The sequence below is a fragment of the Maridesulfovibrio sp. genome (genome assembly GCF_963677005.1).
Taxonomy (GTDB): Bacteria; Desulfobacterota; Desulfovibrionia; order Desulfovibrionales; family Desulfovibrionaceae; genus Maridesulfovibrio.
This window is the reverse complement of the sequence record NZ_OY781616.1, coordinates 3,640,172-3,697,842: the sequence shown is the minus strand read 5'-3', so window position 1 is coordinate 3,697,842 and position 57,671 is coordinate 3,640,172. Positions and strand designations below refer to the sequence as shown.

45 protein-coding genes and 1 pseudogene (1 of these 46 cut by a window edge) are annotated in these 57,671 nt (G+C 53.3%); 34 read left to right on the top strand and 12 right to left on the bottom strand.

Annotated elements, in window-relative coordinates:
* The 15 genes from ACKU4E_RS16215 to larB form a co-directional block, all read left to right on the top strand.
* Positions 1-824 carry the 3' end of an MMPL family transporter gene (locus tag ACKU4E_RS16215; RefSeq protein ID WP_320172120.1) on the top strand. 1,558 nt of this gene lie to the left of the window's left edge, so 824 of the gene's 2,382 nt are visible here — the last part of the coding sequence; the start codon falls outside the window, past its left edge; it ends in the stop codon at positions 822-824.
* Positions 825-1,031: 207 nt separating this feature from the next.
* Complete coding sequence (locus ACKU4E_RS16210) at positions 1,032-1,574, top strand: hypothetical protein (protein WP_320172119.1); 543 nt, start codon at positions 1,032-1,034, stop codon at positions 1,572-1,574.
* A 1-nt stretch (position 1,575) separates the two neighbouring features.
* Positions 1,576-1,962 (top strand): 3-hydroxyacyl-ACP dehydratase, encoded by a 387-nt coding sequence (locus ACKU4E_RS16205; RefSeq protein ID WP_320172118.1) that lies wholly within the window; start codon positions 1,576-1,578, stop codon positions 1,960-1,962.
* A complete protein-coding gene (locus ACKU4E_RS16200; RefSeq protein ID WP_320172117.1) occupies positions 1,962-2,420 on the top strand; it encodes an acyl-CoA thioesterase in 459 nt (152 codons plus the stop codon). The genes ACKU4E_RS16205 and ACKU4E_RS16200 overlap by 1 nt, the downstream gene beginning before the upstream one ends.
* 4 nt (positions 2,421-2,424) lie before the next feature.
* Complete coding sequence (locus tag ACKU4E_RS16195) at positions 2,425-3,765, top strand: lipid biosynthesis B12-binding/radical SAM protein (RefSeq protein WP_320172116.1); 1,341 nt, start codon at positions 2,425-2,427, stop codon at positions 3,763-3,765.
* A gap of 109 nt (positions 3,766-3,874) precedes the next feature.
* Positions 3,875-5,170, top strand: a complete 1,296-nt coding sequence (locus ACKU4E_RS16190; protein ID WP_320172115.1) for a DUF2062 domain-containing protein — start codon at positions 3,875-3,877, stop codon at positions 5,168-5,170.
* Positions 5,171-5,188: 18 nt separating this feature from the next.
* Positions 5,189-6,148, top strand: coding sequence for a lysophospholipid acyltransferase family protein (locus tag ACKU4E_RS16185; RefSeq protein WP_320172114.1), 960 nt, complete (start codon positions 5,189-5,191; stop codon positions 6,146-6,148).
* An 8-nt stretch (positions 6,149-6,156) separates the two neighbouring features.
* Positions 6,157-6,435 (top strand): phosphopantetheine-binding protein, encoded by a 279-nt coding sequence (locus ACKU4E_RS16180; protein WP_320172649.1) that lies wholly within the window; start codon positions 6,157-6,159, stop codon positions 6,433-6,435.
* Positions 6,435-7,619, top strand: coding sequence for a beta-ketoacyl-[acyl-carrier-protein] synthase family protein (locus ACKU4E_RS16175; RefSeq protein ID WP_320172113.1), 1,185 nt, complete (start codon positions 6,435-6,437; stop codon positions 7,617-7,619). The genes ACKU4E_RS16180 and ACKU4E_RS16175 overlap by 1 nt, the downstream gene beginning before the upstream one ends.
* A complete protein-coding gene (locus ACKU4E_RS16170; protein ID WP_320172112.1) occupies positions 7,616-8,557 on the top strand; it encodes a beta-ketoacyl synthase chain length factor in 942 nt (313 codons plus the stop codon). The genes ACKU4E_RS16175 and ACKU4E_RS16170 overlap by 4 nt, the downstream gene beginning before the upstream one ends.
* Before the next feature lies 1 nt (position 8,558).
* Complete coding sequence (locus ACKU4E_RS16165) at positions 8,559-9,797, top strand: 4-coumarate--CoA ligase (RefSeq protein ID WP_320172111.1); 1,239 nt, start codon at positions 8,559-8,561, stop codon at positions 9,795-9,797.
* A gap of 75 nt (positions 9,798-9,872) precedes the next feature.
* Positions 9,873-11,987, top strand: coding sequence for a SpoIIE family protein phosphatase (locus ACKU4E_RS16160; protein ID WP_320172110.1), 2,115 nt, complete (start codon positions 9,873-9,875; stop codon positions 11,985-11,987).
* Between the two features lie 184 nt (positions 11,988-12,171).
* Positions 12,172-13,545, top strand: coding sequence for a nickel pincer cofactor biosynthesis protein LarC (larC, locus tag ACKU4E_RS16155; RefSeq protein ID WP_320172109.1), 1,374 nt, complete (start codon positions 12,172-12,174; stop codon positions 13,543-13,545).
* A complete protein-coding gene (gene larE / locus ACKU4E_RS16150) occupies positions 13,542-14,339 on the top strand; it encodes an ATP-dependent sacrificial sulfur transferase LarE (protein WP_320172108.1) in 798 nt (265 codons plus the stop codon). The genes larC and larE overlap by 4 nt, the downstream gene beginning before the upstream one ends.
* Positions 14,340-14,357: 18 nt before the next feature.
* The gene (gene larB, locus ACKU4E_RS16145; protein WP_320172107.1) at positions 14,358-15,140 is read left to right on the top strand and encodes a nickel pincer cofactor biosynthesis protein LarB; all 783 of its coding nucleotides are present in this window, start codon (positions 14,358-14,360) and stop codon (positions 15,138-15,140) included.
* Positions 15,141-15,350: 210 nt separating this feature from the next.
* Here larB and ACKU4E_RS16140 read toward each other — a convergent pair whose 3' ends face one another.
* From ACKU4E_RS16140 to ACKU4E_RS16130, 3 genes are all read right to left on the bottom strand, one after another.
* Positions 15,351-16,301 (bottom strand): hypothetical protein, encoded by a 951-nt coding sequence (locus tag ACKU4E_RS16140; protein WP_320172106.1) that lies wholly within the window; start codon positions 16,299-16,301, stop codon positions 15,351-15,353.
* A 179-nt stretch (positions 16,302-16,480) separates the two neighbouring features.
* On the bottom strand, positions 16,481-16,699 hold the full coding sequence (locus tag ACKU4E_RS16135) for a hypothetical protein (RefSeq protein WP_320172105.1): 219 nt from the start codon (positions 16,697-16,699) through the stop codon (positions 16,481-16,483).
* On the bottom strand, positions 16,696-17,802 hold the full coding sequence (locus ACKU4E_RS16130; protein ID WP_320172104.1) for a pyruvate carboxyltransferase: 1,107 nt from the start codon (positions 17,800-17,802) through the stop codon (positions 16,696-16,698). Before ACKU4E_RS16130 ends, ACKU4E_RS16135 begins: the two co-directional genes overlap by 4 nt.
* Before the next feature lie 323 nt (positions 17,803-18,125).
* On the opposite strand from ACKU4E_RS16130, the gene nifH reads away from it, so the two are divergent.
* From nifH to nifA, 12 genes and pseudogenes are all read left to right on the top strand, one after another.
* Entirely contained in the window at positions 18,126-18,953 is an 828-nt protein-coding gene (gene nifH / locus ACKU4E_RS16125) for a nitrogenase iron protein (RefSeq protein ID WP_320172103.1), read from the top strand.
* A 48-nt stretch (positions 18,954-19,001) separates the two neighbouring features.
* Positions 19,002-19,349 carry a P-II family nitrogen regulator gene (locus ACKU4E_RS16120; RefSeq protein ID WP_320172102.1) on the top strand — a complete coding sequence of 116 codons (348 nt, stop codon included), beginning with the start codon at positions 19,002-19,004 and terminating at the stop codon, positions 19,347-19,349.
* A 1-nt stretch (position 19,350) separates the two neighbouring features.
* A pseudogene (locus ACKU4E_RS16115) lies at positions 19,351-19,724 on the top strand (P-II family nitrogen regulator).
* Positions 19,725-19,744: 20 nt separating this feature from the next.
* A complete protein-coding gene (nifD, locus tag ACKU4E_RS16110) occupies positions 19,745-21,382 on the top strand; it encodes a nitrogenase molybdenum-iron protein alpha chain (RefSeq protein ID WP_320172101.1) in 1,638 nt (545 codons plus the stop codon).
* A gap of 12 nt (positions 21,383-21,394) precedes the next feature.
* Positions 21,395-22,768: a nitrogenase molybdenum-iron protein subunit beta gene (nifK, locus tag ACKU4E_RS16105; protein ID WP_320172100.1), complete on the top strand. Its 1,374-nt coding sequence runs from the start codon at positions 21,395-21,397 to the stop codon at positions 22,766-22,768.
* Positions 22,769-22,880: 112 nt separating this feature from the next.
* Positions 22,881-24,017 carry a NifB/NifX family molybdenum-iron cluster-binding protein gene (locus tag ACKU4E_RS16100; protein WP_320172099.1) on the top strand — a complete coding sequence of 379 codons (1,137 nt, stop codon included), beginning with the start codon at positions 22,881-22,883 and terminating at the stop codon, positions 24,015-24,017.
* 153 nt (positions 24,018-24,170) lie between these two features.
* Entirely contained in the window at positions 24,171-24,473 is a 303-nt protein-coding gene (locus ACKU4E_RS16095) for a (2Fe-2S) ferredoxin domain-containing protein (RefSeq protein WP_320172098.1), read from the top strand.
* A 15-nt stretch (positions 24,474-24,488) separates the two neighbouring features.
* Positions 24,489-24,947: a GNAT family N-acetyltransferase gene (locus tag ACKU4E_RS16090; RefSeq protein ID WP_320172097.1), complete on the top strand. Its 459-nt coding sequence runs from the start codon at positions 24,489-24,491 to the stop codon at positions 24,945-24,947.
* Positions 24,948-24,962: 15 nt separating this feature from the next.
* Positions 24,963-26,321, top strand: a complete 1,359-nt coding sequence (gene nifE, locus ACKU4E_RS16085; protein ID WP_320172096.1) for a nitrogenase iron-molybdenum cofactor biosynthesis protein NifE — start codon at positions 24,963-24,965, stop codon at positions 26,319-26,321.
* Positions 26,322-26,508: 187 nt separating this feature from the next.
* Positions 26,509-27,861 carry a nitrogenase component 1 gene (locus ACKU4E_RS16080; RefSeq protein ID WP_320172095.1) on the top strand — a complete coding sequence of 451 codons (1,353 nt, stop codon included), beginning with the start codon at positions 26,509-26,511 and terminating at the stop codon, positions 27,859-27,861.
* Between the two features lie 44 nt (positions 27,862-27,905).
* Positions 27,906-29,174, top strand: a complete 1,269-nt coding sequence (locus tag ACKU4E_RS16075; RefSeq protein WP_320172094.1) for a radical SAM protein — start codon at positions 27,906-27,908, stop codon at positions 29,172-29,174.
* A 422-nt stretch (positions 29,175-29,596) separates the two neighbouring features.
* Complete coding sequence (gene nifA / locus ACKU4E_RS16070; RefSeq protein ID WP_320172093.1) at positions 29,597-31,189, top strand: nif-specific transcriptional activator NifA; 1,593 nt, start codon at positions 29,597-29,599, stop codon at positions 31,187-31,189.
* 103 nt (positions 31,190-31,292) lie between these two features.
* On the opposite strand, the gene ACKU4E_RS16065 is transcribed toward nifA, so the two are convergent.
* Genes ACKU4E_RS16065 through ACKU4E_RS16055 form a run of 3 tightly spaced genes read right to left on the bottom strand, consistent with a single transcriptional unit; the run spans position 31,293 to position 36,256 of the window.
* Positions 31,293-32,951, bottom strand: a complete 1,659-nt coding sequence (locus ACKU4E_RS16065) for a tetratricopeptide repeat protein (protein WP_320172092.1) — start codon at positions 32,949-32,951, stop codon at positions 31,293-31,295.
* A 3-nt stretch (positions 32,952-32,954) separates the two neighbouring features.
* Positions 32,955-34,376 carry a sigma-54 dependent transcriptional regulator gene (locus ACKU4E_RS16060; RefSeq protein WP_320172091.1) on the bottom strand — a complete coding sequence of 474 codons (1,422 nt, stop codon included), beginning with the start codon at positions 34,374-34,376 and terminating at the stop codon, positions 32,955-32,957.
* A gap of 2 nt (positions 34,377-34,378) precedes the next feature.
* Entirely contained in the window at positions 34,379-36,256 is a 1,878-nt protein-coding gene (locus ACKU4E_RS16055; protein ID WP_320172090.1) for a PocR ligand-binding domain-containing protein, read from the bottom strand.
* Between the two features lie 667 nt (positions 36,257-36,923).
* Between ACKU4E_RS16055 and ACKU4E_RS16050 the strand changes: the two genes are divergently transcribed.
* From ACKU4E_RS16050 to panF, 6 genes are all read left to right on the top strand, one after another.
* On the top strand, positions 36,924-37,328 hold the full coding sequence (locus tag ACKU4E_RS16050) for a heme-binding protein (RefSeq protein ID WP_320172089.1): 405 nt from the start codon (positions 36,924-36,926) through the stop codon (positions 37,326-37,328).
* Between the two features lie 89 nt (positions 37,329-37,417).
* The gene (locus ACKU4E_RS16045; protein WP_320172088.1) at positions 37,418-39,808 is read left to right on the top strand and encodes a glycyl radical protein; all 2,391 of its coding nucleotides are present in this window, start codon (positions 37,418-37,420) and stop codon (positions 39,806-39,808) included.
* Positions 39,809-39,984: 176 nt separating this feature from the next.
* On the top strand, positions 39,985-40,950 hold the full coding sequence (locus tag ACKU4E_RS16040; protein ID WP_320172087.1) for a glycyl-radical enzyme activating protein: 966 nt from the start codon (positions 39,985-39,987) through the stop codon (positions 40,948-40,950).
* Positions 40,951-41,308: 358 nt separating this feature from the next.
* The gene (locus ACKU4E_RS16035; RefSeq protein ID WP_320172086.1) at positions 41,309-42,817 is read left to right on the top strand and encodes an L-serine ammonia-lyase; all 1,509 of its coding nucleotides are present in this window, start codon (positions 41,309-41,311) and stop codon (positions 42,815-42,817) included.
* Positions 42,818-42,965: 148 nt separating this feature from the next.
* Positions 42,966-43,280, top strand: coding sequence for a YhdT family protein (locus ACKU4E_RS16030; RefSeq protein WP_320172085.1), 315 nt, complete (start codon positions 42,966-42,968; stop codon positions 43,278-43,280).
* Positions 43,280-44,734, top strand: a complete 1,455-nt coding sequence (gene panF, locus ACKU4E_RS16025) for a sodium/pantothenate symporter (protein ID WP_320172084.1) — start codon at positions 43,280-43,282, stop codon at positions 44,732-44,734. Before ACKU4E_RS16030 ends, panF begins: the two co-directional genes overlap by 1 nt.
* A gap of 89 nt (positions 44,735-44,823) precedes the next feature.
* On the opposite strand, the gene ACKU4E_RS16020 is transcribed toward panF, so the two are convergent.
* Positions 44,824-47,193 (bottom strand): transporter substrate-binding domain-containing protein, encoded by a 2,370-nt coding sequence (locus ACKU4E_RS16020; protein WP_320172083.1) that lies wholly within the window; start codon positions 47,191-47,193, stop codon positions 44,824-44,826.
* 265 nt (positions 47,194-47,458) lie between these two features.
* Between ACKU4E_RS16020 and ACKU4E_RS16015 the strand changes: the two genes are divergently transcribed.
* A complete protein-coding gene (locus tag ACKU4E_RS16015) occupies positions 47,459-47,842 on the top strand; it encodes a response regulator (protein WP_320172082.1) in 384 nt (127 codons plus the stop codon).
* Positions 47,843-47,858: 16 nt separating this feature from the next.
* Here the strand turns inward: ACKU4E_RS16015 and ACKU4E_RS16010 are convergent, their stop codons facing one another.
* The 5 genes from ACKU4E_RS16010 to ACKU4E_RS15990 form a co-directional block, all read right to left on the bottom strand.
* Positions 47,859-48,911: a hybrid sensor histidine kinase/response regulator gene (locus tag ACKU4E_RS16010; protein WP_320172081.1), complete on the bottom strand. Its 1,053-nt coding sequence runs from the start codon at positions 48,909-48,911 to the stop codon at positions 47,859-47,861.
* Between the two features lie 133 nt (positions 48,912-49,044).
* Entirely contained in the window at positions 49,045-50,124 is a 1,080-nt protein-coding gene (locus ACKU4E_RS16005; RefSeq protein WP_320172080.1) for an HD domain-containing phosphohydrolase, read from the bottom strand.
* A gap of 12 nt (positions 50,125-50,136) precedes the next feature.
* Positions 50,137-55,671, bottom strand: a complete 5,535-nt coding sequence (locus tag ACKU4E_RS16000) for a transporter substrate-binding domain-containing protein (protein WP_320172079.1) — start codon at positions 55,669-55,671, stop codon at positions 50,137-50,139.
* Positions 55,672-56,188: 517 nt separating this feature from the next.
* Entirely contained in the window at positions 56,189-57,202 is a 1,014-nt protein-coding gene (locus ACKU4E_RS15995; protein WP_320172078.1) for a response regulator, read from the bottom strand.
* Positions 57,195-57,596 carry a response regulator gene (locus ACKU4E_RS15990; RefSeq protein ID WP_320172077.1) on the bottom strand — a complete coding sequence of 134 codons (402 nt, stop codon included), beginning with the start codon at positions 57,594-57,596 and terminating at the stop codon, positions 57,195-57,197. Before ACKU4E_RS15990 ends, ACKU4E_RS15995 begins: the two co-directional genes overlap by 8 nt.
* Positions 57,597-57,671: the final 75 nt, after the last annotated feature.

The window sequence follows — 57,671 nt, the reverse complement described above, 5'->3', positions numbered from 1 at the left end:
GCATTGCCCCGGTCCTGCCTTCACCGGAAACCGGAAGCGAAAACAGCAGGCGATGGGCTTCATTCTGGTCCGAAAATAAAATCCACGAAACAGCTGTCCTGCTGAACAGGGCCGCAACAGCAAACGGCTTCGCCCCGCACGTTTTTGACCGGGCTGTCCTTGAAACAGCAGACAGGAAACCGAACCTTTCGCCCGCCACACTCAAAAAAAGTCCTTTAAGCTTTCTGGCGGACCTGTTCATCCCTGAAACAACAGACGGAACAGGTCTGGTCCTGACCATGCTGCCGGATAACGACAGCATATCCGCCCACTACACCCGTCAGAAGGAACAGGAACTCGGTGCCCGGCTGGTTTCGCAGTCACGGTTCAAAGCATCACTTGAACAGGAAATGAAAAGTGACGTGATCAGGTTCATATGCCTGTCCGGACTGCTGGTGCCGGGGCTTATCGCGTTCATGTTCCGTGATGCGCGCCGTGCAATACTGGCAACTTTTCCCGCCCTGTTCGGAGTGGCCGCCACCTTCGGAGTGCTGGGAATGCTTTCGATTCCGCTGAATATCTTTCATATTGTGGCCCTGCCCCTTGTCATCGGCCTCGGAGCGGACTACGGAATATTCATGGTCTTTCAGGAAATGGAACGGCCCTCACCGGCCACAATCAGGGCGGTCACCATATCCGGCCTGACCACACTGGCCGGATTCGGCGTGCTGGTTTTCGCCCGGCATCCGTCCCTGCACGCGCTCGGCGGAACCGTGGCAGCGGGAATAAGTGCCGCGCTCGTCTGCGCAGTGTTCATCCTGCCCCATTTCCTGCGGATTAAATGAGCAGATACAGGTAGTTGATGCGCTTCGCGCTTTTGATGATTTGATTTTGCCTCCGGCGGCCAAAGGCCCACAGCCCTTAGGCGAGAAGTCCTCTTCGAGTCTTAGGGATATGGAGAGCAGAGATGATTATCCCCTTTGGAATCCCTAATAGTTTAGAGTTGTCCTCTTGCAGAACATTCACACCAAGTGACTAACAAACCAAATAATTTGATCAAATTACGCAAAACAATCACACTCCTGTTTCTGCTGACCGTTGCCCTGACCTGTCCGGGATGTGCCGGAAAAGCAAAATGGGAATCCGCACAGGTTCCTGACACACATGTAGAGGAAGAAACATTTGTGCTTCAACATTCCGGCGTACTGGATGTTGCGGGTCGGCGCATGCCGCTGCGTGGAATGCTGCGGGTGCAGCCTGCCTCCGGAACGGCCAGAATTATCATAATGAATGAACTCGGAATAAAGCTGCTTATCGCAGACATAAGGGCCGTTGACGGCAATGGTTTCGAATCACGAACAATTTTCAGCTCCCCATTTGCCCGGGCCGTACCTTTTCTTCAAGAAGAGACATCCAGATGTATCTACCGGATGTTTCTGGGCGGAACGGATGTCCTTACCGGACTTGAAACTATTGGAACAGAGCCGCAGGAAATCGGCGGACATATTTTTTTCAAACACACTGTAATCAAAAACGCGCGTAAAAATTATACCGTGGAACTCTTTTTAAATTCCGGTTCCCGGTCAGGAAACTAATATGGAACTCCGCCAACACATTGCCGCCTGTTCCGGCCACCTTGAACAGATAGGAGCCGGATACCGCAGGGAATTCAACTTCCCGGAATCCTTTCCGGGTTTCGACGGGCATTTTCCCGGAAATCCGATTCTCCCCGGAGTAATACAGACCCTGCTCGGCGAAATATGCTCCTTCGAAGCTCTTGAAAAGGAGTATCCCGGTGAAAAGATGCGCCTTGAGACCGTCACCCGCGGCAAATTCATGCGTCCTGTCAAACCGGGAGAAAAACTGACCCTTGATCTCTCCCTGAAAACAAAGGATGCAAAACGCATCAGCATCTGCACCCTGCGGGTCTATGGAGAAACTGCCGCCAGCTATCAGTTGATCTTTGTCCGGGAGGAAGAATAATGAGCAGAAAAGGATATTTCCCGGTCATTCCTGATGCTCCGGCCCCCTTGCGGTTGACAGTGGAACGCTCCGTGCGCTTCGAGGAAGTGGACCCCATGAACATAGTGTGGCACGGCCGCTATCCCGGATATTTCGAAGACGGCCGGGTTGCTCTGGGTGATAAGTACGGCATCGGCTACCTTGATCTCTACCGCTACGGCGTTGCCGCTCCCATAAAAAAAATGCAGATAGACTACATCAAACCGCTCCGGTTCGGAGAGACTTTCAGCATTGAAACCCTTCTGCATTGGACCGAAGCAGCCCGCATGAACTACGAATTCATAATCCGCGATTCTTCCGGTGAAAAAGTCACCACCGGATATACCGTGCAACTGTTTCTCCAAGACAATGAGCTAATGATGTACCAACCGGATTTCTTCGCCGAACTCTGCGAAAAATGGAAGGCAGGGAAGCTCTAAGCCCATGTCATCCGTCTTCATGATCTCTACCAACACCAATGTGGAACCGTATCCGGTCTACCCGATCGGCATGTCCGTTATCGCCGGAGCCCTCACTCAGGCAGGGCACAGGGTCTTTCAGTACGACATGCTAGCACACGGGGAGAGCCTTTCCGCTCTTCGGGAAAAAATAGCCGCGTTCGCCCCCGACTATGTCGGAATTTCCATCCGCAACGTGGATAACGTGGACTCCTTTACCTCGCACATGAACGGATATCTGGAAAAGGTCCGTGAAATAGTCACCGTGGCAAAGGAATTCGGCGTCCCGATTCTGGCCGGGGGAGCCGGTTTTTCCCTGCTTCCGGAAGAAATACTGAATTTCATTAAAGCGGATTACGGTGTTGTGGGCGAAGGGGAACGCAAAATGGTCCGCCTCATATCCTGCCTGGAACAGGGGCAGGAACCGGACCGTATCTTCGGCCCGGAAAAAGGAATCCCCGGCAATGAAATACCCGCCCCGCTCTGGAGTAGTGAACTGCTTGATTACTACATGGCCGAAAGCGGTGTGGTGAGCGTGCAGACCAAACGCGGCTGCGAACATTGCTGCTCCTATTGCACCTATCCCTATCTGGAAGGCCGCAAAATGCGCTTGCGCAATGTAAAAAGCGTGGGGGATGAAATAGAAAAACTGTGCGGGTGCGGCGCAACTGATTTCTTCTTCACCGACTCGGTCTTCAACGACAAGGCCGGACATTACCTGCAGGTGGCCGAAGAAATTGTCCGGCGCGGACTGGACATCAGGTGGTGCGGTTTTTTCCAGCCTGCCAGCATAGAACCGGATGAACTGGACCTGCTCAAACGATCCGGCATGAACGCCGTGGAAGTCGGTACCGACGCAACGACAGACACCACCATGCGCGGCCTCAACAAAGGATTCAACTACGAAGAAGTGACGGCCTTCAACGATCTGCTCGTCTCCCGCAAAATTCCCTGTGCCCATTTCGTAATCTTCGGAGGACCGGACGAAACCATGGAAACAGTGCGCGAAGGCATAACCAACATGAACGCCCTGAAAAACTGTGCGGTCTTCGCCTTTTCCGGGGTCCGGCTGCACAAGGGAACCCCGCTCTTTAAGCGCGCAATCAAAGAAGGCCTGGTTTCCAGTGAGCAACCGCTGCTCGAACCGTTTTACTACTTTTCCCCGCATCTGGACAAAGATGAAATGAACCGGGTCATTACCGAAGGTTTCCATGGAAGGCGGGATCGCCTCTTCCCCCCGGATGAAGGACAGCAGCGGATCAATATAATGAAAAAATTTGGGTTCCGAGGCATAATGTGGGACCGGCTTATAAGGTTCAACGACTGAATGCCTACCGGCGGTCCCTCCGGGGGCCAAAGAAACTTTTTGAAAAAAGTTTCTCTGGACTCTTCAAAAACTTTCAACGGGCTTCGCGACCGGAAACGGAAATCTACCATTGGATAAAGACAAACAATCAACGAAAAACGTACCGAAAAAAGAACATGAAAGCCCGATGGGGATTCCAAAGGGGCTTGCTCCTTTGGCCGCCGGAGGCGAAATCAAATCGACAAAAGCGCAAGGCGCATCAACAACTCTCTTCCAGCTAAAGCCGCTGATAGTCATACCTGTTTACAACCACGGTTCTTCGTTGCGGGACGTGGCGATGCGCTGCCTTGCATACGGGGAGGTGCTGGTTGTTGATGACGGCAGCACGGACGGCGGGGCGGAGTCGGTTGCGGACCTTGGTGTTACGGTGGTCCGGCATGAAAAGAATCGGGGCAAGGGTCAGGCAGTTCTGACGGCTGCGAAATGGGCTGCGGAGGCGGGGAAGACGCACATTATAACCATTGATGCCGACGGCCAGCATTTCCCGGAGGACATTCCGGCTTTCCTGCAGGCGATGGAATCCAATCCTCTGGCCGTTTTTGTGGGCAGCAGGCAATTCGAGGGTCAGGACGTTCCCGGAGCATCGAAATTCGGACGCAGGTTTTCCAATTTCTGGCTGCGTGTCCAGACCGGGACCAGACTGGACGATGTGCAGAGCGGGTTCCGGGCCTATCCGCTGGAAATATTTTCGGTGGTCAGGACTTACGAGCGAAGATACGCCTTTGAGGTGGAGGTGCTGGTCAAATCCGCTTGGGCCGGTTACGAGCTTCTGGATGTCCCGATCCGGGTCTTTTATCCCCCGGCGGATCAGCGGGTTTCGCATTTCGATGTTTTGAAGGACAACATCCGCATATCGCTTTTGAATACAAGACTTACGGCGAGATCATTCGTTCCCCTTCCGCACCGCAGCTACGGCCGGGACGAGGAAGGAAAGATAACGCCCATACACCCCATGAAATCCCTGCGCATACTGCTGGCGCAGGACGAGACCCCTTTCCGGCTGGCAATTGCCGGTGCGGTGGGCATGCTGCTGGGCACGCTTCCGCTTATAGCCATGCATTCCATTGCAATCATTCTGGTCTGCGGATTTTTCAGGCTCAGCAAGATAACCGGTCTTGCGGTCAGCCAGTTGTGCATGCCGCCGTTTGTTCCGGCGCTGTGCATTGAGGCCGGGTACTTCATGCGCCATGGACAGTTCCTGACCGAAATTTCACTGAAGACGCTCGGTTATGAGGCTCTTGAACGCTTTGCCGAATGGGTGCTCGGCTCCCTTGTGCTCGGTCCTGCGTTTGCGCTGGCCGTGGGGCTTTCAATCTACATTATGGCCTTTATTATTAAACGGTTTTTGAGTATTAAACCGCTATAATTTTATGTGGACAAAGAAGTGAACAGCAGGCACGGACACAGCCCGGAAGACGGGCGCACGGAAAAATGGGACGGCAGAAGCATGGCCCCGGCATTTTTCCACCGTATCTTTTATGCAACCATACGGCTGGCCGGAAGGCATAGCGCCTATTTTCTGCTGTTTTTCGTGGTCTGCTTCTACTGCCTGCTGCCGAAAATCAGCAAAAGGCCTGCCGCATACATATCACGGAGATTCGGCTGCACCGGTGGCCCGAAGCTTTTTCTGCATACTTTCCGGCTGTACTGGAATTTCGGAACCATGCTTGTGGACAGGGCCGTGCTAAGGATTACGGGCAGATTCGAGGCGTATGGGTCCGAAGAGGACAAGGAAAAACTGCGCAGACTCTACGCTGAATATGGAAAGATCATTCTGCTGACCGCTCATGCCGGCTGCTGGCAGATGGGGATTTCCTATCTTGATTTTCTTGACGCTCCGAAGGCGATACTGATGCTGACCGGCAAGGGAGATGTGGACAGACACTCCTTCAAATGGAAAACTCCGGGAGCGGAAGGCGGAAGCGGTGCTCAGGATATAACCGTGATCAATCCCTCGGCTCCGCTGGGCGGAACCATTGAGATGATCAATGCGCTTAATAGCGGGGCTGTGCTGTGCATCAACGCGGACAGGACCTTCGGCAGTGAGCGGCACACGGTGGAAACGGATTTTCTGGGCGGAAAAATAAGGCTGCCCATCAGCGCGTACAAGATAGCGGCAGGAACGGGTACACCCGTTGCGGTTGTTTTTTCGGCACGCACGGGGCCCGGCAGGGGAACTTTCCGGATTTCGGAAGTCATGCATGTTCCGCATGACGCGGACAAGGGCGCCGTGCGCGGACCTCAGGCATTCGTACCTTATGCCGAAGCCTATGCCCGGAAGCTGGAAGAATTCTGCACCGATTATCCGTACCAGTTCTACAATTTTTATGACATGTGGCATTAACGGGCCGAATTGCCCGATATAAATACCGAGAGGACAAATTGCATACCAGACTTAAGGAACTTCTTATCGAGGAACTGAACCTCGTGGATGTAAGCGTTGACGAAATTGAGGACGATGCCCCCCTGTTCGGGGAAGGACTCGGACTGGATTCCCTTGATGCTGTTGAAATCGTCGTGCTGGTCCAGAAGAATTTCAATGTTGAAATCAAGAACATGGATGAGGGCAGGGCAGCTTTCCAGTCCATCAACAGCCTTGCCGATTTTATAAAGGAACGCCAGGCTTCCTGATGGATCTCCCTGTAAGCATCTGTGCAACTGGCTGCGTATGCGCGGCCGGCAGGGACACTGAAACCTGCTTTGAAACCATGACCCGCGGGCAGGTAACTCCGACATTTGATCCTCCCCTGCCTCTCGAGCAGGAGATGGTTTCACCTGTTTTTGCCGTGGACCGCGCATGGCTGGACAGCCCGCAGACACTGCTGACCGACACCATGCGAATTCTCCTGACGGCTGCGCGGGAAGCGTGTGCTCAGGCTGGAATAAACAAGGGAAATTCCGGACAACTGCGCATAGGCACCTGCATAGGCTCTTCCACAGGAGCGTCACTTAATTTCAAGCCCTTCTACCAGCAGTGGCGGGAAGGGGAATCCCCCGATCTCGGCATCATCCGCAGTTACCTGCACAGCAATCCGGCCCTGTGTCTGGCCGAATATCTTGGCTTCACCGGTCCGGCTCAAACTGTGACCAACGCCTGCTCATCAGGAACCGACGCCATAGGCATCGCAGCTTCATGGATAAGGCAGGGGCTTTGCGACGCCGTGCTCGCCGGAGGGGCCGATGCCCTGAGCAGCATTTCCTACACAGGATTCTCCCGGCTGATGATAACCGGCCCGGAAAAATGCCGTCCCTTCGATGTGAACAGGAAGGGACTTAATCTGGGGGAAGGAGCGGCCGTACTTCTACTGACAGACGAAAACGGCCTGAAAAAACTCGGCAGAAAATCTCTGGGCAGCATTCTCGGTTACGGGACCTGCTGTGACGCTCATCATCTCACCGCCCCGCATCCGCAGGGGATCGGTCTGCGGAAGGCTATCGGGGAAGCTTTGAAACGCAGCGACCTGCATGCAAACCAGATAGGCTTCATCAACACCCACGGAACCGGAACGGACAATAACGACCGGGTCGAAGGTCAGGTCATGCGGAAAATGTTCCCCGGAACGACAATTACCGGAACCAAGGGATACACAGGGCACACACTGGGAGCGGCCGGAGCCATCGAAGCGGTTATGACCGTCGAAGCACTGCGCCGGGGGCTAATTATGCCCACATCCGGCTTCAGGGATGCGGACCAGGAAACCGGCATCATCCCGCTTGCACACCCTCTGGAAACGGACGCCGAATTCGCACTCTCCGATTCACTGGCCTTCGGGGGCAACAACTCCGCACTGGTCTTCAGGAGGGCCGAGGCATGATCAGTCTCTCCATTGAAGGAATAGGCATAGTTGCCGCCGACATGGACCGCGACAGCTTATGCCGTGCGGCGCTTGAAGGACAACCGCTCACGCCTTCCGAAACAAAGGCCGAGACCTCCGAACTGGACAAAATTTTTCCGCCGCGAAAGCTGCGCCGGGTGGACCACTTCACCCGCATGAGCATGCTTGCGGCCTGCCGGGCCCTGCGGGACAGTGTTCCGGAAACGGATGAAGAGACACTGCCGAAACTTCCGGACAACACCGCCATAATCATCAGTTCCGGATATGGCCCGGCACAGACCGTCTTTGAATTTCTGGACTCCATGATCGACTTCGGACCGGGGTGCGCATCGCCGCTGTCCTTTTCACACTCGGTGCACAACATTCCGGCGGCGACACTGGCCATGTTTCTCGGCGGCAACTGCCCGTATACGACAATCTGCCAGCCCCGCGCTCCCCTTGCGGCAGGTCTCATGACCGCTGCCTGCTGGCTGGCCGAAGGCAGAGCCGAGCGGGTTCTGCTTGGGACGGTGGATGAAAGCACCCCCCTGCTGGAAGACAACACACGCAGAATACTTGCAGAAAAAGGAATGTCCGCCGACCATCTTCCGGTCATCGACAGTGCAGGCTTCTTTCTTCTTTCGGCAGCGCAGGGGTGTACCACCGACTATGGATGCATTGGGACACAAACCATCACGGTCGAAGAGCTTGCCAGGCAGGACTATTCAGGGCCTTTCTTCGTTCCGGCCAGAACCCTGCCGGAAATGGTAAAATGCGGTCTTCAAGCCGCATCGGCAGTAAAAGCCGATCAGCCCACAGCCGCAGGTCTGGAACTGGCCGCGGCATCATTTTATGCCAGGGCACACGGCGCGGCCTGCTGCCTTGAAAAAAACGGGAAGAATTTCGGCCTGATCCGAATCCGAAAAAACGGAGAATAAAATGTCCAGACCGCTGACCCTTACCGAAGAAGACATCCGGCAAATGATCTCCTCCGCCCTGCTGGCCGGGATGGATTATGCCCGGCAACTGGACAATACCCGTAACGGAATTCTTGATGACAGCTTTATCCCGGACGGAAAAATCATTCCCGACTGCGAGGCAGTCCTTGAACGCATAGCCGTGCAGTTCGGATTTGAACCGCAGACCGGGCTGGCAGGACTGAGCGTCGGCCGGATGGCGGAAGCCGTCTTTTCCGCAACCGAAGGCAGCCCCGACCAACTTACATTTTTCACTTCCGGAAGCACCGGAATCCCGAGTCCGAACGCTTCCCCCTTTGCCGATCTCAATCAGGAAATCCGCTCTCAGGCAGAAATTTATCCGGGACGCAAAAGAATCATAAACATGGTTCCGCCGCACCATATTTACGGGTTCCTGTTCTCCATTCTGCTGCCGAAAGCACTGGATATACCGGTAACGGCAAAGTTCTCCCTGCCCACATCCGGACTTGTGGAAAGCCTCGCGCCCGGTGATCTGGTCATCGCCTTCCCGCTGCTGTGGAACAAACTGGGACAGCTTCCGGTATCCTTTCCACCTGATGTATACGGCGTGACCTCCACAGGTCCATGTCCGGCGGATGTAATCAAAGGTCTGCGCGCCAAGGGACTTGATCGCATGACCGAAGTTTACGGGTCCTCGGAAACCGGCGGGGTCGGTTACCGTCACGATCCGGATGACTGTTACCGTCTACTGCCACACTGGCAGAAAACAGGGCAGGACACACTGGCTCGTAACCACCCGGAAAACGCGGGAGTCACTTCATTCACGCTTCAGGACAATCTGGAATGGACCGGCGAAACGGAGTTCCGCCCGATACGAAGAACGGACAACGCCGTTCAGGTCGGTGGAATCAACGTGTATCCCTCAAAAGTCGAAAACTTTTTCCGAAGCTTTGAACAGGTCCGGGACTGTTCTGTCAGACTCATGCGCCAAGATGAAGGCGAAAGACTGAAAATTTTCATTGTACCTGAAAAAGTGATCAAAGCCGGCGACCTTACCGGTGGACTTGCCGATGGACTTGAAGCAGACCTGCGCCGCAAAGCTGCAGCACTGCCGGTTGCGGAGCGTCCCGGTTCCTACAGCTTCGGCCCATCCCTGCCCCGCTCCGCCATGGGCAAGCTTGCGGACTGGAATTCTTCCGCAAAAACCGCACAGAAAGAAGATTCCGGGCAGATGAAATAAACACTTGCCCGCAACTGGGATCAGCATCTAACCTTATGGCCAAAATATCCGGGCCGACACAAATGGAGACTCCGCATGTTTAAAGCCGTTGTCGGACAGGCTGAAGGAACGGACACCTCTAGAACCGTTGCCTGTGTTCTGTCCAGATGCAAGGAACAATTGGACGGGCTTAAACCGTCCGCAGGTATTATTTTCAGTGCCGACCATTTTGATCATGCTGTCACAGTACGCGAAATACTGAATGCTTTCCCCGGCCTGCAACTGACCGGATGCACCACGGACGGGGAAATGAGTTCCGCGCACGGATTCAGCCAGGACTCCATCTGCCTGATCCTGTTTGCCTCCGACACTATCTCCATGTCTGCCGGATATTCAGCCGAAATTTCGGGAAGACACAAAGAGGCAATAAGCGAAATACTGGCGGAAGCACTGCCCGGCCTTGACGGACCTCCGGCAGGCTGCATTGTTTTTGTGGAGACACGCCAGATGGTCAAAGGTTTCTGCATGAAGGAACTGCGCTCAGCGCTCGGTCCGGAATGCGTAATTACCGGGGGTATGGCCGGAACGGACGTTCTGAGTCCCTGCGGTCCGAAACTGTTCCATTCCTCCGGCCCATCCGAGCACGGTATGTCCATCCTCCTTTTTTCAGGCCCTCTGCGCATGGAAACCACAATCTGCAACAGCTGGGACCCGGTAGGTTACAAGGGGACGGTGGACAGCGCGGACGGAAACATAATCAACCGCATAGCCGGACGCCCGGCCCTTGAATTTTTCCGCGATGCCTTCGGCCCGTATGCCCGGCCTCTCCCGGAAATGCCTCTGGCCCTATTCGATGAAAACGGCCGCTACCACCTTAGATCAACCAGGGATTTCGATGAATCAGACGGCTCCATAACCACGGCGATAGCCATTCCCGAGGGCAGCACCATCCGGCTTACGGAAGCAACGCCGAGCAGACTGCTCTCAAACCTCAGGGAAAAGGTGGACGAGCTGTACCGCAGTATTGAGGGCCATTGGGCTCCACAGGCCGCCCTCTTGTTCTCGTGTACTTCCAGACGCTGGATTCTCGGCATGCGTACAAAGGAAGAACTGGTGCAGGCTCAGGAGGTGCTGCCGGAAAACATCCCCGTTTCGGGATTCTATACCTACGGAGAGATTGCCGCGCTTTCGAAGGGGCACAATCCCAGACTGCACAACTGCACACTTGTGGCACTGCTCATGGGAGAAGAAAATAATACCGCCACGGACTTTTGCCCGCACAAACGGAAAAGAACTTGTTCGACCCCGGCGGAACAGCAGGAGCTGATGGAGACAAAGCTCAGGCGGGCCGTGGAAAGCCAGCACCGCCTGGAAATGCAGAAGGAATCGTTCACCCACGTCCTCAAACGTACCAGCGCCGACCTTGCGGCAGCGAATAGCAAGATAAAGAAACACAACCTGATCATGAAGGAATCCCTGACCATGGCGCAGGAGGTACAGCAGAGTCTGCTGCCCAACTACAGCCCGCTGCTTGCAGGATTCGAAATTGTGGGCCGCAGCATCTCCTGCGATGAGACAGGCGGAGACTATCTGGATTACCTGCGCGACGAAACAGGACTCTCGGTTGTGGTTGGAGATGTAGCCGGGCACGGCGTGGCAGCGGCATTGGTCATGACCACCGCACGGGCCCTGCTGCGCATGCGGGAATACATGGGAGGCTCACCTCAGGAGCTCATTGAGGACCTCAACCGCCTTCTGACCGGAGATGTACGCATCAGCGGCAGATTCATGACCCTTTTCTACCTGCACATAAACCCGGCCGACCGGATGCTTACCTGGATCCGCGCCGGTCACGAACCGGCCCTGATATACTCGCCGGAAAAGGACGAATTCACGGAACTGGTAGGGGAAGGAATGGCCCTCGGGGTAATGGAGGAATTCGAATATTCCCAGCGCAGAACAGGCCCGCTTGATCCGGGTGATATCGTATTCATGAACACAGACGGGATTACCGAAGCCCGCAATCCTTCAGGAGAACTTTACGGACGCGAAAGGCTCAAGGATTTCATACGCCGGAATGCAGGAATGAGCGGACCGGAACTTCTCGAAGCCTGTTTTGAGGAAATAAAGAACTACCAGCAGGGACGGACTCCGGAAGACGATGAGACACTGGTGGTCATAAAAGTTAAACGGACCGAAACATCATCATAAAGTTTGATGCCTAGCTGGACATCGGCTGATATGTAAAAAGGAAGCTGAAAGCAAAGCCGTCCCTTGATTCCGGCAGGTTCTCCTGCACAAAGTTATACTGCTGCAACGGAAAAAGACAAATCAATCCCGCCTCTGATATGCGGAATGACAATAATATCCCGGCCGCAGCCGGACACGGAGCCCAATGAACATACTCTACTACGACTGCTTTTCAGGAATAAGCGGCGACATGAACATGGCCGCCATGATCGACCTCGGTGTTGACCCCGAACTGCTGAAATCAGAACTTTCCAAACTCGGTCTTGACGATGAATTCCGCCTCAGAATTTCCCGTGATTCCAGAAAAGGAATCTGCGGCACCCGCGTGGATGTCGAGCTTACTCCACACCATCACGAAGAGCATGATCATGCTCATGAACACGACCACGTACACTCAAAAGAGCATGAGCACTCACATGTACATACCCATGAGCACGTCCATACGCACGGCCACGAAGAGCATGAACACCATCATCATGAACACGGACAAGCGCATGGGCACGGGCACGGGCACGAACATAAACACGATCAAGGACACGCGCACCATCATCACGAACATAGAAACCTTGCAGACATTGAAAAAATAATCAATTCAAGCGATCTGGATGACTTGGTCAAGGAAACAAGTCTGGCAATATTCAAAAAAGTTGCCGAAGCTGAATCCAGAATACATGGAAAAGGGCTGTACGAGGTGCATTTCCATGAGGTCGGGGCAATAGATTCGATTGTGGACATCGTCGGCGCGGCCATCTGCTTCCACCAGCTCGATATAGACGAGGTCTGGTGTTCGCCCATTGAACTTGGCGGAGGATTCGTGGACTGCGCCCACGGCAGAATGCCGGTTCCATCACCGGCCACATGCGAAATTTTAAAGGAATGTCCCACCACCCGCGGAGCAGTGAAAAAGGAAACAGCAACCCCCACGGGGGCGGCCATACTTGCGGTGCTGACCGACAGATTCACTGATTCACCTTCCATCTCGCTGCAAAAAACCGCCTACGGGATAGGTCACCGGGATAACGAAATCCCGAACGTTCTGCGTGTGCAACTGGCAGAAACCGAAACAGCGGACATGCTGCCGGACTCTGTTCCCTCACGGCTGCTGCAGTGCAACATAGACGATATGACCGCGGAAATGCTCGGCGTGGCCATGGACCTGTTCATGGAAGAAGGGGCAAGAGACGTCCACTTCACCCCCATTGTCATGAAAAAGAACCGGCCTGCCACCACCCTGTCCATCCTCTGCAACGCCGAAGATGAAAACCGTTTCAAGCGGCTGATCTTCCGGCACACGACCACACTGGGAATCAAAAGCATTACCATCGAAAAGTCGGTACTTGATATTTCATTTGAGAAGCTGGAAACCCCGCTGGGCAGTGTGACCATGAAAAACGCCATTCTGGACGGAAAAGTCATCCGCTCAAAGCCCGAACTGGAAGACTGCCGGGAACTGGCCCAAAAACACAACATCCCTCTGGGAGAAGTCTATCTGCAGATCGGCAAATACAGAAAAATATGAACGACCTTGACGAAAAACATGAAAAACTGCAGACCGTCCTCGCAAGGACAGGCGGAGCGCTGGTAGCCTATTCCGCCGGCGTGGACAGCACCCTGCTCCTGCACGCAGCTTCACGGGTGCTTGGCGAAAGGGTCATGGCGGCAACGGTTGCAACGCCCTATGTGCCACAGCGGGAACTGGACGAGGCGGAACGTTTCATAACGGCCTCAGGCATCAAACACATTGTGATCAGCCTGCCCTTTCCGGAAGAGCTGCGCCTGAATCCGCCGGACCACTGCTATACATGCAAGAAACTCCTGTTCGGAAAAATGATCGAGACAGCGCAGGAATACGGTTTCCTCCATGTGCTGGACGGCACCAACACTGACGACCTCGGAGACTACCGGCCCGGACTCAAGGCCCTGCGCGAACTGGAAATAATAAGCCCCTTTGTGGAGGCCGGGTTGACCAAGGCCGAGATCAGGGAACTCTCACGCAGGGCCGGACTGCCTACCTGGAACAAACCGTCCTTCGCCTGTCTGCTTTCACGCATGCCCGTGGATACGCCGGTGAACGACCATGATCTGCGGCAGGTGGAAGAAGCGGAAAACCTGTTATCGGATCTGGGATTTCCTGCGGTACGCGTCCGCCATCACGGTGAAATTGCCCGCATCGAGGTTCCCAAAGACAGGATAACGGAGTTTGCCGAAGCAAATGAACTCCATGGTATTGATGCCGCGCTGAAAAAGATCGGCTATCATTTTGTAACACTGGACCTCGGCGGCTACAGCATGGGCAGCCTCAACCGCAAATGAATATGACGGGCGAATATCATGGATAATTCGGATGAAAGACTGAAAAAAATTCTGCAGGATGTCCGAGACGGGGGCATAGAGCCGGACCGGGCTCTGGACCTGCTCCGGGACCTCCCTTTTCAGGATCTGGGCCACACCAAAATCGACCATCACCGCAGCCTGCGCAACGGCTTCCCGGAAGTTATCTACGGGGCAGGCAAGACACCTGAACAGGTGGCGGAAATCTTCGCAGAAATGTGTACACGCAGCAACGTACTGGCAACCCGTATTCCCCCGGAAACGGCTGATTACGTTATTACAAGGCTTCCGGACGCGCAGTACAACCCATCGGCACGGACTCTGGTGTGCAGGACAGGGGAAGTAAAATACGGCCCCGGACATGTCGGCATAATCACCGCCGGAACATCGGATCTGCACGTGGCCGAGGAAGCCGCCGTGACCTGCGAAATGTTCGGTAACCGGGCCACCATAATTTCGGATATCGGCGTGGCCGGAATCCACCGGCTCTTTCACCGTATCGATGAAATAAGATCCTTTTCGGTTCTGGTAGTTATTGCTGGCATGGAAGGAGCCCTTTCCAGCGTCATCGGTGGACTAGTGGACCGGCCGATTATAGCCGTCCCGACCTCGGTTGGCTACGGAGCCAACTTTTCCGGTCTTTCCGCCCTGCTGGGCATGCTTACCTCCTGCGCCAGCGGAGTCACTGTGGTCAATATAGATAACGGCTTCGGTGCGGCCTGTGCGGCCTGCAAGATAAACCGGCTGCTCGAACACCATAGCGATAACGAGACAGAGGGGTGATCGCAAATACGAAAGGTTGCATTCTGTTAAGTGCGTCTAAGCAAGACTTAAGGAAACAAGCGCAGATAGGCATGCGTGAATTTCATACTGTTCTCAGCAACGCAGCAGATATTGATCCGTCAACAGCACGAAGCGGGCCCGGATTTTCATCCAGACCCGCCAGCAACTAAAGGGAGAGAGAGTATTATTATCCTATAGAAAATATCCTGCTCAGACTGAACACTTGAGTCCTCCGAGCATATTACCAAGTTGCGGGAGAAAAGGATCGGTTCTCACTTCGTACTCGTCAAAATCAATATAGACACCGGCGATTTTCGGGTTACTCTGAATTGTCATCCCACCAGCCTCAAAAGATACCAACATGGGGACCATCTCCTTGTCTCCGTCTCCGCAAAGCGAATCGCGGGATTCCGGAATGAAAGCGGCCTTGCGTCCCGAATAATGGGTTGCAGTTATGGAAGTCAGGGTCGTTACCAGACGGGTAACATTTCCCGAGCAGTCAAAAACCAGAGAATTGGTGTCTCCGTGAATTCCAACGGCATCAGGATCGTAGCAGGTAACCGTCCCCGCCGGAGTTTTTACCTGAACCGGTACGGCCGGCTCTACGGAAATAAGGCTTCCGTCCTGCCTGAAACTCATCCCTGTCCTGACTTTGAGTGATCCGGCGGGAGTCCCCACTGTCACAATTTCTCCGGGCCACAGGGTAACGGACCGCAGATCACCGCTTTCATAAAAACATATGCTGATGAGTTTGACAGAAATCGGCCCGGCAGGCGTGTCCAGTGCTATAGGAGTTGCAAGAGCCTCTTCATCCTCCTGCGCCCAGTAGCCGGAAAGTTTACCATTAAGCGGAAAGACCCGCTTGACGTGACCGGATTTATAAAAAGTGATCATCTCGGCGGGAATGATTCCGGCAGGGGTAAAGACCGGTGTTTTTTCCTCCAGCGACAGACTTCTCACATTGCCGTTTTCATGAAAATGTATTGCCTGCACAGTCTTGCGGCGCAGGTCATCTGTAGAATATTGCGGGACAAGTTCACCGGCCTCGGTGCTGAGTACACATCTGCCTACGGGAGAACAGGAGCGAACCGCGCCGCTCCCATAAGATTCTACAGGGCCGGCAACGGGAATGTCCCCGATATCAGTTACGCATAAATTCATTGACTGCCCTCCTTATTCCTAGGGAAATAGGGCCCTCTTTCCGGGAATTACTTTTTTTTAAACTTTTTCTGCTGAACGCGCCACTTGATCCCGGATGCACGCGCAGCCTGTTCCTGACCAGAAGATATGTTGCGGATGCCGCCACAACAAGCAGAACCAGAACGACTGTTACAGACGGTCTATGGTTCGTAAGGAATGCGGTGATGTCCATGATCGTCATACCCGTATCCTCCAGGATACAACAGTTCCGTGGCAACGGCTGAAGATGCCGCTGGGCAGGCAGAACCGATCGCCACTACGTGCGCCTGCTGCATGAGAGGCAGGCAGGCTGAATACGCAGGGCGGGCCATCATGGAAATCCAGAAAAAAATCATCAGTGCGCGTTTGAAAAGGCTCATGACAACACCTCGCCACTGCTTAACCGGATAAGTTCGCTACGAGTAAGGGGCCTGCTGAGACGGCACGAAAGCTGCCGCACAGCTTCTGTCAGTGAAGCGATATCGGCTCCGGCACTGTCCACCCCGCATTCGGACAAGGCAGACCTTACGGCAGCGCGCCCGCTTTTGCCTCCGACGGCAACCTTGCGCGAGGTGCCGACAGACTCGGGATTGTACGGTTCAAACAACTCCGGGAGCTTGCTGAGCGCGTGTGTGTGGAGTCCGGACTCACAAGCGAAAATATCAGTACCGACCACGGCCTTGGTCCTGGAAACAGGAACCCTCGCGGCAGAAGAAACAAACAGACAAACGTCTTTCAGAACTTCGGTAGAATAGCTATCCCTTCCGCCACGGATGGACAGGTGTGCGACAAGCTCCTCCGTGGCAGCTATTCCTGAACGCTCGCCGATTCCCATCACCGACACGTCCGCATAATCCGCACCGGAATCCAGAGCTGTTACTGAGTTGGCGGTAGCCATGCCGAAATCATCATGACAGTGAACGGCGATATCAATTTTTATTCTCGATCTGAACCTGGCTACAAGTTCAGCCATGGCAAGCGGAGTGAGTTGTCCAAGCGAATCCGAAAGCCTGACTCTGGATGCTCCGCAGACCTCCGCGTGCAGGGCCATGCTCATGGAAAAATCGGGATCGGCTCGCGAAATATCTTCAAGACCGACCGAGATATACTTGAAACCGGCTTCCCGGGCAGTGTGTATGGCTGCAGCGAGCTTACGCAGCATGGACTGACGGTCCGTGTCCAGACGTTTCTCAATATGCAGGTCCGAAACCGGGACGCCTATATTTATACGATCAACGGGAAGCTCGGCAGCAGCCAGTATATCCTTTTCCCTGCACGGGGACCAGACACTGAGATGCGTTCCATTAGCTGCACGGCTCAAATACCCGGCAAATTCGTGGATACCTTCCTGTCCGACCCAGCCCATCTCGATTTCATCCACGCCCATTTCAATGAGTCCGTCGGCAATGCGCTTGCGGGTTTCAACGTTGAAATATGCTCCGAACAGCTGCGCTCCTTCGCGCAAGGTGGTATCTATCAGCATTTTGTTATCCTCCACGGATTAAAACAGTTCACTTCTTCAGTGAAGCATAATTGATGCCAAAATCAATTTTCTGCGTAATACAATAAATACATAGAGTTCGAACGTTTATAACGCGATTTGTAACATTCAAAAATGTAGTTTCCTACACTTTTGTCCTCAATCTTCGTATTTTCGTACATTTTTGTACCCTCTTCGAAATTGCTTGTTTTGAGAAAACATCACTATATTTCAATATGTTATACGCAGCACTCATTTTTGGCACGCACCTTGCCTTAGGGACACTAAGCATCAACGACAACAATCCTAACAATATGGAGGACACAATGAGAAAAGTAGCTATCTACGGAAAAGGCGGAATCGGAAAATCCACCACAACCCAGAACACCGTTGCCGGTCTGGCAACCATGGGCCGCAAGGTCATGGTTGTTGGTTGCGACCCCAAAGCTGACTCCACTCGTCTGCTTCTCGGCGGCCTGGCTCAGAAATCCGTTCTCGATACCCTTCGTGAAGAAGGTGAAGATGTCGAGCTCGAGGATATCCGCAAGCCCGGTTACGGCGGAACCTGGTGTGTTGAATCCGGCGGCCCCGAACCCGGCGTAGGTTGCGCAGGACGCGGTATCATCACTTCCATCAACATGCTTGAAAACCTCGGCGCCTATGAAGAATCCGAAGGCCTTGACTATGCCTTCTATGATGTTCTCGGCGACGTTGTCTGCGGCGGATTCGCAATGCCTATTCGCGACGGTAAGGCAGAGGAAATCTACATCGTATGTTCCGGTGAAATGATGGCCATGTATGCAGCCAACAACATCTGTAAGGGTATCATGAAATACGCCGAATCCGGCGGTGTTCGCCTCGGTGGACTGATCTGCAACTCCCGTAACGTGGATAACGAAAAGGAAATGATCGAAGAGCTCGCCAAAAAGATCGGCACCCAGATGATCTATTTCGTTCCTCGTGACAACGACGTACAGCGCGCTGAAATCAACCGTAAAACCGTTATCGAATGGGATGATACCGTTCCTCAGGCCGAAGTCTACAAAGGTCTGGCAAACGCTATCGACAACAACGAAATGTTTGTTGTCCCCAAACCTCTTGAAATTGAAGAACTCGAACAGCTTCTTCTCGATTTCGGTCTCATGGAAGTCTAGTACACAGCAGCACCCCCCTATTCCAAAGCACACAAGGAGAGAAACACAATGATGATCATGGTGAGAGCAATTGTAAGACCGGAAAAAGCGGACGACGTCCTGGCAGCACTCATGGACAACGGCTTTCCCGCCGTAACCAAGTACTCTGTAGCAGGACGCGGGAAGCAGCGCGGCATCAAAATCGGCGAAGTTACTTACGATGAAATCCCCAAGACCATGCTTATGAGCGTAGTAAAATCCGAAGATAAAGACTTCGTTATCAATACCATCATGGATGCAGCCCGCTCCGGTACCAAAGGAGCCTTCGGCGACGGCAAGATCTTCGTAACTGAAGTTGAAGATGTTTACACCATCAGCTCCGGAATCAACGAAGCAGCCCCGGCTGAGGAGGCATAGCATGAAGGAAATCATCGCAATAGTGCGGATGAACAAGATGAACCGCACAAAGAAAGCCCTCACCGAAGCCGGTGTAGACGCCTTCTTCGCCCACGAAGCACAGGGCCGGGGAAAGGGATTCGTCAACACAGCGGTGCTTGAGGGAGCAGAACTCGGATACGAGGAGGCAGCGTCCGTACTCGGTGAAAAGGGGAACCTCTACCCCAAACGCATTGTAACCGCCGTTGTTCCGATGAAATCGTGGACGACGTAGTACAGGCAATCATGGAAGCCAACCGGACAGGAAAACCCGGTGACGGAAAAATTTTCGTCAGCTCCATGGGCGACTCAGTACGGGTCAGAACCGGTGAAACCGGCGCAAAGTCCATCGCTTAACCACCTCAGGAGAATATGAAATGACTACCAAGACCAAAGTGGTGCAGTGGGACCCGGCGGACATCAAGAACGAGCTTCTCAAGAAGTATCCGCCTAAAGTAGCCCGCAAACGCGCCAAGCAGATAATGATCAATGAAGCCACTGAAAGTGAAGCACCGCCGGAAATCGTAGCAAACGTACGTACCATCCCCGGCATCATCACCATGCGCGGCTGCACCTACGCAGGCTGCAAGGGCGTTATCATGGGCCCCACCCGCGACATCGTGAACATCACCCACGGCCCCATCGGCTGCGGCTTCTATTCCTGGCTTACTCGCCGTAACCAGACCGATGCAGGTCCCGACGGCGAAAACTATATGACTTACTGTTTCTCCACCGATATGCAGGACAAAGACATCATCTTCGGCGGAGAAAAGAAACTCGAAGCATCTATCCAGGAGGCATACGACCTCTTCCATCCCAAGGGGATATGCATCTTCTCCACCTGTCCGGTGGGCCTCATCGGTGACGACGTTCACGCCGTAGCCAGAAAGATGAAGGCAAAATTCGGCGACTGCAACGTCTTCGCCTTCTCCTGCGAAGGTTACAAGGGTGTATCCCAGTCCGCAGGTCACCACATTGCGAACAACGAAGTGTTCACACACCTGGTCGGATTAAACGAGGAGCCCCGCACCGAAGAATATAAAATCAACCTGCTCGGTGAATACAACATCGGCGGTGACGGTTTCGAGATTGACCGCATACTGAAAAAATGCGGTATCACCAACCTCGCAACCTTCTCCGGAAACTCCAGCTACGATCAGTTCGCATCGGCTCAGCACGCAGACCTCAGCTGCGTAATGTGTCACCGCTCCATCAACTACGTGGCTGACATGCTCGAAACCAAATACGGCATTCCCTGGATCAAGGTAAGCTTCATCGGTGCAGAGCCCACCGCCAAGTCCCTGCGCAAAATAGGCGAATACTTCGGCGACAAGAAACTCATCGACCGCATTGAAGAAGTCATTGCTGAAGAAATGCCTGAAATCCAGGCTGTAGCAGCGGAAGTACGCCCCCGTACCGAAGGCAAGACAGCAATGCTCTTCGTTGGTGGCTCCCGTGCTCACCACTATCAGGATCTGTTCGCAGAAATGGGCATGAAAACCCTTTCCGCAGGTTACGAGTTTGCCCACCGCGACGACTACGAAGGACGCCGCGTAATCCCCGATATCAGAGTGGATGCTGACTCCCGCAACATTGAGGAAATCGAAGTCGAAGCGGATGAAAAACTCTACAACCCCCGCAAGACTCCCGAAGAAATCAAAGCACTGGAAGACGCAGGTTACCAGTTCAAACATTATGAAGGTCTCAACACCGATATGGACAAGGGAACCATCATAGTCGACGACCTGAACCAGTACGAAGCTGAAAAACTGGTGGAACTCCTGAAGCCCGACCTCTTCTGCGCAGGCATCAAGGAAAAATTCTCCATCCAGAAGCTCGGTATCCCCATGAAACAGCTTCACAGCTACGATTCCGGCGGCCCCTATGCAGGCTTCAAGGGAGCAATCAATTTCTATAGAGAAATCGATCGCCTCGTGAACAGCAAGGTCTGGGGATACATGAAAGCCCCTTGGCAGGAAAAACCTGAACTCACCGCGACATTTGTGTGGGAATAAGGAGAATTTAAAATGTTACTCAGACACACACCCACAGAAATATCGGACCGCAGCACTCTCGTCATCAACCCGGCAAAGACCTGCCAGCCCATCGGCGCAATGTACGCCGCTCTGGGAATCAAGGGCTGCCTGCCCCATTCCCACGGTTCACAGGGCTGCTGTGCATACCACAGGTCCATGCTGACAAGGCACTATAAAGAACCCATTTCCGCAGCTACCAGTTCCTTCACTGAAGGTGCATCGGTTTTCGGCGGACAGGCCAACCTTATTCAGGCCATTAACAACATATTCACGGTTTACGATCCGGATGTAATCGCCATCCACACCACCTGTCTCTCCGAGACAATCGGTGACGACCTTGGACAGATCATCACCAAGGCTACCAAGGAAGGCAAAATCCCCGAAGGCAAGACCGTATTCGGTGCTCCCACCCCCAGTTACGTGGGTTCGCATGTCACCGGATTCTCCAACATGGTCAAGGCCATGGCCCAGCTCGCCGAGCCTACTTCCAAGAAGAACGGCAAGGTAAACATCATTCCCGGCTGGGTTGAACCGAGCGACATGGAAGAAATCAAACGCCTCTGCTCAATGATCGGCGTTGACATCACCATGTTCCCGGACACTTCCGGTGTTCTCAACGGTCCCCTGAACGGCGAATACAAGATGTTCCCCGACGGCGGTGTAACCATCAAGGAACTCAAGGAAGCAAGCCAGTCCATCGGAACAATCGCCATGGGCGAATGGTGTTCCGCAGACGGCGCACGCTGGCTGGATTCCAAGCATAAAGTGCCCTGCACCGTGCTGGATATGCCCTTCGGGCTCAAGGCCACCGACCGTTTCATAGATGTACTGCGCACCGTGGCCGGAGCATCCATCCCCGATTCGATCTCCTTCGAACGCGGACAGCTCGTGGACATGATCTCCGACATGCACCAGTACTTCTACGGCAAAAGGGTTGCCATCTACGGCGATCCCGACCAGCTCATCTCCATGGTCGAATTCCTGCGCTCCATCGACATGTGCCCCGTATACGTCATTACCGGTACTCCGGGCAAAAAGTTCGAAAAGCGCATCAAGGAACTCACTGCGGACATGCCTTACGAAGTCAAGGTCAAGGCCAAAGGCGATATGTTCCTGCTCCACCAGTGGATCAAGAACGAGCCTGTGGATCTGCTCATGGGTAACTCCTACGGCAAATACATGGCCCGTGACGAAGACATCCCCTTCATCCGCTGGGGATTCCCCATCACGGACCGCCAGGGCCATCAGTACTTCCCCACCGTGGGGTACAAAGGCGGCCTGCGTCTCCTGGAAAAAATACTCGGAGCGCTCCTGGATCGCCGGGACCGCGATGCTTCCGAAAAAACCTTCGATCTCGTCCTCTAATACATATACTTCCCTGCGGCGGCCTGTCCGCCGCAGGGACTAACCCGAATTTTTCCATTCCCCTCCGCAGGGGACCAGCGGCACAAGATTCAAATAACGGAGCCTGTTAGTTATGACTTCTTCCCCCACACACAATCCCACTGTTCACTGCAGCGCTTCGGTAAAAACATCTCCTGCCTGCATGAATCTCCCGGTAGCTCCCAGGGCAAACGCAAGAATCCGTTTTGCCTCCGATACCAAGGCAAATGCCGCCATATCTCCGATGGCAGCGGTAACCGCCCTTGAACAGCTCATAAGCGACGGCAAAAAAATAGATTGTGTCAGCATCGCAGGCCCCGGTGATCCCCTGACCGTATTTGACGCAACATATACGGCTCTCGCGCTGGTCAAAGCCAAATTTCCTGAAATGGCCTTAAGCATCTCCACCGTAGGTTTCGGAGGAGCATATTACGTTGACAAGCTGGCCGAACTGAAAATCTCCCACATCACTGTTCTGGTGGACGCGGTCGATTCCGGAATAGCCGCAGAACTTTATTCCTGGATTCGCCCGTCAACCAAAACAGTACCCCTTGCCGAAGCCTCGAAAATACTGGTCGAGGAACAGGCCGGGGCCATCAAGGCCTTCAAAAAGGCCGGACTAACCGTGAATATCAGTACCACTGTTTATCCTGCAAATGCAGGGCACATAGAAGAGATAGCCAAAACGGTCAAAGAATACGGCGCAGACATCATGTCCATATCACCTTTCGTCCCCGAGGAAGGCAGCAGCTTTTCCGCTGCATCCGATGAGCAGATTGAGTCCGCCCGTGTACTTGCCGCAAAGCATATTGAACTCATGGAACCGTGGGAAACATGCGGGGCGGAAGTTGAAGTTCCTCCGAGCAGCACCCTGCCCCGCCCCACGAGAGAACGTCCTAACGTGGCTGTGGCCAGCACTGCAGGAATGGACATAGACCTCCATCTCGGACAGGCCCACCAGCTTCTTATCTACGGCCGCCGGGAAGACGGTCTGGCCTGCCTGCTCGAAACAAGACCCGCTCCTGAACCCGGCGGTGGAAATTCCAGATGGGAGTCTCTTGCCGATACTCTGAGCGACTGTTTCGTGCTGCTGACATCCAGTGCCGGGGAAAACCCGAAACAGATACTGGAATCAAAGGGATTAAGGGTCATCATCTCCGAAGAGAACGTGGAAGGCACTGTAGATGTGCTCTACGGCGGAGGAAAGAAAGGAAAGAAGTGCAAAAACTAAGATCACTGCACCAGGACCCTGAAACATTTTTTATCAAGATATCCAGTCACAGAATTTAATAAAAGCACCAACAGCAACGCCGGAAAAGGTCTGGTAAGCCGCCAGCAATCTTGAAGGCAGAACCAATAAAAAAACAGCACCAAGGAGAGAAATATGGCTACCCCGGAGAGAATGGTCATTTGTTGTCAGAGTTTTCGTGCAGCAGGAGAACCCAAAGGCATCTGTCACAAGCAGACTGATGGATTCCTGCAGTACATTGAAGAAGAAATACTTGATCGCGGCCTTGATGCCCTGGTTGTTGCCACAAGCTGTCTGAAACAGTGTGACAGCGGTCCTATCATGGTCATCCAGCCCGATAACTGGTGGTTCAAAGGTGTAGATTCCGAAGAAGCCATTGATGCTATTCTTGATGGTCTCGAAGACGGAGAACCCTGCGCCGACTACCTGCTTGAATAGGGAAGGAATATGCACATGTCGACCGCTGTAACCATCCGCACCGCCCGTTCCGCAGACCTTGCACCTATGGCAGACCTGCTGAAAATGCTCTTCTCGATTGAGTCGGACTTTTCGGCAGACAGGTCACGGCAGCTTGAGGGCCTGAAAATGCTGCTGGGCAACCCGCGCGCCTGTATTCTGGTTGCGGACAGCGGCGGTGAAGTGGTCGGCATGTGCACAGGGCAGATCGTCATCTCCACCGCAGAAGGGGGGCCTTCCATACTGGTGGAGGATGTTGTGGTCCGCGAGGACTTTCAGAGCAGGGGAATCGGAGCCCGGTTAATGCAGGGGCTATACGAATTCGCAGAAGAAAATAGAGCAACAAGGCTGCAGTTACTTGCAGACTGCGAAAACGAACCTGCACTGAAATTTTACAATAAAACAGGCTGGGACAAAACCAGCATGATCTGCCTTCGCAAGAAGCACAGTCTATAACAAACGGAGTCAATCATGAACGAATACATACTTGATGAACGTAAGGCGCAGATTCACCGCACCGGAGAAGGAGCTCTGGACATGGCATGCAACCGCCCGTCTCTCGCCGGAGCGGTCAGTCAGAGAGCATGCGTATTCTGCGGATCAAGGGTGGTTCTCTATCCCATCGCCGATGCCCTGCACCTGGTGCACGGACCTATCGGCTGCGCAGTCTATACCTGGGATATCCGCGGAGCGCTTTCCAGCGGCCCGGAACTGCACAGGCTTTCATTTTCCACCGACCTGCAGGAAACTGATGTCATTTTCGGGGGCGAAAAGAAACTCGAAGCCGCCCTCGATGAACTCATTGACCGTCATCATCCCAAGGCCGCATTTGTCTACTCCACCTGTATTGTCGGCATTATCGGCGATGACCTTGAAGCCGTATGCAAAAAAATGACGGAGAAAAAAGGCATCCCCGTACTTCCGGTTCAGTCCGAAGGATTCAAGGGCAGCAAAAGAGAAGGCTACCTCGCCGCCTGCAAGGCTCTGTTCAGACTCGTCGGAACCGAAGACACTTCGGATGTCTCCCCCATGTCAGTCAACATACTCGGCGACTTCAACCTTGCCGGCGAAATCTGGATAATTCGCGAATATTTCAAGAAGATGGGGGTTGAGGTGGTCGCCAACATTACCGGCGACGGACGTGTGAAGGATATCGGGCGCAGCCATGGGGCGGCCCTTAACCTTGTACAGTGTTCGGGTGCGACATTGGATTTGGCAAAAATGATGAAAGAGGAGTACGGAAAACCATACATGCGCGTCTCCTACCTCGGCATTGAAGACATGGCGGACTCCCTCTATCAGGTTGCTGATTTCTTCAAGGATGTCGACCCGGACATTGTCAAGAGAACAGAAGAGCTTGTACGCGATGAACTTTCCAAACTCATGCCGGAACTGGCTCGCATGCGCAAGGATCTTGAAGGCAAAAAAGTCGCTATGTATGTCGGCGGTTCCTTCAAGGCATTTTCCCTGCTCAAGGCTTTTCACCACCTGGGAATGAAAGTCGTCATGGTCGGCTCTCAGACCGGAACCAAAGAAGATTACGAGGAACTCGCAAACATATCAGACCCTGGAACCATCCTTGTTGACGATGCCAACCCGCTTGAGCTGTCTGCATTCATCAAGGAAAAAGACGTTGACGTTTTTGTCGGCGGAGTAAAAGAGCGCCCCATCGCCTTCAAGATGGGAGTCGGCTTCTGCGACCATAACCACGAACGCAAGGAATCCCTTGAAGGATTCGTGGGCATGCTCAACTTCGCCCGGGAAATTCACGCTTCGGCCACAAGCCCGGTATGGCAGTTCGCCCCGCGCAGGGCCAAACGCCGCAAGTAATCGGGACTGAACGATCCGGCGGAACGGTTACCCTCCTCCGCCCGGACCGTTCAAGACCGTGAAGAGACCATTTACTTTTTAGTGAATCAATTAAACGTCAATTTTCAAGCCTCAAGGCTGTATCGGACCGGCAATCTATAAAATAAGCATCCGGTAGATCAGCACCAGGCACCAATGGAGTCCAGATATGTCCAGCAAGAATTACACTTCCACCACAAATGCATGCAAGCTTTGCACCCCCCTTGGTGCATCCCTCGCCTTCCGCGGAGTGGAAGGAGCCATCCCCTACCTGCACGGTTCACAGGGCTGCGCAACTTATATGCGCCGCTACGTCATCAGTCATTTCCGCGAACCTGTTGATATCGCATCCTCGGCACTGGGAGAAAAACACGCCATCTACGGCGGCGGACCGAACCTCAAGAAGGGCATCATCAACGTGATGAAGAAATACGAGCCCAAACTCATCGGCATAGCCACCACCTGTCTTACCGAAACCATAGGTGATGACGTCCCCAGATATCTCCATGAATTCCATGAAGAATTCGGCGATCTCGATCTCCCTGAAATCGTTTCGGTATCCACCCCCAGCTACAACGGCACCCATACCGACGGCTGGCACGGCGCTGTGCGCTCTCTGGTGGAGCAGCTCTGCACCGAAAAGGCTGCCGACGATAACTCGGTCAACATTCTGCCCAACATGATATCCTGCGAAGATATCCGTCTTCTGCGCGATATCTGTGATGACTTCGGCATTGAAGCGACCATACTTCCCGATATTTCGGAAACTCTCGACGGCCCCGCGCTGGAGGATTACGTGAAAATCCCCAACGGCGGAACTCCCGTTGAATCAATCAAAAAGATGTCCGGCGCTGCAGCGACCATAGAATTCGGACGCTGCCTTCCTGCTCAGACAGGCGGCACCAGCCTGGAAAGCAAGTTCGGAGTAGCCAACCACCGCATAGGACTGCCCATGGGTCTGCGCGAATCGGACACCTTTTACGAAACTCTTGAAGCTGTTTCAGGCACCCCCATCCCCGCTCGCTATGAAAGCGAAAGAGGCAGACTCATTGATGCCTACGTTGACGGCCACAGATACGTGGCCGGAAAAAGGGCGGTGGTTTACGGCGAAGAAGACCTTGTCACCGGACTCTGCGCATTTCTGGCCGAAATAGGCGTTGATGTGATCCTGGCCGGAACCGGAGCAAAGAAAAAAGGACTGGACAAGGCCATTGCAGCTGTAACCGAAGGTGTCGCCCGCAATATGCCTGAAATCCACGAAGGCGTGGACTTCTTCGACATTGCCGAACGCGCAGCGGAACTCAAGCCCGATCTTCTTATCGGACATTCCAAAGGCTACCGCTATGCCAAGGCATGGAACATTCCGCTCATCCGGGTGGGATTCCCGATCCATGACCGTTTCGGTGGCCAGCGCACGCTCCATATCGGCTACAAAGGCACACTCAACCTTTATGACCGTATAGTAAACGCTGTGCTCGAAAAGAAGCAGGCCGACAACCCCGTCGGTTACGGATACATGTAAAAGCAGCCTGTACACTCGATTTGAAAATATCTGGGAGAGATATCATGAAAGACACAAGCAAGCACCCTTGTTTCAATAAGGAAACCGCAGGAACCTGCGGACGAGTCCATCTGCCGGTAGCACCCAAGTGCAACATCCAGTGCAACTACTGCAACCGCAAATACGACTGTGTTAACGAATCACGCCCCGGCGTTACCAGCAGCGTTCTCAAGCCGTTTCAGGCTGCTGAATATATGGATAAAGTACTGGCCAAGGAACCGCGCATCACAGTTGCCGGTATAGCCGGCCCCGGCGATCCCTTCGCCAACCCCGAAGAAGTTCTCGAAACCATGCGTCTGCTCAACGAAAAGCATCCCCATCTGATTTTCTGCCTCTCCACGAACGGCATGGGAATTCTGCCATATCTCGATGACATCGCCGCGCTCGGAGTTTCGCACGTGACCATCACCATGAGTTCCGTGGACCCCGCCATCGGTGCCAAAATCTACTCCTGGGTAAAAGACGGAAACGTGGTCTACCGCGGAGAAAAAGGCGCCAAGGTACTTCTGGAACGCCAGCTTGCAGCCATCAAGGGGCTCAAGGAACGCGGCGTCATGGTCAAGGTCAACTCCATTATCATCCCCGGAATTAATGAACACCACATTCCCGAAGTTGCCCGTGTTGCAGCCGAACTCGGAGCGGACATCCAGAACATGATCCCCCTCAAACCAACAGAGGGAACTCTGTTCGCCGATTATGACGAACCCGGCCGTGACATCATCGTACCTCTGCGCAAGGAAGCCGGAGAAATCATCAAGCAGATGACTCATTGCAAGCGCTGCCGCGCAGACGCAGTAGGTCTTCTCGGAGATGATAAATCCGCAGCCCTGTGCGGAACGCTCAGAGCATGTTCCGAACTCAAGCCGATCGACATAAAGGCTCCGCGCCCGTACGTGGCCGTGGCTTCACGTGAAGGCATGCTCGTCAACCAGCATCTTGGCGAGGCAAAGGAGTTTTACATCTGGGGCGAAAACCCCGAAGGCGGATTCAAACTGGTGGAAACCCGCAAGGCTCCCACTGCCGGTTGCGGTCCCAAACGCTGGACCGATCTGGCCGCCACTCTCAGCGACTGTAGGGCTGTTTTCGCAGCCGCCATCGGTGAGACCCCGCAGCTCATGCTCGAAGAAAACGGCATACAGCCGTATGTAGTCAGCGGATTCATCGAAAGCGCACTGGAAACCGTCTTCAGCGGCGGTAACATGAACCTGCACAAAGGCAGACGCGGTAGTATCGCCGATGCCTGCTGCACCGGAACCGGAACCAAGTGCGGCTGATAAGCCCGATGGTCCGAGCGAACAATCATTTATAGATAGAAAGGCTCCGTTTCTATACACTGCGAAGCCCCCGACAAGTTGCTCTGTCGGGGGCTTCTCTCATCTGCGGTGGAGCACATACCTGACAATTTTGAAGGTTTTTTCACAACAACCGGCTTTTAAGACCGGTTTCACCCAGAACATCCTTTTCCACGCTGATCAGACCGGTTCTTGACGGCAACCCGGACACGTGTATTTTCAATTACGGCAATCACTTTCGGTCTTTTTCGATTTGCACGCCATAAATTTGCAAATATGTAGACGACATTTTTGTATTTAACGTTAATGTAAATAATTCAAAAATGAACTTTCGGATAACATACTGACATTACATATTTTTTTACCTATTCACAAACTGGCATCCCCTTTGCTTGAAGCAGGGCATGTATCCCTCATTGCATGGATTAAAACTTTCCGCGCTGCTCGCTATCTGCCAGGCAATCGATCAAGCGCTGGACCTGGAATCGGCTCTTGACGGCGTGCTCAGCATTCTCTCCGAGAATCTAAGCATGCAGAGGGCCACCGTAACTCTTTACGATCCCGAAACAGGACAGCTCTCCATTAACGCCTCCTACGGCCTGTCGCTGGAAGAAAAACAGCGCGGGGTCTACCGACTGGATGAAGGCGTTACCGGACGCATATTCCAGACCGGTGAACCTTATTATGTGCCGGACATCAGCAAGGAACCGCTGTTTCTGGACAAGACCGGCTCACGCAAAATCAGGCGCGGACAGATATCCTTTATCGGCGTGCCGATTATTCTGCACGGTGAACCTATCGGCGTGCTCAACGTGGACAGGATTTTCGGAGACGACATTGCAACGGAAGAGGACATCGACTTTCTCAAGATCGTCGCCACCCTCATCGGGCAGTTTATAAGCCTCAACGAAAAAATTATGGAACGGGAGGCCATACTCAAACGCGAAAACACCTCCCTCAAATACCAGATATCCAAGAAGACCGGCGGGCTTTACATTGTCGGCCAGAGTTCGGCCATGGTCGAAGTCCAGCGTCAGTTAGAAAAGGTTGCCCCAACCAGGGCCACAGTGCTGCTGCTGGGAGAATCAGGAGTAGGCAAGACGCTCATAGCCCGCATCATCCATGAACTCTCGGACCGCAAGGGCCATCCGTTCATCAAGGTGAACTGTGCATCAATACCGGAAAACCTGCTGGAGTCCGAACTCTTCGGCTACGAAAAAGGTGCGTTCACAGGGGCAAGCGGAACCAGACAGGGACGCTTTGAAGAGGCAGACGGCGGAACCATCTTCCTCGACGAAATCGGCGAATTCCCTATGAACCTGCAGTCCAAGCTGCTGCGCGTTCTGCAGGAAAAGGAACTGGAAAGACTCGGCTCCAACCGCACCCGCCATATAGATGTACGCATCCTGGCCGCGACCAACCGTGATCTGGGAGAACTTGTTGAGCGCAATGAATTCAGGCTTGACCTGTATTACAGGCTGAACATTTTCCCCATTACCGTACCGGCACTGCGGGACCGCAAGGAGGACATCACCGGCCTGCTCAACCACTTTCTGCAGAAAATGTCCGACAACTACGGAAGGCAGATGTTTTTCACTCCGGCGGCTCTGGATGCCCTGATGCTCTACGACTGGCCCGGCAACGTACGTGAAATGCAGAACCTCATTGAGCGTCTGGTGATCATGTCCGACTCCGAATACATCACCCTTGAGTTTCTTAAAGCCCACCTTGCTCCGGGGCAGAACGGACATGCAGGCTCTCCCGGAGTGGAAAGTACTTCAACTTCAAGGGACGAGCCGCCTCATTGCACTTCGTTGAAGGAAGTGGAGCGTAACGAGGTCGTGGCAGCCCTGGAACGTAGCGGCTGGATTCAGTACAAGGCAGCGGAGACTCTGGGACTTTCCGCCCGGCAGATGGGCTACAGGGTCAAGAGATACGGCCTTGAATCCATGATAGCAGAAGGACGCGCCAGATTAAGACGCATGAAAAAAGAATAGATATTTCCTGACTGGCTCAAGCTGTAATCATCGGGATTGCAGCATAAAAAATCCTCGCATCGGGCGAGGATTTTTTATTTCCGGCACACTGAAATTTATTTCATCACCTGAGCTTGCCGGAACCGGCATGCGCAGATCCCTTCAGAACCCGCAACCTGTCCTTAGCTTTCCTGCTCCCGCCGGCAGCAGCCTTTTCGTACCACTCCACAGCTGCCCCTAGATCTTTTGCAACACCCAGACCGCGTTCATAGATTTCTCCCATACCGAACTGCGACTCAGGGTATCCCTGCGCGGCAGCCTTTGAAATAAGCTCCCGGCCTTTTGCGTAATCCACCGGAACAGCTTCTCCGTATATGTAAGCCGCCCCGAGGTTATTCAGCGCTTCGGGATTATTCTGCTCTGCGGCCTTTCCCCAGAGTTCCAGAGCCATGGAAAAATCCTTTCTCACTCCCCGTCCGTAATAATATCTGTACCCAAGCTCCGACTGGGAGCGCGCATCTCCGAGTTCCGCTGCCTTGGAAAACCAACTTGCAGCCTCTCCATCATCCTGCTCTACCCCCAGACCATTCTGATAAATACAACCTATACTGTACATGGCACCGGCATTTCTGTTTGCCGCCGCCTGCCGGTAAAGAGACAGGGCCTTCCCATAATCACGGTCAACACCGCTACCTTCAAGATACATATAGGCAAGTTCAGTCCGGGCATAATCATCCCCCTGCTCGGCGGCTTTTTCGAACCACTCCAATGCCCTGGAAAAATCTTTCCGCACGCCTGAACCAGCAAAGTACATCTTCCCGATAAAATACATGGATTCTACCGAACCGTGCTCCGCGCCCCTGCGGTACCAGTACGCGGCCTTGACCGGGTCCTCGGCAACACCCAGCCCCTGTGCATAAATATGCCCGAGATTGAGCATGGCCGCAGTATCGCCCTGTTCTGCTGCTTTTAAAAACAAATCGGCGGCCCTGGACTCATCTTTGTCGACCCCGGCACCGGTCAGATACATTGCTCCCTGTCCGACCAATCCGGCGGGATTACCTCCGGCAGCAGCCTCGCGGAAGAACTGCCCGGCCTTGCCGCAATCCTTATCAACTCCGAACCCGTAAAAATAAATCCTGCCCAGCCCGGCCATTGCGGAAGCATCACCTTCTGCCGCAGCTTTCTCAAAACAGTTGCGGGCTCTGGTGTAATCACACACTCCTTCCGGACCGTCCAGACAGCATTGCCCCAGACGACTGCAAGCCTTCATGTCTCCCTGCGAAGCGGCCTTTGAATACCACTGTGCGGCATTTAAATAATCCCGAGGGACACCCTGCCCGAAGAAATACATATCACCGACTCCGCGCTGCGCTGAGGCAAAACCGTTGTCGGCGGCCTTCCGGTACCAGTACAGGGCCTTTTCATAATCTTTGGGAACACCGCGGCTGTGCTGGTAACAGGAAGCGAGATTGCTCTGTGCGCTCGCATAGCCGTGCTCGGCAGACAGACTGTACCACTTGAGAGCCTGCCCGATGCTGCGCTCCACACCTTTCCCCCGGTCATACATGAGTCCCAGCGCGTTTTCCGCCCTGGGGTTACCTTCCGCCGCCTCCTGACTGAAAAGTTTCAGCGCCTCTGCGTAGTTGCCTTGATCATAAAATTTCCAGGCTCTGTCATACCGGGCTGCTCCTGCTTCCGCCATACCCGGAACCGTTGCGAACAGGACCGAAAAAATAAGTACCAATGCCGTTGCCCGGCATGGTGACCAGCTGTTTTCCATCAATCAATCCTGACTGTTCTTTTTCAGATATTTGCTGACCGCCTGCCGGGTGACCCCGATAAGCTGCGCTGCCGAAGACTGGTTGCCCTTGGTTCGCCTCAATGCTTCTTCTATGAGCCTGGCCCGGACTTCCTGCAATGTAGGCAGACGTGTTCCGAAAGAGACGCTTTCCCCTGTTTCGGACACAAAACCGTTTGCATCAAGGGAATCACCAGGAACGACCAGCAGCTTCTTGAAATGTTTGGGCTTCAGTTCCGTGTATCCGCAGATTCCGGCGGCATCATGCACCAGATGCTGCAATTCACGAATGTTACCGGGAAAACGGTAGCCGTCCAGAAAATCGGATATTTCATGAATATCGGCTTCCACCTCGCTCCCGGATTCCATGCGGACCTCATCAAGAAAATGGGAAATGAGCAGGGGGAGATCCTCCTTGCGTTCCCTGAGCGGAGGAATGTGCAGCATGTGGCCGCGCATTCTGAAAAACAGGTCCTTGCGGAATTTACCCTGATCCTGCATTTCAGAAATTGACCGGTGTGTTGCGGTGATGATCCTGGCACTGGACCTTTTGGACATGTCCGACCCCAACGGCATGAACTCGTGTTCCTGCAGCAGGCGTAACAGTTTTGTCTGGGATGCCGGGCTGAGGTCGCCTATTTCATCAAGGAAAAGCGTTCCGTTTCTGGCCTTTTCCACCAGCCCGACACGAGGTTCGGTAGCACCGGTAAATGCGCCCTTCTTATGACCGAACAGGGTATCGGAAAAAATATTATCATCCAGTCCGGCGATATTGACCGGAACAAAATTGCCCTTGCGTCCGCTGGCATTATGAACAGCACGGGCGATCAGCTCCTTGCCCACCCCGGACTCCCCGGTGATAAGCACCGGACGGGAGGTTTCCGCAATGGCTTCAATGTACTTGAAGACGGAAAACATATCCTTGTGCGCGGTAACTATTTCCGAAAACAGATCCGGACGATCCGGTCCGTCCTTGAAAAACCTCTGCTGTAAAGAGGAATTCTCCTGCCGCAGTTCGAAAATCTCTATTGCATGGCGGACCCCGGCGATAAGGGTGTTGCGATCTTCCGTTTTGACGATGAAGTCAAAGGCCCCCTTGCGGATACAGTTGACCACAGCCTTGATCTCATTGAGCCCGGAGATGACCAGCACAGGAAGTTCCGGGTGTTCCTCCACGATGCGGGGAATGAGGTCCTCCCCGGATATTCCGGGCATCATCAGGTCCACGGCCACGGCACAGAACCTGTTTGCGGCCAGGGTTTCCATAACTTTAGTCCCGTCGTTCAGCAGCACCACGTTGTCTATGCCCTGAGAACGCAGGGTGGCCCGAAAACTCTGCAGCCAGGAATCTTCATCATCAACCAGCAGCAATGGGAATCTCGGGGTAAGTCCTGTGACCTTATGCATCGTTATTCTCTCTCCGCTACCGGAATGGAAAACCTGGCCACGGTTCCTCCTCCGGGATTGGCGGAAAACTCAAGCTCACCGCCGTGTTCCTGCACAATTGTCGAAGAAACGGAAAGTCCCAGCCCCGTTCCGCCGCAGTTGCGCTTGGTGGTAAAAAAAGGATCGGTTATTTTGGTAAGATGTTCCTCGGCAATTCCGACTCCCTCATCGCGGACCACGATATCTATCCGTTTTCTGTCCCTGTTATAGCGCGAGGAAAGATAAATGGCCTGCTTTCTGTCCGTAAGTGCCTCACAGGAATTGACCAGCAGGTTGATCAGCACCTGCGAAAGCCGCTGCGAGTTTCCAAGCACGGGAGGCAGATCTCCGTCAATATCGATTTCAAATTTCGAAGTCTTCTGGCTGATCAGGTTCTCAAGCAACCGCAGAGAATTCCTGATTACATCGCCCAGATCCACATCCCACATCAACTCACCCGGCTGCAACCGCGAATAATCCTTGAGGCTGTTCACTATTCCGCTGATCCTTGCGGCCCCCTCCTGCATCCTCGCAAGCAGATCGGGCATGAAGCTGCGCAGTTCCGAATATTCAAGCCCTCCGGCCAGAAACTCGCCGTTTTCATGATAATAATCTTCCAGAATCGGTGAAATATCTCCCCATATCTCCGCCAGCAAGGGCAGATTAAGGGTCATGAAGCTGTTGGGATTATTTATTTCATGGGCCATGCCGGACACAAGCACACCGAGCGAGACCATCTTGTCGGCCTGAATCAGCTGCTGCTGCTTTTCCTTGGCCTGCCGCTCCGATTCCACCCTCTCGGTAATGTCTCGAACAGCGCAGACCCCGGCCTTCTCTCCCTGAAAAATAATGTCCCGCTGCTGAATTTCGCAGATAAGCATTCTTCCGTCACGGCAGCGGAAATTCGCGTCAAAACGCGATCTCCTGTTTCTGGAAGTATGTATCCGGACAATATCCCGGCTTTCCGGGTCAGCGAGGTCATCAATGTTGAGTCCGGAAAATTCCTCCTGAGAATAACCGAACAGACGCTGCCCGGCCTTGTTTGTGGTCAGAATCCGTCCTTCGTGATGTATGAAGATGGCCTCGAACGTGGACTGTGAAAGCTGCCTGAACCGCTCCTCGCTTTCACGCAGGGCGGCTTCCGCCACCCGGCGGCGGGCAATTGCCTGGGCCTGCAGAAAATTCTTCCGGGCCAGGATGGAAATCTGGTTGGCGATAAGACAGAGCACGTTGCACACGCTCAGAAACTGTTCTCGGGACATGACCGGGACCTCGGCCAGAGCGGTCATGAACTCGTCCTCGTCCGCTCCTATTTCCCTGGCGTATTGCTTGATCTGCTCATCGTTTATGGGCGGGCAGCGCACCTGCCCGATTATCCAGTTTGCAATGTGGCGGTCACCGACATAGAAACTGGTTCCCCCGTCCCAAAGCCCCCCGCTCAGGCAGGGCCGCATGATCGGCTCCAGCGGACTCTTTGTGCCGAAGGCGGCATCGGAACGCATGCAGTTCTTAAGTCCCTTTTCCGTCCTGCGTATGACATCGTTGCACAGCCGACAGAACCGACTGGGTCTGGTAATGGGCCGACCGTCAAGATCCGTTATGATCGAAGCGACCTTGGTTGCCTCCGAAAAGGCATCCTGAATCTGCTGGATGGCCGCAACATCAAAATAATCCTCAAAACGGTATTCCCTGCCGCTGCTCCCGGAGTTGGCAAAACGGTTGTTCAGGGTGCAGCCGCTGCTGAAATTCCCGCAAAGGGTTCTGCTGGCCTCCAGTTCCTCGACTCTGCCACGCAGGGTGTTAAGCTCCTCGATAAAATCATCGGGGCAAACACCGTCATCGGCATTTTTATTTTTTTTCAAATCCATTGTTCTCATATCTCAGGATTTAATCCCGACATTCTGCCGGAGTGAACCCGGTTCTTTGTTTTATCAAGTCGGGAAGCATATTCAATGCCATTATCGACTACCTGTATCAACAAGGTAACCGCAACCGCCGTGTTTACGCAACGTTTCGGAGTCAGACTGCCCGCAGGACACATTCATCCATTATAATGGCAGGATACGTTGTCTGTATGAATCCTCGGTCCCATTCGAAACTGGAATATATTTCCACTCATGCCATAAAGCACCGCAACGGGTGACAACCTCGCATCCTGTGTGTCAACCAGAATAACATCAACAGCGTAACACATTAAAACTTATTACATTATCTATTGAGCTGCATATCTTTCAAGAAAATGATGTCAACCATGGCTGACACCATATTTTTATCAATTATGTCAGAAAAATCACCGTTTCATCATAACCACGCGCAATACAGAGCAGAAACGCAGTTGGCACGTTTTTCTCTTTAGGGTGTTCCAGCATACGGCATCGACTGAACATGCGGAAACAGGACGATGCCAAAGACACAGCACCAGATAGAGGAAGCACCTGAGAAACAAAACCGCGAGTTCCCGAAACCGATACGCTGCGGGAACCCGGTTTTGCCGGGGAGCACAAAAACAGTTCAAAAAACGGAAGAACAATGCCTGTAACAGCCAAAATCGCCCAGCGCATGATCGCTGCGGCAGAGAAGAAAGCGGAAGAAATAGGCGTCCCCATGGTTATCGCCGTGGTGGATCAGGGCGGCAATCTTGTAGCCCAGCTGCGCCAGGATGACGCCCTTCTGGTCAGCATAGATCTGTCCAGAAACAAGGCTTACACCGCTGTGGCCGTAAAGATGACCACCGCAATTCTGGGATCGGTTTCCCAGCCCGGAGGCGAGCTTTACGGAATACACGCCGCAGACGGGGGACGCATAGTTATTTTCGGCGGAGGACTGCCAATAGAAGAAGGTGGAAAGGTAGTCGGAGCCATAGGCGTAAGCGGAGGCAGTGTAGAGCAGGACACCGCATGTGCGGAAGCGGGTCTTGCCGCGTACACGGAATAAAGCACGCTGCCTGAACATGGAGGAAACCGCCCCTGACGGAAGGGCCTGACCTCCAGCGCAACACAAACTTTAACCGAAGGAATGGAAAAATGACCAAGAACAAACCCAGTGTGGAAATCCCCAAGACAGTAGGCGCTTCCCCCAGAGTGGAAAGAGCCCTTGACCGCTTCCTGAACACTGCCCCGGCAGTCTGCGCCGAACGCGCCGTGCTCATCACCGAAGCATACAAGGAAACCGAAGGTCAGCCCATGCCTATACGCCGGGCCAAAGCTCTGGAAAAAATCCTCTCCAACATGTCCATTTTCATTCAGGATGATGAGCTTGTTGTCGGCAACCAGTGCTCCATGCCCCGCTCCGCCCCTATTTTTCCCGAATTTTCCTGCAAATGGGTTGAAGAGGAACTTGATCGTCTGGAAAAAAGAACCGCCGACGTATTTCTCATCACCGAAGACGTCAAAGCCAAGCTGCGTGAAGCCTTCACCTACTGGGACGGCAGAACCGTAAACGAAATCGCCTCCAAGCTCATGCCTCCTGAGTCCCTCGAAGCCCACAACGAAGTCGTTTATACCGTAGGTAACTACTTCTACAACGGAGTCGGCCACATTTCCGCCAACTACGAAAAAGTCCTCAACGTAGGTATTGATGCGATCATCAAGCAGGCTGAAGACAAACTCGCAGGGCTGGATTTCGCCGATGCATCCCAGCTGAATCAGATGCACTTCCTCAATTCGGTAATCATAGCCAACAAGGCCGTCATAGCATTTGCCGGACGTTTCGCCGAACTGGCCGAAAAAATGGCTTCTGCCTGCGATGACGCCCAGCGCAAGGCCGAACTGATTGAAATAGCACGCATCTGCCGCAAGGTTCCCGCCCAGCCCGCAGAAACCTTCCAGGAAGCACTGCAGGCATTCTGGTTCGTACATCTGGTCATCCAGATCGAATCAAACGGCCACTCTATTTCCCCCATGCGCTTCGACCAATACATGAACCCCTTCCTGCTCAAGGACGACATCTCCATTGAACAGGCTCAGGAAATGCTGGACATGCTCTGGGTAAAATTCGCCGAACTGAATAAGGTCCGCGACGAAAATTCCACCATGGCCTTCGCAGGCTATCCCATGTTCATGAACCTGATCGTGGGCGGCCAGAAGCGCGACGGATCGGATGCAACCAACACCATGTCCTACCTCGTGCTGCAGGCCGGAGCAAACACCAAGCTCTACGCTCCGTCCCTGTCCATCCGCATTCACGAAGGCACCCCGGACCCGCTGTACAAGAAAGCCGCCGAGCTCAGCCGCATGGGTATGGGTTATCCGGCATACTACAACGACCGCGTCATCGTGCCCGCCCTGCTGGCTCGCGGACTTGAACGCGAAGACGCCCGCGACTACGGCATCATCGGCTGCGTTGAGCCTCAGGTAGGCGGCAAGACCGAAGGCTGGCACGATGCTGCTTTCTACAACATGGCCAAAATCATCGAACTGGCCCTGAACGACGGCGTGGACCAGCGCACCGGTAAACAGCTCGGTCCCAAGAGCGGAAGCCTGAAGACCTTCGAATCCTTCGAAGACCTCATGGAATCCTACACCAGGCAGACTGCCTACTTCGTAAAACTCATGGCCGCAGCAGACAACGCCGTGGACATGACCCACGGCAAGCACTGCCCGCTGCCCTTCCTCTCCTCCCTCGTGGACGACTGCATAGGCAAAGGTCAGTCCCTGCAGGAAGGCGGAGCCCACTACAACTTCACCGGCCCTCAGGGTGTCGGCGTAGCCAATGCCGGTGACTCCCTGACCGCGATCAAGAAACTTGTCTTCGATGATGAAGCCATCACCCTTGAAGATCTCGGTGCCGCACTTGCAAACAACTTCGAAGGCCAGGAAGACCTGCGCCAGATGATGGTCAACCGCGCTCCCAAATACGGCAACGACGATGATTACGCCGACGATATCGCCAAGGAAGCCGCACTGATCTACTGCAACGAAGTAAACAAGTACACCAACCCCCGCGGCGGCAAATTCCAGCCCGGTCTGTACCCCGCTTCGGCCAACGTGCCCCTGGGTTCCGTTGTTACCGCAACTCCCGACGGACGCAAGGCCTGGACTCCGCTGGCTGACGGCGTATCCCCGATTTCCGGATACGATTCCTGCGGTCCTACCGCATCCGTTCTTTCCGTAGCCAAGCTGGACCACGAAATAGCCTCCAACGGAACACTGTTGAACCAGAAGTTCCACCCCTCCGCCATCGAAGGCGAAAAGGGTCTGGAAAACCTCAAGGCCGTAACCGAAGCATACTTCCAGAACGGCGGGTTCCACGTGCAGTACAACGTCATCAGCCGGGAAACCCTGCTCGATGCCCAGGCCAATCCTGAAAAACACAAGGGACTCGTTGTCCGCGTGGCAGGCTACAGCGCCTTCTTCACAGCGCTCGATAAATCCCTGCAGGACGACATCCTTGCACGTACCGAACAGAACTTCTAAGCGATAATCGCAAACTGCCCCCGGCGGCCTGACAGGCCTGCCGGGGGCAGATAATGAAGCACTGATTAATTTTCCAAAGGAGATAATCCCCTTTGGAATCCCTCCCAGTTTAAAAAGGGCTGTATTCTCCTTAGGGACAAATATGCGGGCCAAGGCACAACCAAGCGAGTTAAAGAATGAGATGGAAGGAACGGCAGCACAGATTCAGTCTTGAGGACAGGCACAAAGGACCGCTCACGGGCCTGGTATTCGATATTCAACGTTTCGCGGTCCACGACGGCGGCGGCATCCGCACGTTGGTTTTTCTCAAAGGCTGCCCGCTGAAGTGCAAGTGGTGCCAGAACCCGGAATCAATGAATCCCGGCCCGGAAATAATGCGCATTCCCCACCACTGCATCGGGTGTGTAAAATGCGCCACGCTCTGCCCGGAGCAGGCTATCGAGATCAATGAAAACTTCGAAGTGCTGATTGATCGCGACAAGTGTACATACTGCGGGGAATGCGTGGAAAAATGTTATGCCGGATCAATGACCATCGTGGGACGATACCTGACGGTGGACGAAGTAATGGAAGAAGTTGAACGGGACCGCCCGTTCTACAACACCTCCAGCGGAGGAGTAACCTTTTCCGGCGGAGAACCCACCCTGCAGGCGGAATTCCTGATAAACGCCCTGCAAAAAGCACAGAGCATGGGGCTGCACACAGCCATAGAATCCTGCTGTCTCTGCCCTGCCGAGACTTTTGCAGAGGTCATGAAGTACACCGACCTTGTTCTCACCGACATAAAGCACATGGATTCGGACCGGCACCGGGAATTGACCGGTGCTCCCAATGAACAGATTCTGGCCAACATCAGGATGGCGGCAGAAATGGGCAAAACCATGCGCATCAGAATTCCGCTGATACCCGGCTGCAACGACTCGGAAGAGAATATCGAAGCAACGGCAAAATTTGTAAAATCGCTGGGCAGCAGCGTGGAAGGGCTGGATATCCTGCCCTATCACAGGCTCGGCGAACCAAAATGGGAACAGCTCGACAGACAGTACACCCTCAGCGGAGTTACTCCGCCAAAACGCGAGCATGTTCTTGCACTGAAAGATCTGGTCATGCCTCACTGTCCGAATGTTTCAGTGGGAGGTTGAGGAAAAGCTAAAACCCGGCTTCCAGCCGGGATAACAGAGCCATTAAGACCTCCAAAAAAAGACCGCCGCCTTCACGCAATATCTGGTGAAGACGGCGGTCTTTTTTTGAAACTGTCGGCAGGAGCATCCTGCGCCAAAGCTCAGAAGGATAATCCCGGGAAAGGTCATGGACATGGCCGCTTAATTTTGCTTTGATTCTCTTGAGGTTGGGCAACCCTACATCCACCGGACGGATACAATTATCATGGCACTGCAAAGTATGGATTTGTAAAAACAAGTCGATTTTCCAATATTAATGTCACTTCCGGCCGACAAGCGGTCAGATTCAGGACGGATATAATGAGCAAGGAAATTTACAATGGATAGACGCTATTTTCTCAAGACCGCCGCATTGACTGCAGCCGGACTGAGTCTCTTTAAATCCGCACCGGCGCAGGCCCGCGGCATTCCCGCCTCCTCTTTTCCGGACCTGCCCCCGAACGTATGCTACTCCGGACCGCCGGCGGGCCGCATATGCACCTCCGTAACGGACCTGTTCAAAATAGGCCCCGGACCATCCAGCTCCCATACGCTGGCCCCCTTGCGCATTGCCGGCAACTTCCGCGCGTTTCTGGAGAAACAGGACAACGCCACATTGTCGGCGGGCACAAGCATCAAAGCGCATTTATACGGCAGTCTTTCATCCACCGGTAAAGGGCATCGTACAGACAGGGCCATACTGAGCGGATTGATGGGCCAGAAAGCCAAAACGTGCGATCCTTCGGTAATGGACGCTCTTGCTGATGAAAGCAAAACCCATGTAATTTCCTTCTCGGACAAAAAAATCGGCATCAGCCATGCCGGGACCATAGTCTGGGACAGCATCGACCACGACTACCCGTTCAATAACACTCTGGTCATGCAGTTTGTCGACAAAAACGGCAGGGTACTGGTTGAACGCGAATATTATTCCACCGGAGGCGGCTTTTATTCATGGAAAGGACAACCGGAGGAGAAACGCGGCGACCCGGTACATATCTACGGCAGCATGACCAAATTCAACGAGCTGGTAAAAAAGACAGGCAAGCAGCTGCATGAAATCATGCTTGAAAATGAAATGGCCATCATGGGCTGTGATGAAAAAGACGTTAATGCCCATCTGGACCTGATTCTTGACACCATGCTCAATGGAGTTGCCCTCGGGCTGGAAGAAGACGGTCTGCTGCCCGCGCCTTTCGAGTTCCACCGCAAGGCTAAGCACCTCTACGCACAGGCGCAAAAAATGGATGATGGCGAGGCCCTTATGCAGAAGGTCAGCAGTTACGCCCTCGCTGTTTCCGAAGGAAACGCCGCAGGCCGCCTCGCCGTAACCGCCCCGACTCTGGGGTCCGCCGGAACCATGCCCTCCTTGGTAAAAATCATGAAGGATCACCTCAAACTATCACGCGAGGACATGCGCAAGGGTCTGCTGGCCGGAGCTTTGGTTGGATTTCTCTGTAAAAACAACGCAAGTGTTGCCGGGGCCGAAGTAGGATGTCAGGGCGAGATAGGTGTTGCTTCGGCCATGGCCGCAGCCATGACCGCCTATGCCTCAGGAGCCACCATCAAGACCACCGAAGTGGCTGCCACCATCGCTTTGGAGCATCATCTGGGCATGTCCTGCGATCCCGTCGGAGGCTTTGTTCTGATCCCCTGCATAGAGCGCAATGCCTTTGGTGCACTGAAAGCTTACAACGCCTGCCTGATGGCGAAAAATGAGATCATCTCCCAGCATTGGGAAGATCTGGACCGTGTGATTATGGCCATGCTGCAGACCGGCAGGGCCCTCCCCCAGCCGTTCAAGGAAATGGGAACCGCCGGACTCGGCATGACCATGGTTGACTGCTGAGTCCGTACGCCGAAAATCAGACCGGCAATACCCGGAGCTTGAATCTGTCCGCTGAAAAAGATACATCCCATCGCAATGCACTCTCATAACCCGCAATGCCATCCGCGCAGACAATAATTTTAACCCCGGAAACAACAGGGGATACGAAATGAACAACAACCGGGACCGGCGTTTCAGACAGGCAGACCGTGAAGCCCTGCTCGCTCTGACGGTCTACGCACTCTATTTTATCTGGTGGTATGTATTCGGCTTCGGCATGGGCAATAACAACCCGGACGAATACACCTATGTTTGGGGCTTCCCGGCATGGTTCTTCTACAGCTGCATAGCAGGTTATCCGGTCATAACCATAGTGCTGTGGATCATTGTGCGCACTAAGTTCAAAGACATGCCTCTTGAAGCGGAAATTACGGATGCTGAATTTCCGGACTCCGCCGGGGATTCGCAAGGGGAGAAAGAGTAATGCCAGCAACAATCCAGACCATCGTCCCGGTCATAATCTATCTGGCATTTTCAGTGGCAGTGGCACTCTGGGCCAGGAAGAAATCTGCTTCCGAATCTTCGCAAGGATTCATTGAAGAGTATTTCATCGGCAACCGTTCCATGGGCGGCTTTGTTCTCGCAATGACCGTAATCGCAAGTTACACCAGTGCCAGCAGCTTTGTAGGAGGTCCCGGAGTGGCCTACCGGCTGGGCCTCAGCTGGGTGCTGCTGGCCATGATTCAGGTTCCCACGACCTTTTTCACTCTGGGGGTTCTCGGCAAACGATTTGCCATAATGGCCCGCAAAACGAACTCGGTAACCATAACCGATTTCCTTAGAGCCCGTTATGAAAGTGACGCGGTAGTCATCCTGTGCTCCGTGGCGCTGGTCGTATTTTTCATGGCCGCCATGCTGGCCCAGTTCATCGGCGGGGCGAGGCTCTTCCAGACTGTCACCGGATATCCGTACATAGTCGGCCTCGGGCTGTTCGGAATCAGTGTGGTGCTCTACACTGCCGTAGGCGGATTCAGGGCTGTTGTTCTTACCGACGCAGTACAGGGAATCGTCATGGTCATTGCGGTAGTGGTCATCCTGCTGGCCGTCATCCATGCAGGCGGCGGGGTGGAGCACTGCATATCCACACTGAAAGACATCGATCCGGGATTGATCACCCCCACCGGGCCCAAGAATGCTGTTCCGCAGCCGTTCACGCTGTCCTTCTGGGTGCTTGTCGGTATCGGCATACTCGGCCTGCCGCAGACCACCCAGCGTTGTATGGGCTATCGTGATTCCAAGGCCATGCACGATGCCATGGTCATTGGTACGCTCATCATCGGCTTCATGATCCTTTGCGCTCATCTTGCCGGAGCCATGGGCAGAGCGGTTTTCCCGAACCTCCCTTCCGGCGACCTGGCAATGCCCACCATGATCGTGGAACTGCTTTCACCGGTATGGGCCGGGGTTTTCATCGCCGGTCCGCTGGCGGCCATCATGTCCACTGTGGATTCAATGCTCCTCTTGGTATCGGCTGCAATAATCAAAGACCTGTACATCCACTACCGGCTCAAGGGTGACGCCTCCAGAATGGAGGTCTCCGGGCTGAAAAGGATGAGCCTGATAACAACGGCAGCAATCGGCCTGCTGGTTTTTCTGGCCGCAACCGAACCTCCGGACCTGCTGGTCTGGATCAACCTTTTCGCATTCGGCGGACTGGAAGCAACCTTCCTCTGCCCTATTGTGCTCGGCCTGTACTGGGAAAAAGGGAATGCGGTCGGAGCGCTGGCCTCCATCATATGCGGGGTCGCCGTCTTCATCACCCTGACCATAATGAAGCCGGCCATGGGCGGGGTCCACGCCATTGTCCCGACAACGGCTGCGGCCATAGCGGCCTATATCGCCGGATCGTATGCAGGCGGACGCAACATCAGCCGATAGCGCGTTCATCCACCCCGGACAGCGTAAAAAAACACAGACCGCCGTCCGGTCCGGCAGTGCAGCACCCGCTCTTTATGGGCGGAAGCTTACTACTGTCTGGACTGGGCGGCGGGAAATTCCGCGGTAAAGGTTGTCCCGGCACCGGGAATGGACGAAACCCGAATCCTGCCGGCATGCAGGTCGATTATCTTCTTTACGATATAGAGCCCGATACCTGCGCCGCGTTTTTTCCCGACATTGGATGAGCGGTAGTACTTTTCGAAAACCCTCAACTGATCATCGCTGTGCATCCCCACTCCCTGATCACGGACCCGTAAGGTTACGGTCTGTCCGGAAGTAAAAAGCGACACCACAACCGGGACATCCGGTTCGGAATACTTGCACCCGTTGTCGAGCAGGTTGACAACCGCAAGACTTAGAAGTTCGGAATCACCGGACACGGTCAGGGGACTATCTTCCGGGAATTCCAGTTCAATAATGTGATCCGGATGGGTGCTCTGCACGTCCTTCATAACTGTCCGGACGATCTCGACCAGATCGACAGAGTGATTTTCCGGAAGCTGCTCAGCACTCTCAATACGAACCTTGGCAAGTGACTTATCAAAAATGTTGAGCAGTCTCTGCGTGGAGTTGCGCATTCTTTCAAGTTCCTTGCTTACATCCTTTTCGCCCTCTCTCCCGGTCTTTTCCTCTATAAGATCCAGATTGGAAGAAATAACGGAAAGGGGCGACCTGTACTCATTGGAAATCATGTCTATAAAATTCAGGTTGGCCCGGACAGTTTCGCGTTCAGCTTCCAGCTCCGCTTCGGCCTTGCGCTTTGCGCACTGCAGGACACGGTTCCTGTACAGGATAAGTCCCACCACAAGGACGGATACGAAAAGAATTTTCCAGACCAGGGAATAATCCACACCCTTTTCATATTTAATGGCCATCCACTTGTTGATGATCTGGCGCTTTTCACTGTTGCCGATATTTCCCACTATTTTTTGAAAAATGCGGTTCAAGTCTGCGGAACTTTCCCTGGTGGCAACCGCGTACTGCGCCTTAAGCGGGGTCTGGGCTATTACCTTGAGTTCAGTAAGAAAATTTTTCTGAATTTCATATGTGACCGCCGGAAAAGTAGAAATCAGGGCATAGATTTCCCCGTCCCGCACCTTCCGTAATCCACTGTGCACGGATTCTGTTTCCCGCAGGTTTAGTCCGGGATATTCAGCACGCAGCCTTGATATAGCGGACGTTCCCTTGACCACGGCAAATATCTGATTGTCTTCGGGATGAAATTCATCCTGAAACTGTTTATCCATTTTTGCCGCAATAACATAAGGAAAGGAAATATAGGGCATGGTGTACGCAATGCCGGGTTCCGGGCGATCCGAGAGTTCGCACATCATTACAAGATCACATTTTTTCTGTTTCAGGTCTTCCAGCGGATCAGAGGAGCGGACCGGGAGAAGCTTGACGGAGGATCCAAGGTCTTCTCCTGCCAGATGCATGAAATCTGCAACCATTCCGCGAAACTTTCCCCCGGAAGGAAAAAACGCGAACGGAGGACGGTCAGACCAGACACTGACCCCAAGAGAGTGGTTTACGCTAAGAAATTCCTGTTCCGGTACCGTCAGTTTTATCCGCCCGTCATCACCGACAGGATTCCAGGCGGAACCGCGCAGCCACTTGTTCCAGATGGCGACAAGTTTCTCCTGAGGGATACTCTTCAACGCCTTGTTGAAGATAGACACAAGTTCCGGTTGGTCGTTACGCAGGCTGAAGCAGAACTCCGTTGTACCGCCTGTGGGAAAAGCACTTTCAAGAAACCCGGAAAGCCCCAGTTTGGCTATCAGATAAAATGCCGGTTCACCGGCAATAAGAAAATCACTTCGCCCTGTTGCTACGCTCTTGATAAGCTCGTACGCGTTCGGCTCCCAGACAATCTCAACATTTGCCCCGGTCTTTTTCACGCCGTTAAGCATGTTGATATTTCCACGCATCACTGCAGCCCGTTTTCCGTCAAGATCATCCAGACTGTGCAGGCGTTCCGGATTATCCTTCCTTACAAGAACCACTGTGGAGTACTTGGCGTACGGGGGAGTAAAATTAAAAAATTTCGCGCGGCTGGGATGCGGCACGGACGAGGTCAGGCCGTCAATCTTCCTTTCTTCAGCTTTTTTAATAATTTCAGCCCACTTACCCTGATCAAAACTGAATTTGAGCCCGGTCATTTCCGTTATCAGCTTCGTTACGTCAACATCAATTCCGCTGTACGATCCATCCTCGTTTTTATGAACAAAGGGATCAAAAGTCTCATCAGTTCCCAGCGTAACAACAGGGTGCTCTTTGATATAACTGAGCTCTGCAGGAGTCAGCCGCAATTCATGCGCAGGCATGGCTGCCCATGAACAAACTGAAAAAAACAAGACACAAAGCAGCACATGCATTGCGATAAGCACTTTAACCTTCATGAGAAAGCTCCGTACAGACACACCATTGCCGAAAAGAGCGGCAAAGAATTGGTCTGAGAATCTTCGATTTAATTCAAAAGCATGCACCACGACTACAATTTCTTCTTATCTAATGACTTAAATATAATATTTTTCAGTGAGTGACAAAGATTGTTTCCCGAGTTGCTCTCCAAATCGACATAAAATCGCCAAAATAAGAACAGGTCATTGCCCTGACTAGGCAAAATAAGTATATAGAGAATCACACTCAAAAATGGAGAGAAACATGCCCGACTTATTTTCATCAGTACTGATCGTAGATGACCATCAGAGCATGCGCCGAACCATCGCAGACATAATGCGCATGCTGGGGTATACAAACCTGCACTTCGCCGAAGACGGTCTGAATGCCCTTGATAAACTGGCAGACACACCCTCCATTGATCTTATTCTTCTGGATTGGAATATGCCGAAGATGACGGGGATTGAATTTCTTCAAAAAATAAGAACTGAACACAAATACAAAAAACTTCCGGTGCTCATGATCACGGCAGAAGCAGAACAGTCGCAGGTGATACAGGCTGTTCAGGCAGGAGCAACGAACTACATAGTCAAGCCGTTCACCCCGGCAACACTGCAACGCAAGCTCAAGGAAACGATAAGGGGCTAAGCAGAACTGTTTATTATCACTGCGGGATTGTAACAGAAACCTCAACCTCTCCGTTTCCGCAGGCAAGAGTAATATCTCCGCCGTGCGCCTGGGCTATAAGCCGAGCGGAATATGTTCCCAGCCCTGTTCCCTTGCTTTTCCCGGCCGTGGCGTACTTGCTGAAAAAACATCCTCTGACTTTTTCCGGGACTTCCCCCTGATTGCAGACATCTATCTTCACAGAATCATCAAGACGGTTCAGCCGGACAAGAATTCTTCCTCCGGCAGGGCAGGCATCAAGGGCATTACTTATCAGGTTGGCCAGCATGGAGTAGCAAAGCAGGTTTTCTCCCATGATGATGAATTGCTGATCTGGACCGGCTTCGATGCCGTCTATCTCCAGAACAAGATTTATGTTTCTCATTGAGGCCGTATCCTCTATGCCGAAAAACACCTTGCGGACTACTGCGGCGAGGTCCATGGATTCCGGGGAAAATTCATAAGTTCCCCGCTCCATCTTGAAAATGGATGTAGACATATTGACCATGGACAGCAGGGTGTAACCGGCATCCTCTATATTCCTGAGCATCCTGCGGTGCATTTCATCAAGTCCCTCTTCCATGAGCAGCAGTTGCGGCAGGCCTATCACGGCTGTCAGCGGAGACTTAAGGTCGTGCATCATGATGCGTTCCACATCATCGCGAAGCCGGGCGGCTTCCCGAAGCGCCAGATGGTTCTTCAGCCTCGCTTTGACAATGGCGGGATTGAACGGTTTGGTGATGTAATCGATGGCTCCCATGGCAAGCCCCTTGCTTTCGTCGTCAGCCTCGCTCAAGGCCGTTACGAAAATAACCGGGATATCTCTGGTGCACTCGTCCGACTTCAGTTTTTCTATGACTTCATAACCGTCCATGCCGGGCATCATCACATCAAGAAGAATTATATCCGGATTCTTGGTCTGGGCCAGTTTAAGCCCTTTTTCTCCATCCTTGGCAGCCAGAATGGCGTAATCATCCTTGAGCAGTTCCATGAGAACATGCAGATTTTCCGGGGTGTCATCCACCGCCAGAACCGTCATTTTTTCACTCATTATTCCAATCCCCTGTCAGGTAGACAACCGGTAAGAAATACATACAACTTCAGCGTATATCCTGAACTTTCAAAAAAAAATATCACTCAGATTCAGAATGAGTTCCGGGATAAGGGCAACCGCTTCAGCCCATTCATTTCATGAGCATTTCACGCTCTTCATCAAAATCGGCGAATTCAAGAGCAATCTGCCGGAACTGCTCCTCAATCTCCATAAAGGCATCCGCCAATCGCGGATCAAAATGAGTACCACGCCCCTCGGAGATGATCCGCACTGCTTTGGCATGTGGAAAAGGCTTTTTGTAAACACGTTTTGAAATGAGAGCATCGTAAACATCGGCAATAGCCATAATCCGGGCGGAAAGAGGGATATCCTCTTCGGCAAGTCCCTGCGGATACCCGGAACCATCCCACTTTTCATGGTGGGACAATGCGATTTCACAGGCATAATGCAGAAAAGAGTTCCCACCCAGAGCGGCTTCAGCCCCGGCCAGGGCATCACGTCCGTACTGCGCATGCTTCTTCATTTCGGCAAATTCCTCGTCAGTCAGCCTGCCCGGCTTGAGCAGAATCGCATCCGCAACACCGACCTTGCCCACATCGTGCAGCGGGGCCGAAAGATACAATGTCTCGATCAGGTCAGCGTTGAGCTGATCCGCGAACTCTTCCTTCTCCATCACATGGGAGGCCAGCGCCCGCACATAGTTCTGGGTTCGGGCAATATGTCCGCCGGTTTCAGGGTCCCGCCACTCCGCAAGAGCAGCCAGACACTCAATGGTGACTTTCTTTACCAGAGCAAGCTCTTTGGTACGCTCCCGGACAAGTTTTTCAAGGTCGTCCTGGTGCTCTTTGAGTTCAAGCTGATTTTTGACCCTGGCCTTGACCAGTCCCGGGCAGAAAGGTTTGACAATATAATCAACGGCCCCCAGCGAGAGCCCCTTGGCCTCATCCTCTTCCTCCATCAGCACAGTAATGAATATCACCGGGATATCTCTGGTCCTGACATCTGATTTCAGTTTTTCACAAACCTCGTACCCATCCATCCCCGGCATCATGATATCGAGCAGGATTATGTCCGGGTACGGTTTGGTCCGGGCAAGCTCAAGGGCCTTTTCTCCGCACTTGGCCGTGACAATGGCGTACTCCCCCTTGAGGGCCTCCATGAGGACCTGCAGGTTTTCCACCGTATCATCAACTATCAGAACCTGTTTCATAGCCTTGTCCTATCAGCTGTCCAACTTTTCCAGAATGGAAAGGGCCTCGCTACGAGCTTCATCCGTTTCAAAATCATCAAGAGCCTGCACCATTTTCCGCACGGGATCAATCAGGTACGTACCGGCGACCAATCCCTTTATTTCTTCGGCAAGACCAACGGCCTGCGAAATATCATTATCCATGAACTCGATAAAAGCCTTGATCTTTTCGCCGAGATTGTCCGGCACAGAATCATCCGGTAGAATTTCCGCGGAACTTAATTTGTCAGCAAGTTCATTCAATATGTCCATTGCCTCATCCGGTTCAAAATCATCCAGCAGGGCAGACGCCCTGCCTACCGGATCGGCATACTCACTTCCTTCGACCTCTTTGCTGAGCCTGCCCATGGTTTCCATGGCTTCAGATAAATTGGAGCCTACCGCAGACTCGATACCGGCTATAAATTCAAGACATACAGCGGAATCTATCTTACTGCCCCCGGCAGATCCATCATCTTCCTTTGCGGGCAGCAGTTCATCCAGCCCCTTCGCCACAGTGTCTATACAGGTCTGCATATCGGCAAGCAGTGTTTCGATACTTTCCTCTCCTGCCCGCAGAGCACGCTCCACCTCTCCTGCGGAACGGGAAAGCGTGTCCGCGCCGAGATTGGCAGCCACGCCTTTTATCGTGTGGGCCGTGCGGATAGCGACATCGGCCTCCCCGTTCTGAAGCTGGGCCTCTATATCCTGAACCGGGGTCATATATTTTGCCCGGAACTGTCCCAGCAGCTTCTTGTAAAGTTCCCGGTTTCCGGAAACCTTGGACAACCCGGACTTGGTATTGATACCGGGCACACCTTCAAGAGGAAGATCATCTGCGGCCAGTTCCCGATCCTTGCGCTCGGTGGCGGAGACATACCCTTCCGGCAGCTCCCTTTCTCCCGGCTTGATCCACTTGATCAGAATACCGAGCAGCAGTTCAGGGTCAATCGGTTTGGTGATGTGGTCGTCCATGCCGGCCTCAATACTCTTTTCCCGATCTCCGGCCATGGCGTGGGCTGTCATGGCGACTATGGGAAGCAACTCATGGCCGATGCCGTTTCCCCTGATGTGTCCTGCAGCAGACAGACCGTCCAGTACAGGCATCTGGATGTCCATGAGCACCAGATCGTACTCATTCTCAAGCGTGCGTTCCACGGCATCCTTTCCATTATCCACAACTTCAACCACCATGCCTGCCCTTTCAAGAATCTCCACAGCAATCTGCTGGTTTATCTCGTTGTCTTCAGCAAGCAGGATTCTGCCTCCCTTTATGGCGGACAGTCCCTCGGGGATTTCAGATAAGCCCAGAGTTCTACGAGTCTTGCGTTCAACATTGTGGCCGAACACGCCCATTATGGTATCGAAAAGCACGGATTGGTTAACCGGTTTGACCAGAAAGGCCTCAAGTCCGGCAGCCTCGGCCTCCTCCATAATCTCTTCCCGGCCGTAAGCACTGACCATAAGAATTTTGGGAAGTTCACGACCGGCTTCCCTTTCAATCCTGCGGGAAGTCTCTATCCCGTCAAGTCCGGGCATCTTCCAGTCCAGCAGTACCAGTTCATACGGATTACCGCTTTCGGTGGCTTCCTTGATCAGTTTTAAGGCTTCATCCCCGGAAGCTGCCGTGCTGACCTTGAAGGTCATGCTCTCCAGAGCCTCGCTGAGTATGGCCCGTGATGTGGAATTGTCGTCCACGACCAGAGCCCGCAGTCCCCGCAGGTCCGCGGCAGGAGTGTAGCTGCATTCGACCTTTTCCCCTTTGCCGAGCACCGCCGTAAAGGAAAATGTCGATCCTTCGCCCGGGACACTGTCCACCCAGACGCGCCCGTCCATCATCTCCACAAGGCGTTTGCAGATGGCCAGCCCCAAGCCCGTTCCGCCGTACTTTCGCGTTGTCGATCCGTCAGCCTGCGAAAAGGATTTGAAAAGTCGACTTTTCTGCTCCTCGGTCATGCCTATTCCGGAATCGGCCACACAGAACAACAGGGTAACTGTTTCCTCGTCCTGAGCTTCCGGTTTCACTGAAATGACTATATCGCCGTGCTCCGTGAACTTGGTGGCGTTATTGGCCAGATTGATAAGAATCTGACTGAGCCGCAGCGGATCTCCGACCAGATCGTTAGGCACATCAGGACAGACGTGAAAAAGGACTTCCAGCCCCTTCTCCTCCGCCTTGACCGCTATCACGTTGGCAAGGTTGTCCATGGTCTCGTCCAGACGGAACGCAATGCGCTCCATGCTCATCTTGCCGGCTTCTATCTTGGAAAAATCCAGAATGTCATTGATGATGCCGAGCAGGTTGTTTGCCCCTGCTCTTATTTTGGAGATGTAATCGTGCTGTTTCGCGGTAAGCTCAGTCTGCAGCGCCAGATGGCTCATGCCTATGATTGCGTTCATGGGAGTACGGATTTCATGGCTCATGCGGGCCAGAAATTCACTTTTTGCCCTCGTGGCATCCTCTGCCTTGTCCCTGGCCTCAAGCAGCTCCATCTCCACCTGCTGACGGACCCGAACCTCGCTCGCCAGACGCCGGTTGGACCGGATGACCACGAACATGATAAATCCTGCCACGCTGCCTACACCGAGGGCAATCCGAATAATGAGCCAGATATCTATCCCGTTTTCAACCCTCAGGCTGATCCACTTGCGGATCACGGCCTCGGATTCCTTTTCGCTGATGGATCTGATCCCCTTATTCAGAATGGAAATCAACTGGGGCGAAAGTCCCTTGCGAGCCGCAAAGCAGAGTTTGCGACTGACCGGAAGCTGCAGGGCCACCTTGAGGTTGTACAGGCCGTTCTGGTTGATGAGGTAACCCAGAACCTCCAGAGTTCCCACATAGGCGTCACACTTGCCTTCGGCTACCATTTTCAGACCGTTCAGTGCTCCTGAGATGGGCACAAGATTCAAATGCGGGTAATTCTCCTCAAGATATTTATGAGCGGCATTACCTTCGCTCACCCCCACCTTCATGCCCGTAAGATCTTCCACACTGCCCAGAAAAGGGGTCTCCTGCCGGACCACCACGACATTGGAAAGCTCAATATACGGATTGGAAAAATCCAGAAATTCATCCCGTTCGGCTGTCTCGCTGGCTGCGGCAAGCATATCCGTCCTGCCGTCACGGACGTATTTCACCGAGTCGCTCCACTTCGCGGTCGGAACAAGTTCCAGTGAGAGTCCAGTACGTTTGGCCACCATATGCAGCAGATCGGCGGAGATACCTTCGTACTGCCCGGACTTTGGATCGATACGTTCAAGCGGAAGCCAGTCCGGGTCCACGCTGAACCGGATTACCGGACTGCTGCGCAGCCAGAGTTTTTCACTTTTGCTCAGTTCAACCTTCGGACTGTTCTCCTGCCCGGTCCATTTCTTCAGAATCTCCCTTTCTTCACGGCGGCCGATGGATTTGAGCGCCCGGTCCAGAATTCCGGCCAGAACAGGCCAGTCCTTCCGCACACCGATCGCCAGCACGGAACCTTTCGTCTTGATCCGACCCTGCACTTCAAGATTGCTCAGCAGATATCTTTCAATAAGATAAACAGCCACCGCCCTGTTCCCCACATACGCATCGGCCCTTCCACGGGCCACGGCCTCAAGGGCGGCCAGTGTGTCCGGAAATTCGACCACCTTTGCATCCGGATATGTCTCACGAAAATATTTAACATTGAAGAACCCTCGTTCAAGAGCGATTGTCTTATCCGCCAGTTCCTTTTCATTCATATATTTCGTGCCGTCCGAACGCCCGACGATAACATGGGGAATGATCATGTAAGGGGTGGTAAAGTCGAGGAAAGGCTCGCGGTCCTTTTTGGGCGTGACGTCCATTATAGCATCAATACGCTTTTCACGGACTGCTTCCAGATTGTCCTTGAACGGGCCCGCCAAAATCTGCAACCGCCCGCCAAGCCGCTTGTTCAGCAAATGGACATAATCGACGCCCAGTCCTTCCGGATTTCCCCGGTCATTGACATAATCCAGCGGGGGCCAGGCATCCATTACGGCAACAGTTATCATCGGGTGATCGTCCAGCCACTTCAATTCATCGTCGCTTAGGTTGAACGGGCTGCCGTCAGATGAAAAATACAGGTCTTCGGGATTGCTCACCCAACGTTTTTCTATACCGGAATAAACCTGATACGGAATCTTGCCGAATCCGGAATCTATCAACTCAATCAGTTCCGGCCTGTCCTTTCTTACCCCGGCCCTGATAAAACTGGAAAACAGGCTGTCGGTCCCTTTTACCAGCGCCCCATGCATCTGCATGCGGTCCAGTTCCGCCTCCACCTGCAGCACTTCATGCATCAGCGCATCGGCCTTGCCTTTCAGAACGGCCAGGATGAGCCCTTCGCCGTCAGCAAAGCTAACCGTTTTGATCTCCGGATACTTTTCCTTGAGGTAACTTTCCTGATACGATCCGCCGATAACCGCCACCTTCATGCCGGACATTCTGTCCAGTCCTCCGGGATTGCGGCTGTCCGCCCGGTAGAACAGGGCGGTATCCACCTTGAACAGGGGGCCGGAAAAAAGCAGGAATTCTTCACGTTCCCTGGAGCGGAACAGCCCGAAATGGATATCGGCCTCTCCCGACTTCACGGCCTCCAGAGTGCCGGTCCAACTCTCCGGGACGAACTCAACTGGAACGCCGGTCTGTCTGCTCCAGGCTTTCCACATATCAACGATCATTCCCGACGGTACGCCATCGGGGCCGAGCAGCGAGAATGGCGGATAATCACGGTCCACGGTAATAACCAGACTGCCGGGATCACGCCCTTTGGCCGTTGCCGTCCAGTGACGGTTGATATTTTTTTTCTCCTCGGGAGAGAAAGAGGCCATTCCATCGTCTATCGCGGTCAGGGAGTCTTTTTTATCCTTGGGAACGGCCACCCGCCAATAGTTGCGGTAAAGCGGCTGGCTCTCCCGGTACTGAAATCTTGTGGAGAGGTCGGACTGCTGCAGATAGTACAGACCGACCAGCGTTTCGGCCACAAAGACTTTCAACTGGCCGCTTGCAAGGTCGGACATTATTGCTTTGAAATCGGGATACTCCACGAGTGACATTTCCGGATATTTCTCATGGAGAAACTCTGCGGCCAGACCGCCGGCAAGCACTCCGACACGGTAGGGAAGCACATCCGCGTTGCAGGTTATGGGCAATGCCTTGCTGTAAAACAAATGAGTATCGCTGCTGGTCATAGGCGCGCCGAATTCCAGAAATTCATTGCGTTTTTTGCTGTAGAAGAGCCCTGCGTGAGCATCAACCTCCCCCGCCTTGGCCATCCGCACGCTTTCTTCCCAGGGAGCTGCTTTAAAATTGATTGCTACGCCGGTCTTATTGGCCCAGAGCTTCCAGTAATTGATTACCAATCCGTCTGGCAAACCGTCCTTGTTGCAGAACTCGAACGGGACGCAATCCTCACAATAAGCAACGGAAAAAGTCTCATCCGCCTTTTTGGGCTCTGCGGCAAGGGCAGCACTTGCCACCAGCAGGCACACAATCGCAATGAGAATTTTTTTTACAACCATCAGGACCGGCCTCCAGATTTTTTGCAGAGTGCAGCAGAATTGTTCCAGAGCTCAAGACATGCGGCCCCCGCCGAACCATACGAATTTGCAGGCAACCCAAGGCCGCACTTCCTACCGCAAAACCGCCCGGCTCCACACATGCACCGCATCATGGGTTTATTTATTGCATAATTTCATTTTTTTTCAAGTGAAAATAATACGATAGACGCATGACCCTATTGAATAAAACAGGCTGCCGATAGCGCACATAAAATATACATGAGCACTATCTTCGGATCAGGGGTTAAAATAGTGAAACATGCATCACAGACCAGGCCTGCACACACCATATTATAGATGCGATAACCTATATCCTGCCGCAAACTATATTATAATTTTGACTTGTGATGGAGAAAAGGACACGCAGAAAAAAAGAAACAGACTGCGCCGAAGCATAACCCCGGTTCAGCCTTTCTGAATGGCAAACAGACGGAAAGTAAAGAGTAAAGGCCTCGGCCGCGGATTGAGGGCCGGGACTCTATTCAGCAGCAATAAGACGAAACCGGACCAGTTGACGACGCAGATCGTCATACAGGACAGGTTTTACAAGATATGAATCGGCACCGCATTCATACATGGCTCTGTGCATGGTTTTTTCATCACTCAGGCTGCTGGCGATGAATATCTTGGATTCGCTGTCAAAGGAATCCGCGTTCCTGCCCTGCTCAAGCTGACGAATGGCTTTGCAGGCCTGCAGCCCGTCAATGTTGGGCATCATCACATCCATGATGATCAGGTCAAACCGGGGAATCTCCCCAGAAAAACTCTGCGATACCGCCTGAATGGCTTCCCCGCCGTCTTTTGCAATGTAGCAGGGCATAAACTTGGAGAGAAAACCCACAAAAATTTTACGAGCAATAAAGTCATCATCGACCACAAGGGCGGTCGGGTTCTCGCGGACAGGAAACGGAGGCTCTTCCGGCACGCTTCCGGCCTGCTCGATCACCGGTTCCTTACAGAACTCGGGGGTGGCCTTAACTTCCACAACAGGCTCAAGTGTAGGTTCTATCCCGGATTCTGCTGGCTCGACATCGGGTTCATCAACGGGTTCCACAGATGCCTCCGCCCGGTTCTCCTGCGGAACGTCTGAATCGGCAACTGCGCTATCCGAATCCAGTTCTTTCAGCAGGGCGTATCCCCTGCCGTAATCAATTTTGTCCGAACCCTTTTCAATTATATTCTCAAACGCATCTTCTATCAGATCAAAACTTCTGAGCAGCACATTGATTGCGAGCTTGTCTATAGCTCTTTCCCCGGACCTGATGTCCGAGCAGGCGTCCTCGACTTTGTGCACGAACTCGGACAAATCCATAAGCCCGAACATGGAGGAGTTACCCTTGATGCTGTGCAAGGCCCTGAAAATACGATCCACGGAATCCTGATCCCTGCCCTGCTCCAGATTAAGCACATCCTGAACGGCAAACTCTGTAGCTTCACGGCACTCGGAGACAAACTCGACAAGGAAGACGTCTATATCAAAAGCATCACTCATTTATGAACCCCAACTCCAGAAGTTTGGCTTTTAGAACATCAACGGTAAGGGGCTTCACCACATAATCAGTGGCCTCGCTTTTGTTGAAAGCCTTGAATACGGTTTTAACATCCGAAAGGGCGGTGGCCATGACGACAGCGGCCTCCTGCTTGGGCTGCACATTGAACGAACGCTCAATCTCCCTTATTTCCCGTGCCGCTTCCAGACCGTCTTTCTCCGGCATCATGATATCCATGAAAACCAGATTGTAAGGTTCTCCGCTTGCAAGCGCGGACCTGAAAGCCTCCAGGGCCTCCACTCCATCTACAGCGACATCCACTTCACCGTATTTCATGAAAAAAAACTGCAAAAAATTCCGTGAAGCAAAATCATCCTCAGCAACCAGGACTTTCATAACGGCACCTTATATTATTGACAAAATCGGCATATTGTTTTTCTTCCTCACGTAAGCAATGATGCCGAGTAACAC

What these genes read in the sequence shown, in the direction of transcription:
- ACKU4E_RS16205 (WP_320172118.1), top strand. Translation starts at nt 1,576, where the DNA reads ATGGAACTCCGCCAACACATTGCCGCCTGTTCCGGCCACCTTGAACAG.
- ACKU4E_RS16200 (WP_320172117.1), top strand. Translation starts at nt 1,962, where the DNA reads ATGAGCAGAAAAGGATATTTCCCGGTCATTCCTGATGCTCCGGCCCCC.
- ACKU4E_RS16195 (WP_320172116.1), top strand. Translation starts at nt 2,425, where the DNA reads ATGTCATCCGTCTTCATGATCTCTACCAACACCAATGTGGAACCGTAT.
- ACKU4E_RS16175 (WP_320172113.1), top strand. Translation starts at nt 6,435, where the DNA reads ATGGATCTCCCTGTAAGCATCTGTGCAACTGGCTGCGTATGCGCGGCC.
- ACKU4E_RS16170 (WP_320172112.1), top strand. Translation starts at nt 7,616, where the DNA reads ATGATCAGTCTCTCCATTGAAGGAATAGGCATAGTTGCCGCCGACATG.
- ACKU4E_RS16165 (WP_320172111.1), top strand. Translation starts at nt 8,559, where the DNA reads ATGTCCAGACCGCTGACCCTTACCGAAGAAGACATCCGGCAAATGATC.
- ACKU4E_RS16160 (WP_320172110.1), top strand. Translation starts at nt 9,873, where the DNA reads ATGTTTAAAGCCGTTGTCGGACAGGCTGAAGGAACGGACACCTCTAGA.
- larC (WP_320172109.1), top strand. Translation starts at nt 12,172, where the DNA reads ATGAACATACTCTACTACGACTGCTTTTCAGGAATAAGCGGCGACATG.
- larE (WP_320172108.1), top strand. Translation starts at nt 13,542, where the DNA reads ATGAACGACCTTGACGAAAAACATGAAAAACTGCAGACCGTCCTCGCA.
- larB (WP_320172107.1), top strand. Translation starts at nt 14,358, where the DNA reads ATGGATAATTCGGATGAAAGACTGAAAAAAATTCTGCAGGATGTCCGA.
- ACKU4E_RS16140 (WP_320172106.1), bottom strand. Translation starts at nt 16,301, where the DNA reads ATGAATTTATGCGTAACTGATATCGGGGACATTCCCGTTGCCGGCCCT.
- ACKU4E_RS16135 (WP_320172105.1), bottom strand. Translation starts at nt 16,699, where the DNA reads ATGAGCCTTTTCAAACGCGCACTGATGATTTTTTTCTGGATTTCCATG.
- ACKU4E_RS16130 (WP_320172104.1), bottom strand. Translation starts at nt 17,802, where the DNA reads ATGCTGATAGATACCACCTTGCGCGAAGGAGCGCAGCTGTTCGGAGCA.
- nifH (WP_320172103.1), top strand. Translation starts at nt 18,126, where the DNA reads ATGAGAAAAGTAGCTATCTACGGAAAAGGCGGAATCGGAAAATCCACC.
- ACKU4E_RS16120 (WP_320172102.1), top strand. Translation starts at nt 19,002, where the DNA reads ATGATGATCATGGTGAGAGCAATTGTAAGACCGGAAAAAGCGGACGAC.
- nifD (WP_320172101.1), top strand. Translation starts at nt 19,745, where the DNA reads ATGACTACCAAGACCAAAGTGGTGCAGTGGGACCCGGCGGACATCAAG.
- nifK (WP_320172100.1), top strand. Translation starts at nt 21,395, where the DNA reads ATGTTACTCAGACACACACCCACAGAAATATCGGACCGCAGCACTCTC.
- ACKU4E_RS16100 (WP_320172099.1), top strand. Translation starts at nt 22,881, where the DNA reads ATGACTTCTTCCCCCACACACAATCCCACTGTTCACTGCAGCGCTTCG.
- ACKU4E_RS16095 (WP_320172098.1), top strand. Translation starts at nt 24,171, where the DNA reads ATGGCTACCCCGGAGAGAATGGTCATTTGTTGTCAGAGTTTTCGTGCA.
- ACKU4E_RS16090 (WP_320172097.1), top strand. Translation starts at nt 24,489, where the DNA reads ATGTCGACCGCTGTAACCATCCGCACCGCCCGTTCCGCAGACCTTGCA.
- nifE (WP_320172096.1), top strand. Translation starts at nt 24,963, where the DNA reads ATGAACGAATACATACTTGATGAACGTAAGGCGCAGATTCACCGCACC.
- ACKU4E_RS16080 (WP_320172095.1), top strand. Translation starts at nt 26,509, where the DNA reads ATGTCCAGCAAGAATTACACTTCCACCACAAATGCATGCAAGCTTTGC.
- ACKU4E_RS16075 (WP_320172094.1), top strand. Translation starts at nt 27,906, where the DNA reads ATGAAAGACACAAGCAAGCACCCTTGTTTCAATAAGGAAACCGCAGGA.
- nifA (WP_320172093.1), top strand. Translation starts at nt 29,597, where the DNA reads ATGTATCCCTCATTGCATGGATTAAAACTTTCCGCGCTGCTCGCTATC.
- ACKU4E_RS16065 (WP_320172092.1), bottom strand. Translation starts at nt 32,951, where the DNA reads ATGGAAAACAGCTGGTCACCATGCCGGGCAACGGCATTGGTACTTATT.
- ACKU4E_RS16060 (WP_320172091.1), bottom strand. Translation starts at nt 34,376, where the DNA reads ATGCATAAGGTCACAGGACTTACCCCGAGATTCCCATTGCTGCTGGTT.
- ACKU4E_RS16050 (WP_320172089.1), top strand. Translation starts at nt 36,924, where the DNA reads ATGCCTGTAACAGCCAAAATCGCCCAGCGCATGATCGCTGCGGCAGAG.
- ACKU4E_RS16045 (WP_320172088.1), top strand. Translation starts at nt 37,418, where the DNA reads ATGACCAAGAACAAACCCAGTGTGGAAATCCCCAAGACAGTAGGCGCT.
- ACKU4E_RS16040 (WP_320172087.1), top strand. Translation starts at nt 39,985, where the DNA reads ATGAGATGGAAGGAACGGCAGCACAGATTCAGTCTTGAGGACAGGCAC.
- ACKU4E_RS16035 (WP_320172086.1), top strand. Translation starts at nt 41,309, where the DNA reads ATGGATAGACGCTATTTTCTCAAGACCGCCGCATTGACTGCAGCCGGA.
- ACKU4E_RS16030 (WP_320172085.1), top strand. Translation starts at nt 42,966, where the DNA reads ATGAACAACAACCGGGACCGGCGTTTCAGACAGGCAGACCGTGAAGCC.
- panF (WP_320172084.1), top strand. Translation starts at nt 43,280, where the DNA reads ATGCCAGCAACAATCCAGACCATCGTCCCGGTCATAATCTATCTGGCA.
- ACKU4E_RS16020 (WP_320172083.1), bottom strand. Translation starts at nt 47,193, where the DNA reads ATGAAGGTTAAAGTGCTTATCGCAATGCATGTGCTGCTTTGTGTCTTG.
- ACKU4E_RS16015 (WP_320172082.1), top strand. Translation starts at nt 47,459, where the DNA reads ATGCCCGACTTATTTTCATCAGTACTGATCGTAGATGACCATCAGAGC.
- ACKU4E_RS16010 (WP_320172081.1), bottom strand. Translation starts at nt 48,911, where the DNA reads ATGAGTGAAAAAATGACGGTTCTGGCGGTGGATGACACCCCGGAAAAT.
- ACKU4E_RS16005 (WP_320172080.1), bottom strand. Translation starts at nt 50,124, where the DNA reads ATGAAACAGGTTCTGATAGTTGATGATACGGTGGAAAACCTGCAGGTC.
- ACKU4E_RS16000 (WP_320172079.1), bottom strand. Translation starts at nt 55,671, where the DNA reads ATGGTTGTAAAAAAAATTCTCATTGCGATTGTGTGCCTGCTGGTGGCA.
- ACKU4E_RS15995 (WP_320172078.1), bottom strand. Translation starts at nt 57,202, where the DNA reads ATGAGTGATGCTTTTGATATAGACGTCTTCCTTGTCGAGTTTGTCTCC.
- ACKU4E_RS15990 (WP_320172077.1), bottom strand. Translation starts at nt 57,596, where the DNA reads ATGAAAGTCCTGGTTGCTGAGGATGATTTTGCTTCACGGAATTTTTTG.